Source organism: Oerskovia sp. 140933 (genome assembly GCF_059651515.1).
Genome location: NZ_JAMXIO010000007.1, coordinates 1 through 55,709, shown reverse-complemented (window position 1 = coordinate 55,709; position 55,709 = coordinate 1). Strand labels below are relative to the sequence as shown.

Below are 55,709 nucleotides of genomic sequence, written 5' to 3'. Positions count from 1 at the left end.
GTCGGCGTTGTCCGCCATGGCCTGCTCGGGGGTCAGCCCGGCGATGTCCGCGGAGGCCGTGGTGGTGGAGGCGGCGTCGCTCGTGGTGCTGCTCGTGCCGGTGTCGGCGTCGCAGCCGACGAGAGCGGCGGCGGTGAGGGTCGCGGTCAGGACCGCGGTCGTGACGGTGGTGGGTCGGCGGACTCGCATCAGGTGCTCCTGTCGTGAGAGGTGGTCAGGGAGGGTTCGACGTAGCGGCGGACGACGCGCCGCCACCGGGTGCCCGGCAGGTCCGGGCGGAGGACGGCCAGCCCCGTGCCGTACTTCGAGATGCGCTGCGGCCGGTGGCCGCTGCGCCAGAGGAGGTGGTCGAGGCGCGACGGCGTCGACCCCGTCTTGGTCTCGACGACCACGAGGTCGGGGACCGCCGCGGTGCGAGCTGCGGGCGTGCCCTCGTCGAGCAGCCACGTCAGGCCCGTGTCGAGCGTCGCGCGGGCCGCGGGGGCTCCGGGCCTCGCGCCGGGCAGCAGGAGCGTCGAACGTCGGTACCGGGTGACGAGCCCGGCAGCGAGCGGCAGGTCGGCCACCGCGGAGAGCGACGCGCCGTCGAGCGTGGCCGCGACGAAGCGCCGACCGGCGCCCAGCTCGTGCCGGCCCTCGAGCTCGTGCGCGACCCGGTCCTTGACGGTCGAGCCGCGCGCGGCCCGGGTCTTGACCTCGAGCCACGCCTCGCCCGAGTCCAGGTAGGTCCGCGTGCGGACCTTGAACCGCCGCCGACGGCGGTGCGCCGCCAGGTGGAAGGCCGTCAGGTCCGGGGTGTCGAAGTACACCGACTCGTACGCGAAGTCCCGGCGGCCGTCCATGTCGAGGACCCGCACGCCCGGCTCGCGCTCGACCAGGTCGGCGAGCACCGCAGCGGCCTCGGACCGGCGCAGGACGTACTTGCGGTCGATCCTCGTCTGGAGCGAGGCCGACGCGACGAGCTCGTCGAGCGGCACGGGGGCGAACCCCGCGCCCGGCGGGACGAGGGTGTCGGTCGTGGCGTCGTCGGGCAGGAGCGCGGTCATGCCGACACCTGCCCCGGACGGGCGCCCGGGAGCGCCGCAGAGACGTCGTCGGGGACGGCGCCCGCCGCGACGCCGCCGCCGAGCGCGACCTCGTACCGGACGTCGACGAGAGTCGTGTCGTCGACCAGGTCGAGACGCTGCACGGAGGCCGAGTGGACGCGCGCGCCCAGGAGCTGCTCGAGGTGGGCCACGAGGCCGGCCTCGTCGGGGAAGGCGCGGTCGAGCACGATGACCTGGCTGCGGTGGCGGCTCAGCAGCCGCGGGTGGTCCGCGACGGCCATGACCACGAGGATCAGGGCGCTGCCCGCGACCCCGAGCCAGCCCGCGGTCGCGCCGAGCCCGCCCAGGAGGCCCAGGGCGAGGGCCGCGAAGTAGTACGCGACCTCGTGCTGCGACAGCTCGGTCGACCGCAGGCGGATGATCGACAGGACACCGAAGAGGCCCAGTCCCAGGCCTGCGCCCACCGTGCTGCTCGCGAGCGTCGCCGCGACCGCGAGGACGCCCACGTTGACCCCCAGGTACGCGACGACCAGGTCGCGGCGCCGATGACGTGGGAAGTAGAGGCCGAACGTCAGGACGAGCACGGCGAGCAGGTCGACGAGGTACAGCACGAGCTGCGGGGGCTGGGTCACGGGTGACCTCCAGGTGGCGGGGAAGTGAACTCCTCCCATGGAGCCGCCCGAACCTGTGAGGTCCCTTTGACCCCGGGTAGCCGGGGATGTGAGTTCGCGGAGCGGGTCCACCTCGCGCCCGACGCCGCGCGGGCGCCCGGGCGTCCGACGGCGGGCCTCCCAGGGGCCCGGCAGGCGCGCGGGGTGCCCGATTCGGTCCAGGCGCCCTGAGCGGGTATCCTTCTGCAGCCGGGACTTCTCGGCTGGGTAGCGTGTCCGAGTGGCCTAAGGAGCACGCCTCGAAAGCGTGTGTGGGTGAAAGTCCACCGTGAGTTCGAATCTCACCGCTACCGCGTGAACGAAGGGTCCCGACCGCTGGTCGGGGCCCTTCGTCGTTCGCCCGCCCCACGCACGGCGCCCCACCGCTCGGACGCCCCGAGGATGCCGCCGGGCCGTCGTCCTGCGCCGATGCGTCCCGCAGGAGCTGTCCGGACCCGTCCCGTGCGTGGGCGCCGCCCGAGACCGACCGGCCGGTGCGACCAGGAGGTGGAAGAGTGTCCCCCGTGACCTCGAACGACGCAGACCGCGAAGACGACCAGCCCAGACCCTCGGGCGGTTTCGCCGCAGCCCCGGACGTCGACTCGGTCTTCCCGTCACGGCCCACGAGCGGCCCGGGCGAGAAGGCGGCACCTGGTGCGAACGGACCGGCCGACCAGGCCCCGCGCCCGGGCGGCGACGCGGGCGTCGGCGGTCCCGGTGCCCCGGACGTCGAGGGTGACCCGGACGGCGACGGCGACGCGGACGGGCACGTCCCCACCCGGCGCCGCTGGTCGTTCGCGCGCGAGGTCGGCATCATCGTCGTCGCGGCGCTGGTCATCTCGTTCCTCATCAAGACGTTCGTCGTCCAGCCGTTCGTGATCCCGAGCGAGTCCATGGAGGACACGCTGATCGAGAACGACCGGGTGCTGGCGTCGCGCTTCGTCCCGCGGTTCCTCGACGTGCACCGCGGTGACGTCGTGGTGTTCAAGGACCCGGGGGGCTGGCTCGAGGAGGATCCGCAGTCGGAGTCGACGGGCCTGGTCCGGGCCGGCGAGGCGTTCCTGACGTTCATCGGCATCCGTCCGGTCGACGCGGGGGAGCACCTCATCAAGCGTGTGATCGGGCTCCCCGGGGACCAGGTGACGTGCTGCGACGACCAGGGTCGGGTCTCCGTGAACGGGGTCGCGATCGACGAGACCTACCTCAAGCCGGGGTCGCTGCCGAGCGAGGTCCCGTTCGACGTGACCGTGCCGGAGGGATACCTGTTCGTGCTGGGGGACAACCGGCAGAACTCGGGCGACTCGCGCTACAACAGGGACAAGCCCGGGGAGGGGTTCGTCCCGATCGAGAACGTGGTGGGTACCGCGGTCGCGAAGGTGTGGCCGCTGGACCGGGCGTCCTTGATGCGCAACCCGGGGAGCGTCTTCGAGGACGTCCCGGAACCCTGAGCGCAGTCACCCGCGCCGCCCGGGCGCTCGGGCCCCGTCTCCCCTAGCGTGGGGGCACTGCCCGCGCGCGGAAGGACTGCCCGTGTCTGAGACGTCTGCTCGTCCTGTCGGGAGGCTGCGTCGCGCGGTGTTCCTCGTGACCGCCGCGGCGGTCGGACTGGTGCTCGCGGGCTGCACCGGATCTCCCTCGCCGGACCCGGGCCCGACGTCGGGGCGCCCCTCCGCGGGGGCCTCGCCGTCGGAGCGGCCCACGCCCGCCCCGTCGCCCACGCCCACGAAGCCGACCCCGTCGCCCACGCCGACCCCCACGCGCGCCGCGTCGAACGTGCCCATGACGAGGCTCGCGCCGGGTCAGGCGCCGCCGCAGTTCGTCATCTTCTCGTTCGACGGTGCGGGGTGGCACGACCGCTGGACCGAGTTCCGTGAGGCCGCCGCGCAGGTCGACGCGCGCTTCACGGCCTTCCTGACGGGCATCTATCTCCTCACCGACGAGCACCGGGACGCGTACACGGGCCCCGGCCACCCGACGGGCAAGGCGTCCGTGAGCTTCGGAGGGGACGCCGCCACGGTCACGACCCTCGTGGGGGACCTCAACACGGCCTACCTGGAGGGCCACGAGATCGGGACGCACTACAACGGCCACTTCTGCGCGGACAACCCGCCGGGCGGGGCGGCGTGGAGCACGGCCGACTGGAACAGCGAGCTCGACCAGTTCTTCGGGTTCTGGGACGGCTGGCAGGAGATCAACGGGCTCCAGGGCTCGCCCGCGCTGCGGGTCCCCGCGACCGAGGTCACGGGTGGCCGGACGCCGTGTCTCGAGGCGAACTGGGACCAGATCGCCCCGGCATGGGCCGCGCACGGGCAGACGTACGACTCGTCGATCCCCGGCAGCGGCATCGCGTGGCCCAGGCAGGAGTACGGGGTGTGGGAGTTCCGCATGCAGACCACGAGCTCCCCGACGCTGGGCAGCGTCATGGCCATGGACTACAACTTCTGGTACAAGTTCAACAAGGCCCAGAACCAGCCCGAGCGGGCCCCGGAGATCCGTGCGGCGGTGCTCGAGACGTACCGGCACATGTACACCGCGGCGTTCAGCGGCAACCGTGCGCCGGTGCTCGTGGCGAACCACTTCAACCAGTGGAGCGGCAACGCGTTCAACCCCGCCGCGAAGGACTTCATGCTGGAGACGTGCGGCAGGCCGGAGACGATCTGCGCGACGTACCAGGACGTCATCGCGTGGATGAATCTGCAGGACCCGGCGGTGCTCGCCGAGCTCCAGGCGCGCCCGGCGGTGTACTGAGCCGTGGTCACGAGCGCGGGCCTCCTCCTCTACCGGGTCGTGGACGCCGGTGCGGTCGAGGTGCTGCTCGGGCACATGGGCGGCCCTCTGTGGGCGCGCAAGGAAGAGCGCGCGTGGACGATCCCCAAGGGGGAGGTCGGTCCGGACGAGGACGCGCACGACGCCGCGGTCCGCGAGTTCACCGAGGAGCTGGGCTCTGCGCCTCCCGACGGACCTGAGGTCGACCTGGGCGAGGTCCGCCAGCGTGCGGGCAAGCGGGTCCGGGCGTGGGGGCGTCGCGCGGACTTCGACGCGAGCACCGCGTCGAGCAACACGTTCGAGATGGAGTGGCCGCCGCGGTCGGGTCGCACGGCGACGTTCCCGGAGCTCGACCGCGCGGCGTGGGTGCCGCTCGCGCGGGCGCGCGACCTGGTGGTCGCGGGGCAGGTGGGTCTGCTGGACCGCCTCGAGGAGTCGCTCGCCCGCTGAGGTGCCCGACGGCGCGGCGCGACCTGGGCGACCACCTCGCGCGGTGAGGTGGTCGCCCGGGCGGGCGGCGCCGTCGGGCAGGGGTCACTCCGGGAGGCCCGTGACCCCCGTCAGCTCGTTCGGGACGACGTCGAGCGTGGTGCTCGCGTAGACCTCACCGGACTCGACGTCGACCGCGTGCACGGCCTTCGTGGCCGGGTCGGTGACGTACGCGGTGTGGTCGAGCACGAACAGCGTGGGGCGCGGGGACTGCCAGTCGTCGGGCTCGGTCCAGGCGCCCGTGACGGGGATCGTGCTGGTGATCGCGCCCGTGCCGGGGTCGATGACGCGCAGCGCGCCGTCGGTCCCCAGGACCAGGGCCTCGCCGTGCGGGCCGCGGCCGAGCGACCGGAACGAGTAGCTCGCGCCGGTCTCGACCAGGGTGATCTGCCGGCTCGCGGTGTCGACGAGCGAGACGCGGGTGGGGCGTTCGAGGTCGGCGTCGGGGTCGGTCTTGTAGTCGCCCAGGACCACGGGCGACTCCTCGGACCCGGCCTGGTTGCCGATCCGGCCGTAGGCGTCGGGCGACGCGATCTTGGTCAGCTCGCCGCCCGTGTGGACGACCACGCCGTCCTCGCAGCCCAGGACCACGGCCTCGTCGGCGGCGACGGCCTCGCCGTGCACGCCCGGGCAGGCGTCGGTGCGGGCGACCTCGTGGCGGCCGCTGTCGAGGACCACGACGCTCGACCGGGCGTCCTCGGTGCCGTCGGTGACGAGCAGGTTCCCGTTCTCGAGCTCGACCGCGACGCCGTGGTGCGGGGACGGGGTGACGTAGGTGCTGGTCGTCGGTGCGCCGTCGGCGAGGTCGTGCGGGTCGAACGACTCGACGAGCCCCGAGCCGTCGTTGAACAGGACGGTGCGGCCCGCGTGGTGCACCACGTGACCGGGGTGGTCCGCGGCGAGCTCGACCTGGGTGAAGGCCGGGTCCGCGGTGTAGAAGTGCGCGTGGTTGCCGTGGGCCTCGCCCCACGTGCCCAGGTCGAGGACCCGGAACGCGTCGCCCGCCGAGACGAGCACGTGGCGCTCGTCGCCCGCGGGGTTGAGCCGTGCGAAGCCGTCGACGGGGAGGTCGGCGACCTGCTCGAGGCTCGTGCCGTCGAGGACGACCACGCCGCCGTCGTAGGTCAGGGCGATGCGCGGGGTGTCGGTCGCGGCCTCGGTGCCGTGGCTGCTCTCCCGGTGCTCGTCGTGATCGTCGTGGTCGTGGTCCGAGGTGCCCGGGGCCGCGGGCGAGGCCTCGTCCGTGGCGCACCCGGCGAGCAGGGCGGCAGGCAGGGCGAGGGCGATCCCCAGGGTGAGGCTGCGGTGTCTGGTGCTGGTCATGGCGTCACGGGACCCCGGCGGGTCCCACCGTCCTTCCGGTAGGCAGAGGGTTCCGACGCGGGGCGCGGCGGAACGTGCACACCGTAGCAGAGAATGAGAATCAATCTCGTTAGGAGGCTGTCGACAAGGAGGTCGTCGCAGGACGAGGAGGGTCAGCCGGGCGTCGGCCCGGGCTGCTGGCCCGGCGCGCGGGGCGCGTCTTGGAGGCCTTCACGGTCCGCCCGGACCCCGGGGGACAGGCCCGCCGGTCGCCCGCGCCCCAGCCGGACGAGCTGGACCACGGCCCCGACGAACAGGACCACGAGCGCGACGTTGCGCACGGCGGCGAGCAGGACGATCCACGGCGTGCTGAGCATGAACTGCCAGTACGCGATCGGGTAGAGGACCTGGGTCAGGACAGCGGTGACCAGGACGGCGACGGCAGGCGGCGACCAGACGGACCGTGCTCCTGGCCCGGCGAGCGCGATCGCCACGGCGACGGGCGGCCCGATCCACGCGACGAACTGGGGCGAGCCGACCTTGTTGAAGACGATGAGGCTCAGCAGCAGCGCGGTCACGGTCAGGAGGAGGACGTCGGTGCGGACCTCGGGGCGGCGCCGCGCCGCCCACCAGGAGATCGCGGCGATCGTGAGGACCGCCACGACGAGCAGCACGTCGAGGAGGCGTCCGGTCGTGATGGTCCCCGGGCCGAGGATCTCGAGCGTGCGGATGTCCGGGTTCATCCAGACCCGCCACCGGGGGTCGACGAGGCGCAGGATGCTGAACGGCGTGGCGAACACCGACTCCGACTGGAGGCCGCGCGCGTCCTGGGTCCCGAACACCCCGAGGACCCTGGGACCAGACCCGCCGGCCAGGGCGAGCGCGACGACGGCCACGCTGACCACCGCGCCCGGGAGGATCACGGTGCGCCACGGGCGCCTCGCGGTGGTCAGCAGCGCCACGACCACCGCGCCGGGGGCGATCTTGACCCACGCGCCGAACGTCGCGAGGGCGGTCGCCACGGCCGGGCGGCGGACGGCGACCGCGAGGGAGATCACGAGCAGCGCGGCCGCGACGCCGTCGAGGCGGGCGAGGAAGATGGGACCGAGCGCGACGAGGAACAGGAGCCACCACCAGGCCGCGATCCGGCCGCGGCCCGGCAGGCGGGCGAGGAACCACAGCGCGACCGCGTCCAGCACGACGATCAGGGCAACGAACTGGGCGTAGTACGCCTCGACCGACGAGCCGACGATGCCCGGCGCCGCGATGGGCAGCAGGGCGGCGACGGGGTAGACCCAGTCGTAGTCGAGCACCGGCCACGTCCCCTGGTCCCACCCTGCGCGGGCCCAGTACCAGTAGAGGTGCACGTCGCCCGAGATCCGGTACCCCCAGGTCTGGGCGTCGACGATCAGCCAGGCATGGACGAGCACGAAGCCCGCGCCGAGGGCCCACGGTGAGCGCAGGGCCCAGGCCAGGGCGCGGCGTCCGGTCGAGGAGGGCCGGGCTGCTGTGGTCTCGGGCACGGCTCATCGTTGCACGACGGCGCCACGCGCGTCGGGCGAGCGGCGCACCGTGGACGCGCGGCGCCGTCGGGCACGACGAAGCGGCCTGCCCGAGCGGAGCGGAGGCTCGGGCAGGCCGCTGGTCGCGCGGGGCGGCAGCACCGCGCGACGGGAGGAGGGACGGTCAGGCGCGCAGGATCAGCGCGTCCCCCTGGCCGCCGCCGCCGCACAGCGCGGCGGCTCCCACGCCGCCTCCGCGGCGCTGGAGGGCGAGGGCCAGGTGCAGGGCGAGGCGGGCTCCCGAGGCGCCGACGGGGTGGCCCAGGGCGATGGCTCCGCCGTCGGCGTTGACGACCGCGGGGTCGATCCCGAGGTCCTCGACCGACTGGAGCGCGACGGCCGCGAAGGCCTCGTTGATCTCGACCAGGTCCAGCTCGTCGGCCTTCATGCCCTCGCGCTCGAGCGCGTGGGTGATCGCGCGGGCGGGCTGGGAGTGGAGCGAGTTGTCGGGGCCGGCGACCTGGCCCGCGGACCCGATCTCGGCCAGCCACGTGAGGCCGCGGGAGACCGCGAAGGCCTTGCTGACGACCACGACCGCCGCGGCGCCGTCGGACAGCGGGGACGACGACCCCGCCGTGATGGTGCCGTCCTCGACGAACGCGGGGCGCAGGCCCGCGAGGGCCTCGACCGTGGTGCCGGGGCGGATGCCCTCGTCGTCCGCGACGACCACGGGCTCGCCCTTGCGCCGGGGGACCGTGACGGGCGCGATCTCCTCGGCCAGGCGGCCCTCCGCACGGGCCGCGGCCGCGAGGGCGTGCGAGCGTGCCGCGTACTCGTCCTGGACCTCGCGTCCGATGCCGCGCGTCGCGCAGCCACGGTCGGTCGCCTCGCCCATGATCTGGCCGTCGAACGGGTCGCGCAGACCGTCGTGGGTGAGCGAGTCCGCCATGGTCACGTCGCCGAACGCGAAGCCCTTGCGCGAGCCCAGCACCAGGTGCGGGGCGTTCGTCATGGACTCCTGCCCGCCCGCGACGACGACCGACGCCTCGCCCGTGCGGATCAGGCGGGCCGCGTCGATGATCGCGGTCAGGCCCGACAGGCACAGCTTGTTGATCGTGACCGTCGGGACGTCCCACCCGATGCCGGCCGCGACGGCCGCCTGGCGCGCAGGGCCCTGGCCGCCGCCCGCCTGGATGACCTGACCCATGATCACGGCGTCGACGTCGGACGCCTCGACCCCCGCGGCGTCGAGCGCGCCGCGGATCGCGTGCGCGCCCAGCTCGTTCGCCGACAGGGACGCGAGCGCGCCCTGGAAGCGCGTGAACGGCGTGCGCGCGCCGTGCAGGAGGACGGGGACGTGGGCGTCGTTGCTCATGGTGGGCTCCGAAGGGGGAAGGAGGGACCCAGCGCCGCGGTGTCAGGTGAACGAGGAGGTCCGGTGCGGCGCTGGGTGGTCTGTGGGGCCGGGGCCCGCGAGGACCCACGGGGTGCGGCGCTCCCGGTACGGGGGAGCGCCGCCGGTGGGGGCTACACGAACGCCGAGACGCCCGTGATGTCGCGGCCCACGATGAGGGCCTGGACGCTCTCCGTGCCCTCGTAGGTGTGCAGGGCCTCGACGTCCGCGAAGTGCCGTGCGACGCGGTTGGCGAGCAGGATCCCGTTGCCGCCGAGCATGTCGCGCGCGCTCGCCGCGATCTCGCGGGCGCCGCGCGTGCAGGTGTACTTGGCGATCGAGGCCTGCGGGCCGGAGAGCTGCCCGGCCTCGTCGAGGCGCGTCATCTGCGCGACGAGGAGCTGCATCTGGGTCAGGGTCGAGAGCATGCGGGTCAGGCGCTCCTGGACCATCTGGTTGGCCGCGAGGGGGCGGCCGAACTGGACGCGCTGCTTGGCGTAGGCGACGGCCGTCTCGTAGCACGCGGTCGCGTGCCCGACGGCGGACCATGCCACCCCGAGGCGCGTCGCCTGGAGTACGCGCGCGGTGTCCTTGAACGACCGGCCGCCCGGGAGCATGGCCGAGGCGGGGACGAACACGTCGGTCAGGACGATGTGGGCCTGCCAGATCGCGCGGAGCGAGACCTTGCCCTCGATGGTCGTGGCTGCGTAGCCCGGGGTGTCCTGGGGCACGAGGAACCCGTGCACCTGGTTGTCGCCGTCCTCGCCGACCAGCCGCGCCCACAGCACCGTGATGTCGCCGCAGGAGCCGAACCCGATCCACTTCTTCTCGCCGTCGATCACGAATCCCTCGACGCCGTCGCGGGTCTCGCGGCGGGCCGTGGTCTCGAGCGAGACCGAGTCCGAGCCGTGCGTGGGCTCGGTCAGGGCGAACGCGCCGAGCTTCTCGCCGCGCGCGAGCGGGCCGAGCCACTGCGCCTTCTGCTCGTCCGAGCCGAGGAGCTGGATCGAGCGCAGCGCGAGACCGCCCTGCACGCCGCAGATCGTGGCGACCGAGCCGTCGCCGCGGGACATCTCCATCTCGGCGAGGCCGGCGCCCATGAGGCTGATCCGGGGAGAGCCGGGGACGTCGACGCCGTCGCGCAGGAAGTCGAGCTCGCCCATGCGCTTGGCCAGGCCGAACGGGACCTCGGCGCGCTCCCAGTACCCGTCGATCACGGGCAGGACCTCGTCCTGGACGAACGTGCGGACCCGCTGCTGCAGCTCGCGGTCGGCGGGGGTCGCGTCCGAGAACGCGCCGGCGTAGTCGATGTCGAGCGGCTGCGAGAGGTCGTAGTCCGGCTCGGTCACGTTGCGGCGGACGGGGTTCTCGGTCGTCATGGGGATGCTCCCGGTGTCGGGCCGGACGTCGGTGTCGGGCGATGCCCCCATGGTGGTTGATATTCCGTCTCAGGTCAAGAGACGGCGTATCAATCCGGGTTCGTGGGCGGCTCAGCCCTGCGCCGCCGCGATGTTCACGAGCCAGCTCACACCGAACCGGTCGTCGCACATGCCGAACGCGTCTCCCCAGGGAGCGACCTCGAGCGGCACGGTCACGGTCCCGCCCGCGGACAGCTTGTCCCAGTAGCCGCGGAGCTCGGCGTCGTCGGCCTGGTCGCCGCTGAGCGAGATCGCGATGCCGCCGCCGGGCGTGTACTCCATCGAGCTCGGGGTGTCGGCGGCCATGAGCACCAGGCCGTTGGGAGCCTCGAGCTGGGAGTGCATGACCTTGTCGGCGTCGGCCGGGTCCTCGGCCGCCTGGAAGTCGGCGAACGTGCTGATCGTCACCTCGCCCCCGAACACGTCGCGGTAGAACTCGATCGCCGCCCGGGCGTCGTCGCGGAAGTTCAGGTAGGGGTTGAGTCGTGTCGTCATGGTCGCCGTCTCCGTCGCATCGTCGCGTCGTCCCGTGCCGACGGGGGATCGGCCGGGACCGGGCCAGAAGTGGTGCGCCCCGCGCGAGCAGGGCGCACCTTCGAGTATCCGCCCGGACCGCCCGGGCGCAAGGGGTGGCGTCAGGCCCGGGGGGACGGGGCGGACGCAGGGGACCCGGCGAGACGCAGGGCCGCCGAGCGTCGGTCGATGCGCCACCACACGAAGAACCCGACGAGGGTGAACGCCCCGTAGAACACGTACATGAACGCGGAGGCGTAGAAGCCCGCGTCGACCAGCAGGGGCACGCCCACGATGTCGACCGCGACCCAGATCAGCCAGAACTCGACCCACCCCTTGGCCATGCCGTACGTCGCGAGCAGCGAGCCCATGAAGATCCACGCGTCGGCCCACACGGGCTCGTACGACTCCAGCATCCGGAAGATCGGGGTGAGGACCGCCGTCCCCCCCACGAGCGCGACCACGAGGAACGCCCGCTGGCGCCACGACGCCCAGCGGGGCTCGACCGCCACGCCGTGGCTGTCCGCGTCCGCCGTGCCGAGCCGCGTCCGGGTGCGCCGCCACTGCACCCACCCGTACACCGACACGACGACGAACATGACCTGGCGACCGGCCTGGCCGAGGAGGTTGACGGGGTTGGGCGTCGCGAACACGGCGCCCAGGAAGACCGTGAGGAGCAGCAGGTTCCCGACGATCCCCACGGGCCACGCCCAGATCTTGCGGCGCATCCCCCCGAGCGCGGAGGCCAGCCCGAACCCGTTGCCGACGATCTCACGCCACAGCAGGTGCTGGTCGCCGATCGTGAGCTGCGCGTCGAAGAGCGCGTGGATCAGGTCCATCAGTGTCTTACCTCGTCGTCCCGGGCACGTCGGCTCCGGGGTGAGGGCGGGCGGCGGGGTCGGTGCCCGTCCCCGGGCGCCCGACGGCGTCGCTCACCACGGCGAGGCCGTCCCGGTGGGCTCAGGGCTCGACGACTCGTCGTGCCCCGGCCGGGTACGGCCGCGCCGCACGTGCTTCCTCCCATCCGGACTTTCACCGTCGGTCCTGGAGTTCCACCAGGTCAACCGCGCGTGGGCGCGGGTCGCGGACTGTCACCGCCGGCTCGGAATTGCACCGACCCCGGAGCACGTTCGTGCGTACTGCTTGCTGTCTCCTGCAACCGCCGATGCTACCGGTGCATTCCCGGGCAGCCTCGTCGTCGTGATGGGTGCGCCACCCGGTTGCGGCACGACCGGCGAGCCGCAGCGAGGTCACGCACCCAACGCGTCGCGCACGGCGCGCGCCACCTCGTCGGGGTCGGGGTCGCCGTCGAGCACGGTCACGACGACGCGACGGGCGGGTGCGCCGCCTGCCGTGACGCCCGGCCCGTCCGCGCGTGAGGGTGAGCCGGGCGCGGCGGGGGGCTCCGTCGTCGGGCCGGCGGGGTTGCGGGCCGCGCGGCGCAGGTCCGCGAACGCCTCCTCGAGCTCGGGGCGCAGGTCCTGGTCGGGGTCGCGCAGCCAGCGCCGCAGGATCGCGTTGTGCACCGCGACGACCGACGCCGCGAACGCGACCGACGCAGTCGAGTTCCGGGTGTCGGTGGGCAGGGTGTCGCGCAGGTAGGACGTGAACGCGCGCTCGTACCGGTGCGTGGTCACGAGCTCGCGGTCGCGCAGCGCGGGCACGTCCTGCAGGAGCCGGTGCCGCGCGACCGACGTCTCGCGCTGGCCCACGTGGTGGTCGAACACGAGCCGGGCCGCCTTGCACACCTCGACGTACGGGTCGACGTTCTCCAGCTCCTCGGGCGTCACACCGCGTGCCGCCGGCCGGGACTCGCCGAGCAGGACCACGACCGCGTCGAGCAGCAGCTCGTGGTCCGCGAAGACCACGTCCTCCTTGGAGCGGAAGCGGCGGAAGAAGGTGGCTCGGCTGATCTGGGCGGCGTCCGCGATGTCCTCGACGGTCGTCTGCTCGTACCCCTTCCGGGTGAACAGCTCGATCGCCGCGTCCACCGCCTGCGCATGCGTGTTGCTTCGTGCGGCACTCATGGACGGGACGCTACACCGAGCACGCCGGGGGACGCGTGCACCACGGGACGGTGGGCGGCGGGTGGCCGTCTGCCGGTCGTCGCGCGCACGGCCCGACGGCGTCGCTACAGTGACGAGACAAACGGCGGCAGGCCGACGCGACCGGGAGGCGACGCGCATGACGGACGGCGACGAGGCCGGGACGGAAGCTCCGGACGAGGGACGGGGCTCGGACGCCGACGGGTCGGCGGGCTCGTGGAGGAGCGTCGACCACCACGCCCAGCGCGACGCCCTGAGCGACCGGTTCGCACGCGGCGGGCCGGCGGACTTCCTCTACGGGGCCGTGGTGTCCGGGTTCATGCTCGCGGTGTCGAGCACGCACGACGCGTCGGGAGACTTCGTGATCCTCGCGGTCGCGGGCGTGCTCGTCGGGTACTGGGCCGCGCACGTGTACGTGTCGGCGATCGGTGGCCGCTTCCGGGACTCCGACCACACCATCACCGAGCGGCTGAGGCTCGCGACGTCCGAAGAGGTGTGGGTGCTGATCGGCGGGGTGCCGGCGCTCGCGGTCTTCCTCGTGGGGAGGGTGCTCGGGCTGGGGGTCACCGACTCCGCGCTGATCGCGCTGTGGTTCACCGTGCTGATGCTGGGCGTCGTGGGGCACCTGGCGGCGCACCGGGCGGGCGTGCGGGGCTGGGCGCTGACCGCGGAGACCGTGGTCGCGGGGGCGTTCGGGCTGGTCATCATCGGGCTGAAGACACTGCTGCACTGAGCTGCACTGAGCTGCACTGAGCTGCACTGAGCTGCACCGAGCGGCGGTCGGCGAGGTAGACCTCCCGAGGGTCTACCTCGCGCGCACGGGTCTACCTCGGCGGGTGGTAGGCCGTCTGCTCCTCGACCGGTGCGCGGCGGAAGTCTCCCGCACCGTTGACGACCTGACCTCGGCGCAGCGTGATGCCCGCGGCACGCCCGGCACCCTTGAGGAGCGCACCGCGCGAGGCGACGTCGGGCGAGTCGCCCGGCTGACCGCCCTCGAGGATGCAGGCGCGGGCCTCGACCGGTCCGAGGACCTGGCAGCCGTCACCGTAGGTGCCGGGGCCGATGATCAGGGCCATGCGGTACCGGCCGTCGGTACCGAGGTGCAGGTCCTCGCCGTCGGTCACGAGGGTGCAGCCCCCCGGGCCGAGCGTCGTGCGGGCCCCGACCCGGACCGAGGCGCCGTTCGTCGCGCTGATCCGGGTGCCGGGGTGGAGCACGGCGCCCTCGTCGACGGTCACGCGCGACATGCCGTCGCACTCCACGACGACCGTCGGGTGGAGCACGACCCCGGAAGCGAAGCGGGCTCGCACCGAGGCCCACACGGCGTCCGGGGCGGGGACGACGACCCCGCTGGCGACGAGGGCGTCGACCCCGGCGCGGTCGAGGAAGGGAACGGGGTGCTGAGGGTCGTCCGGTGCGCTGGTCACGCCGAGGACCGTTCCACACGGTCGTCTCTCTGCAGGAGCAACGCCATCGTGGCCCCACTCTCGGCCGCGCCGCGCGCCTGGCTGACAAGGATGTCCATCAGTGCGGGAGCAAGGCCAGGCAGTGCCGCGGCGAAGCGGTCGAACCCGAGGAACGCCAGCGCCAGGCCCGCGGCCGTCGGCTGCCAGCCGTACGCCCGTGCGACAACGTCTGACAGGCAGTCGTTCAGTGCATCAAGATTCCGGCCGTAGTAGGCGGGAAAGTCCAACGCCACTGCGATATCGCGATGCATTTCCGCGCCCGTCGACCAGGAACCGGCATCCAGAACGACGACCTGAAAACCGCGGGTAGCGAGCTCATCCACAGCCCCACGGAGTTCCGAGCGTCGAGAGAACACCGTCACAGGGGGACTGGTGAAGGGTTCACGAGCATGACCTGCCGATGGGAACTCTCCAGACGAGGTCCTTCGCACCCACGACATGCTACGCAACTGGCGTCCTGGCAGACACGCCCTAGCCCTTGGCCCGCACCAGCTCACCGCACGTGAGCTCGACCGCGAGCGTGTTCCCGGGCGGGGCGAGCGGGCACGCCCACGCCGGGTCGTACGCGCACGACGGGTTGTACGCGAAGTTGAGGTCGACGACCAGGGGGGCGTCGCCGTCGGGCAGGAGGGACGGGCCGGACCCCAGGTCCGCGCCCTTGATCGTGTCCAGCAGGTACCGTCCACCGCCGTACGTCGCGGGCGAGCGGTCCTTGACCGGCACGAACAGCCCGCCCCCGTAGGAGCGCAGCGCCCACACGTCGAGCGCCCCCAGCCCGGGGAGGTCGAGTCGCCCGACGCGCTCGAACGGCACGACGCCGTCGGTGCCCGTGGGGACGTCGAGGCGTGCGGCGTCCGGCGTGCCACGCGCAGGGTCGGGCACGAGCGGCACCTCGAAGCGCAGCGACGCGTCGTACGGGCCGACGGGAACCCCGGTGAACGTGGCCCGGTCCTCGGGCAGGACCGGCGACGCCGGGTGCTCGGCCAGGAGGTCGTCGCGCGACGCGACCCAGTACTCGTGCGCGGCCGCGGGGTCCTCGACGGCCACGTCGCGGACGTGCGCGTACAGGTGCTGGACGCGGCGGCGCCAGTCGACGACGTGCAGCTCGGAGATCATCTGGCCAGGGTGCCAGGCGGGAGGCCCACCGGCACCCTCTCAGGCGCGGGGGCCCGGCGGGGTCGAGGTGCCCGCCACGTCGTGGTGGACCGCTAGCGTCAGGTCGCGCACGTAGGTCTGCGAGTCGCGTCGCAGCAGCGGGTGCTCGACCGGATCCCCCCACAGGACCCAGCCGTCCCGCTCGTAGAGGCTGACCGCCCCGGCGTTGTCCGTCAGGACGTGAAGCACGGCGCGGGAGTAGCCCTGCCCGGCGAGCAGCTCGGTGACGTGCTCGAGCAGCCGACGGCCGAGACCCGAACCCTGGGCGCGCGGATCGACCGCGAGCAGGCCGAGCACCGGGGCCTCGGGTGGGTCGCTCTCGATGCCGCTGCCCGGCCGCGTCGCCAGGGCGAAGCCGATGACGCCACCCGCGCTGTCCGTCGCGACCGTCCACGCGACGCGCCGGTCGAACTTCCCTCGGGCGCGAGCAGCGACGCCCTCGACATGGCGTCCGTCGCGCGCGGCGCTCGCCTCGACCCACACCCCCACGCACTGCTCGAGGTCGTCCTGGCGCCCAGGACGTAGTTCGACGAGGTCGGGCGCTGGGGTCGACGGGATCACGGAGCCGAACCTACCGGAGCCCGAGCAGGCAGCCGCCGCCACGTTGCCGAAGACTCTCTCCAGGCGAGCCCCGGGTAGTGCCTCCGGGGGGTGCGGCCTCGCCACAGCCCGGGTGTCGTCGGCTCGTCCGGCGCCGGACGGGGCTTCCTGGCCATCGTCGTCTCCCCCCGGGCCCCGGGGTGAGGCCGCGCGCACAGCACAGGGTGCGCGCGCTTCGCGCCGAGCCCCTGACCGGCAGGGACGCTCAGTGGTGCAGCCGGTAGAACCGGAAGACGCTGAACCCGTCGATCGGCAGGACCTCGACGCGGCTGAACCCGGCGTCGAGCGCGTACCGCTCGAGCGTCGCGGGCCGCATGACCGTGCCCGTGCCCGCCGACGGCGGCGACGACAGCCCGTCGGGCAGGCAGATGAACTGGCTGTAGCCGTACATGAGCCGCTCGACGTCGTCGCCCGGCGCGGCGAACTCCTCGGCGACGGCCTCGTCCATGACGACCACGGCGCCGTCGGGCAGGACGGCCCGGCGGATCGCCGACAGGACCTCGACCGGGCGCGGCAGGTCGTGCGTGCACTCGAACGCGAAGGCTGCGTCGAGCGGGACTCCCGTCGGCAGGGTCGCGGCGTCGGCGACGTGGAACGTCGTGCGGTCCGCGACACCCGCGGCCAGCGCGTTCGCACGCGCCATCTCGACCGAGGGCCCGTCGAGGTCGTACCCCTCGAAACGGGCCCCCGGGTAGGCGCGCGCGAGGGCGACCGTCGACCACCCCGCCCCGCAGCCCACGTCCGCGACGCGCGCGGTGGGCCTCGACAGGATCGCGTGCAGGTCCGGGACCTGCCCGAGCGCGCCCGCGAGCCCGTGCTCGAACCACGGCCGGTTGAGGTCCGCCTGCGCCTCGCGCGCGTCCGGCCCGAGCCGGCCCCACGACACCCCGCCGCCGTCGCGGTACGCGTCGAGCAGCTCGTCGAACGACCGCCCCACGGCCGCGAAGAGCCGGGGCAGCGGCCCCAGGTACGCGAGGCTGTGCTCGTCGGTCAGGACCTCGGCCGGCCCAGGGGGCAGGGCGTAGCGGCGAGTCGTCCCGTCGGCGCCACGCCCGCCCGACGACGCCGCCTCACCCTGCGCGGAGACGTCCGGGGCGGGCGGTGCACCGGCGGGCGGCGGGGTCCCGGGAACGACGTCCAGGATGCCCGCGACGGCCTGCCCCTCGAGCCACTCGCGCACGTACCGCTCGTGGGTGCCCGTCCTCGCGGCGAGCTCGGCCGAGGTCGCGGGCCCCTCGTCGGCGAGCGACCGGTACCAGCCCAACCGGTCGCCGACGTACACCCCGAAGACCTCGATCAGTCCCAGCGCGGACGCGAGCAGGCGCTCGGCGAACTCGTCGGCGCCGGGCCCCGGGACACCGCCGGGCCCCGGGGCGCCGCCCGGCGGCTGTGCTGAGGTGGACATGGCCGCTCCGTCCCTCGTGGTCCGTGCCGGTCGTCCGCCCGGTCGTGGCCGACGCGCGCACCGACCCGACCAGCGTAAATCGGTTGCACCCCGTGGGACCATGCACAGCATGCTGGTCACCCTCACGACGACCGCCGGTGCACCGGCCGGTTCCGTCGAGCACGGAGCCCCTCTGACGGACGCGACCGACCTCGGGTACCTGCTGCACAAGCACCCCGCCCGGGCCCAGTCGTTCGACCTGCCCGTCGGCACCGCGCACGTCTTCTACCCCCAGGCCGACGCGGCCCGCTGCACGGTCGCGCTGCTCCTCGAGGTCGATCCCGTGGGGATCGTGCGCAACAAGCGGTTCGGCGGGCGCGACGCGTTCTCCCTGGCCCAGTACGTCAACGACAGCCCCTACGCCGCGTCCTCGATGCTCGCGGTCGCGCTCGGCGCGGTGTTCCGCACCGCGATGACCGGTCGCTGCGACGCTCGCCAGGCGCTCGCGGACGGCCCGGTCCCGCTCGAGATCCACGTCCCCGCGCTGCCCTGCCGCGGAGGCGCACGGCTCGCCGAGCACCTGTTCGAGCCCTTGGGCTGGACCGTCGACGCGACGCCCGAGCCGCTCGACCCGACCGTGCCCGAGTGGGGCGACTCGCGCTACGTCGACCTGCGCCTGACGGGGACCGTGCGGCTCGCCGATGCCCTGCGCCACCTGTACGTCCTGCTGCCCGTGCTCGACGACGCCAAGCACTACTGGGTCACGGGCGACGAGGTCGACAAGCTGCTGCGCGCGGGCGAGGGGTGGCTCGCCGCGCACCCCGAGCGGGACCAGATCATGCGCCGCTACCTCGCGCACCAGCGCCGCTACGTCGAGGACGCCACGGATCGTCTCGTGACGCTCGACGGCGGGGCAGCGCCCGAGGACGGCACCGCCGAGGACGGCGTCCGCCCCGACGAGGCCCCCGCTGCGGGCGACGTCCCCGCCCCGGGCAGCGACGCCGTCGGGACCACGGCGCCCACGCTCGCCCGGCAGCGCGCGGAGGCCGTGATCGCGGCCCTGCACGAGGTCGGGGCGCGCAGCGTCGTCGACCTCGGGTGCGGCGAGGGCGCCCTGCTGCGCCTGCTCGCCGCCGACCGCCGCTTCCCGCGGCTGCTCGGCACCGACGTCGCCGTGCGAGAGCTCGAGAAGGCCGCGACGCGCCTGCGCCTCGAGGACGCGAGCGACGCCGAGCGTGAGCGCGTGCGGCTCGTGCAGTCGTCGCTCACGTACCGCGACGAGCGGATCGCGGGCTTCGACGCCGCGGTGCTCATGGAGGTGATCGAGCACGTCGACCCGCCGCGCCTGGGCGCGCTCGAACGCGTCGTGTTCGCCGAGGCGCGACCGGGGACCGTCGTCGTGACGACGCCCAACGTCGAGTACAACGCGCTGTACCCGGGCCTGGAGGAGCGCGGGCACCGGCACGCAGACCACCGCTTCGAGTGGACGCGCGCCGAGCTCCAGGCGTGGGCCGACGGCGTCGCGCACCGCCACGGGTACGCGGTCACGTTCCGGGACGTCGGGCCGCAGGACGTGGGGCCGCGCGCGCTGGGCGCACCGACGCAGATGGCGCTGTTCACCCGACCGACGGAGGCAAGGGCATGACCGAGCAGCACGTGACCGGCGCGGAACCGCGCGTCCTGAGCGTCCCGGAGCTCTCGCTCGTGGTGCTCGTCGGGGTGTCCGGGTCCGGGAAGTCGACGTTCGCGCGCGAGCGGTTCCGGCCCTTCGAGGCCGTGTCCTCGGACTTCTGCCGCGGCCTCGTCTCCGGGGACGTCAACGACCAGTCGGCCACTGCCGCTGCGTTCGAGGTCCTCGAGACGATCGTGAGCAAGCGCCTGGAGGCAGGGCGCCTGACGGTCGTCGACGCGACCAACGTCCAGCCCGCGGCGCGCAGGAACCTCGTCGCGCTCGCACGGGCGCACGACGTCCTGCCCGTCGCGATCGTGCTCGACGTGCCCGAGTCCGTCGCGATCGAGCGCAACCGCTCCCGCCCGGACCGCGACGTCGGCGACCATGTCGTGGGGCGTCAGCGCCAGGCCCTGCGCGCCTCCCTCAAGTCCCTGAACCGTGAGGGGTTCCGCAAGGTCCACGTGCTGCGCGGCGTCGACGAGATCGCGCACGCCACGATCTCCCGCGAGCCCCTGCTGAACGACCTGCGCGACCAGACCGGGCCGTTCGACGCGATCGGCGACGTGCACGGCTGCCGCGCCGAGCTCGAGGCACTGCTGACCGAGCTCGGCTACGTGATCGAGCGGGACGAGGCCGGCCGCCCGGTCGACGCCGCCCACCCCGAGGGCCGCCGCGCGATCTTCCTGGGCGACCTCGTCGACCGCGGCCCCGACTCCCCGGGCGTCCTGCGTCTCGTCATGGGCATGGTCCGGGCGGGGCACGCGCTCGCGGTCCCCGGCAACCACGAGCACAAGCTCGTGCGCGCTCTCTCGGGGCGCAACGTCACGGTCAGCCACGGCCTGGAGACGACGCTCGCGCAGCTCGCCGAGGAGCCCGAGGAGTTCCGCCAGGACGTCGAGACGTTCTGCCGCGAGCTGGTCTCGCACCTCGTGCTCGACGGCGGGCGGCTCGTGGTCGCGCACGCGGGGCTCAAGGAGTCGTACCACGGGCGTGCGTCGGGCCGGGTGCGCAGCTTCGCGCTCTACGGCGACACCACGGGCGAGACCGACGAGTTCGGGCTGCCCGTGCGCTACCCGTGGGCGAACGAGTACCGCGGCCAGGCCGTGGTGCTCTACGGGCACACCCCGACACCCGAGGCCGAGTGGGTCAACAACACGATGTGCCTCGACACGGGCGTCGTGTTCGGCGGGAAGCTGTCGGCGCTGCGCTACCCGGAGAAGGAGCTCGTCGCGGTGCCCGCGGCCGAGGTCTACTACGAGCCCGCGCGGCCGTTCCTGCCGGACCCCGGTGCCGGCGCAGAGGGCGCCGGAGGGGCGCTCCCGCAGCGCGATCCCGACGTGCTCGACGTGACCGACGTGCTCGGACGGCGCTCGGTCGTCACGGGCACGCGCGGACGCATCACGATCCCCGAGGAGAACGCGGCGGGAGCGCTGGAGGTCATGAGCCGCTTCGCGGTCGACCCGCGCGCGCTGCTGTACCTGCCGCCGACCATGAGCCCGGTCGCGACGTCGGGGCGTCCCGGCTACCTCGAACGCCCCGAGGACGCGTTCGCGGCGTACGCGAGCGACGCCGTCGGGCAGGTCGTGTGCGAGGAGAAGCACATGGGGTCGCGGGCCGTGGTGCTGGTGTGCCGCGAGGCGTACGGAGCCCCGGCCCGGCGCTTCGGCGTCGACGTCCAGCCGGGCGGGCGCGGGGTCGCGCACACGCGCACGGGTCGCCCGCTCTTCTCCGGCCCGACGGCGGCAGCTCTGCTCGAGCGCGTCGCGAAGGCCCTCGACGGGGCCGGGGTGTGGGACGAGCTGGGAGCCGACTGGGTCCTGCTCGACGCCGAGATCCTGCCCTGGTCGGCCAAGGCCGACCAGCTCATCCGTGACCAGTACGCGAGCGTCGGGGCGGCGGCCCGGGCCGTCATGCCGCCCGCGCTCGCGGCGCTCGACGCGGCCGTGGCGCGTGGCGTCGACGTCGGGGACCTGCGGGCGCGCACGGCCTCGCGCGCCGAGGACACCGCGAGGTACACGCAGGCGTACCGGCGCTACCGCTGGCCCGTCGACGGTCTCGACGGTGTGCAGCTCGCCCCGTTCCAGGTGCTCGCGAGCGGGCCCGACGAACCCGGCGGGCAGACCTACGCGACCCGGGACCACCTGTGGCACCTGGGGATCGCCGACCGCCTGGTCGAGGCCGACCCGGTGCTCTTCCGGCCCACGCGCCGCCTCGTGGTCGACCTCGCCGACGACGCCTCGCGCACGCAGGGCGTCCACTGGTGGGAGGAGATGACCGAGGCCGGGGGCGAGGGCATGGTCGTCAAGCCGCTCGCGAACCTCGTGCGGGGCCCCAAGGGTCTGGTCCAGCCGGGCCTCAAGGTCCGTGGGCGCGAGTACCTGCGGATCATCTACGGTCCCGAGTACACCCAGGAGCACCACCTGGACAGGCTGCGGGTCCGCTCGCTCGGGCGCAAGCAGTCGCTCGCGCTGCGCGAGTACGCGCTGGGTCTCGAAGCCGTGGAGCGGGTCGTGGCGGGCGAGCCGCCGTGGCGCGTCCACGAGGCCGTGTTCGCGGTCCTGGCCCTCGAGTCGGAGCCGGTCGACCCGCGGCTCTGACAGCAGCAGGACGAGGGGGCCCGGTGGGCGCCCTCGTCCTGGTGGGTACGGCCGGTGCGGCCGGGTTCCTGGCGGGCTCTCAGCCGAGGGTCGCGAACGAGCTCAGCGCGAGGGCGGAGAACAGGGCGATCGCCACGAGGACCGAGCCGGCGACGAGCCAGCCGTTGGCCCGCTCGGTCGGGTCGCTCGACGCGCTGGGGCGACGGGACTCCGGGGCGGGAGCGACGTCGTCGGGCGTGGACGTGGGGGAGGAGCCCGCGGGACGGGACGTGCGTGCGCGGCGTGCCGTCGAGTCGTGGCCGCGGAGTGCGACGCGGACCGGCGTCGAGGTCGTGACCTGTGCGGTCATGGCTTCCTCCCCAGGAAAAGTTGGCCGCCCTCGCTGTCGCGGGGCGTGGCACCAGTCTCTTCGGGGCGGGGGTGCGGGCACATCGGCCCTCCGAACCATCCTGCGCGACCGCTCCGTCCTCCCGGAGGATGACGGCCGCCCGTCGGATGGGGGACATCCCTTCCGGGACGCCCCTGAGAGGGGAGGGACGGGCTAGCGCGGGGCGTTGCGCTGGTGGTCGATGCGCTGCAGGTAGCGGATCTCGCGGAAGCCTACCGCCACCGCGACGAGCAGCGGGAACCACGCCCACGTACGCCCGCGGAGCAGCGAGAAGAGGCTCACGAGCCCGACGACGCCGCACCCGAGCACGGTCAGCAGGCTCGCCCAGCGGATGCTCTTCATGCGGTCGTCCTCGGTTCGCTCGTGCGGTCGGCCGGTCCTCGGCCGATCACGTCGTCCCCGGTCGAGGCCGACCGGGTCCTGAACAGTGTCCATCACGCGGCGCGCCGGTCCCAGGAGGCGGCCGACCTGCGGTCGGTGCGGGCTGCTCAGCCGAGCTGCGCGAGCCCCTCGGTCGCGATCCTCTCGAACGTCGCCTGGTCGGCCGCGAACTGCGAGTCCGCGATGGGCCAGTGCAGGGCGATCTCCGTGATGCCCTGGTCGCGGTAGGCCGCCGCGGTCTCGACGAACGCGTCGACCGAGGCGAGCGGGCGGTCGGGCGTGAAACCCGTCAGGAGGATGCGCTCGACCGTGGCCGGGTCGCGGCCCGCGTCGGCGCACGTCGCCTCGAGCCGCGCGATCTGCGCCCCGACCCCCGCGCGGGACGCGGCCGGCGTGCCGTCCACGCCGACGGCGGCGTCACCCGTCGTGACCCACGCCTGCCCGTAACGGGCCGTGAGCCGCAGCCCGCGCGGCCCGGTCGCGGCGATCGCGAACGGGATGCGCGGCTCCTGGACCGGGCCGGGGATCGTCCGGGCCTCGTGCGCGCGGTAGTGCCCCTCGTCGTGCGTGACGACGGGCTCGGTCAGGAGACGGTCGAGCAGTGCCGTGAAGTCGCGCAACCTGTCCGCGCGCTCGCGCGCCGACCAGCCCTCGCCGCCCAGGACGGTCGCGTCGAAGCCGGTCGTCCCGGCGCCCAGCCCGAGCGTGATGCGTCCGCCCGACACGTCGTCGAGCGTCATGAGGTCCTTGGCGAGGGTCACGGGCTCGCGGAAGTTCGGGGACGTGACGAGCGTGCCCAGCCGCATCCGCCCGGTCACGGTCGCCGCGGCCGTGAGCGTGGGCAGCGCCCCGAACCAGGGGCCGTCGCGGAAGTTGCGCCACGACAGGTGGTCGTACGTGTAGGCCGCGTGGAACCCCAGGTCCTCGGCGCGCCGCCAGACGTCGCGCCCCTCGGACCAGCGGTAGATCGGCAGGATCACGGTGCTCAGTCGCATGGGCCGACCCTACGGTGCCGTGGGCGGCTCGGCCCGGCTCGAACCGTGCCGCCGACGTGTGATGTGCTGGTGGCAGTCCCACTCGTGCACCACCGGAGGTCTTCCCCTTGGCAGTCGTCGTCAACGTGTCCCACCGCTACCCGCGCACGGGGTCGCGCGCCGAGCAGCTCGCTGTCGTCCGCGGCGACTGGCCCGTGCCCGAGGTCGACACCCCGGAGGCCTTCGCGGACTCCGACGACGCGCAGGAGCTCCTCGACGCCGCGGACGTCCTGATCGCGGCGGCGGGCAACGAGGTCGTCGACGTCCAGCGCATCACGGGGCTCCAGGTCGACGAGGGTGGGCACGTGCGCTTCGAGACCGTCGACGAACCCGTCCTCGTCGGGATGATCGGGCAGCGCCTGCGCCCCGGGGCCGCGTGGGAGCCGGGCGAGAGCTGGCCCGTCAAGCTCGCCGACGCCACGGGGGACGTCCGGGAGTACCTCGACCTCGCGGGCGGGGCGGCCGCGGAGCGCACCGGTGAGCCTGCGGGTGAGACCGCCGGAGGCCCGGGGGACGCGGTCGAGCTCGGCGGGTTCCGCCTCGCCCTGGGCGCCGACGGGAACCTCGTGGTGACGCCACCGGCGGGTCGCTCCGTGACCGTGCTCGCAGCGCACGAGGGGTGAGCCAGGGCGGGCGGGAGCGCGACCACAGCACCCTCGCCGACGTGGCAGGGTGGAGGCCATGACGATCGACCTCCGCATCTTCACCGAGCCCCAGCAGGGCGCCACCTACGACGACATCCTCGCGGTCGCGCGTGCGACCGAGGAGCTCGGCTTCGACGCGTTCTTCCGCTCCGACCACTACCTCGTCATGGGGGACGGTGACGGCCTGCCCGGCCCGACCGACGCCTGGACCACCCTCGCCGGGCTGGCCCGCGAGACGAGCCGCATCCGGCTGGGCACGCTCGTGTCGTCGGCCACGTTCCGCCACCCGGGCGTCCTCGCGATCCAGGTCGCGCAGGTCGACCAGATGTCGGGCGGTCGCGTCGAGCTCGGTCTGGGGGCGGGCTGGTTCCCGCAGGAGCACTCGGCGTACGGCATCCCGTTCCCCGCCAAGCGGTTCGGGATGCTCGAGGAGCAGCTCGCGGTCATCACGGGCCTGTGGGAGACGCCCGTGGGAGCGACGTTCGACTTCGCGGGAGAGCACTACACGCTCACGGACTCCCCGGCGCTGCCCAAGCCCGTGCAGTCTCGCGTCCCGGTCATCGTGGGCGGGCACGGACCGCGCCGCACCCCGGCGCTCGCGGCACGCTACGCGACCGAGTTCAACGTCGCGTTCCCCGACCCGGGCGTCCTGCCCGACCGCATCGAGAACGTCCGCGTCGTCTGCCAGGACGCGGGCCGCGACCCCGACGACCTCGTTTACTCGGCGGCCTTCGTGGTGTGCGTGGGCAAGGACGAGGCCGAGTTCCGTCGTCGCGCCGAGGCGATCGGCCGCGACCCCGAGGAGCTGCGCACCAACGGCATCGCAGGCACGCCCGCCGAGGCCGCGGACAAGCTCGCGGCCGCGAGCGAGCAGGGCGCGACGCGCTTCTACCTGCAGGTCCTGGACCTCGCGGACCTCGACCACCTCGAGCTGGTCGCGCGCGAGGTGCGGCCGCAGCTGAGCTGAGCCCACCCCCCCTGCCCGACGGCGGAGCGCACCTTCCTGGCGACGGCGCGCTCCGCCGTCGGGCGTCCGGGGCGGGCGGGGACTCTGGGACGGCGCTGTCCACGCCCTACCGGTCGGTAACGGGTGACCCGAGGGCGGCAGTACCCTTCCCTTCGGCACTTCACCAGAACTTCACGAACGGAGCCCCCCATGGCAGCACTCGGCTGGAAGATCCACGGAGACGGGAAGCGTGTCGAACCCGGCGCCGTGGTCAGCACCGACGAACGCCTGAGCTGGCCGCGCACGATCGGGATCGGCATGCAGCACGTCGTCGCGATGTTCGGCGCGACGTTCCTCGTCCCGCTCCTGACGGGCTTCTCGCCCGCGACGACGCTGTTCTTCTCCGCGATCGGGACCATCGGGTTCCTGCTCATCACGCGCAACCGGCTCCCCAGCTATCTCGGGTCGAGCTTCGCGTTCATCGCCCCCATCACCGCCGCGACGGCCTCCGGGGGGCAGTCGGTCGCCGTCGGCGGGATCCTCGTCACGGGCCTGGTGCTCGCGCTCATCGGTGTCGTCGTGCACTTCGCGGGACCGCGCTGGATCGACCTGACCATGCCGCCCATCGTGACCGGCACCATCGTCGCGCTCATCGGCCTCAACCTGGCGCCCGCGGCCTGGGGCACCTGCCAGCAGTCCGTCGTCGACGGCGAGATCGTGGCCACGTGCGACGCCGGGTTCCGTGCGGCGCCCGTCACGGCGACCATCACGCTCGTCGCGATCATCCTCATCACGGTCCTCTTCAAGGGCATCGTCGGGCGTCTCGCGATCCTGCTCGGCGTGATCGTCGGCTACGTCGCCGCCTGGGTCCAGGGCGAGGTCGACTTCACCCCGGTGCGCGAGGCGTCCTGGTTCGGCTTCCCGGAGTTCGTCACGCCCACGTTCGACATCGCCGTGCTCGGCCTGTTCGTACCGGTCGTGCTCGTCCTGGTCGCGGAGAACGTCGGGCACGTGAAGTCCGTGTCCGCGATGACGGGCAAGAACCTCGACGACCTCACGGGCCGCGCGCTGTTCGCCGACGGCCTCGCGACCACGTTCGCGGGCGTCGGCGGCGGGTCCGGCACGACGACGTACGCCGAGAACATCGGCGTCATGGCGGCCACGCGCGTCTACTCGACCGCGGCCTACTGGGTCGCGGGCGCCACGGCCCTGCTGCTCAGCATGTCGCCCAAGTTCGGGGCGCTCATCGCGACCATCCCCGCGGGGGTCCTGGGCGGTGCGACGACGCTCCTCTACGGCATGATCGGCATCCTCGGTGCGCGCATCTGGGTGCAGAACAAGGTCGACTTCTCCGACCCGGTCAACCTGACGACGGCCGCCGTGCCGCTCATCATCGGCATCGCGAACTTCACGTGGGTCGTCGGCGACGTGACGTTCGAGGGCATCGCGCTCGGTACGGCGTCGGCCCTCGTGATCTACCACGTCATGCGGACCATCGCCCGGTGGCGCGGGACGTCGCAGGAGCCCGCGAGCCCGGCCTCGGTGCCCGGTGGCGAGGAGATCCCCGCCTGACCCTGTCGGTCCCCCCGCGCTGCCGAACCCGAGGTCGGTCGGGCAACGCGGCGCAGTTGACTGACCAACCTCGGGTTCGGCATCAGACGGCGCCCTGTGGACAACTCGCCTTGTCCCCAGGGCGCCGCTCTCGTTCCTGAGCCGAGCCTCGGATGCGGTCGGATGCCTCATGCCCCGACCCCGCCAGCTCCCGCCGACCCTCCTCGCCCTCGCCGGTCGCCAGCACGGCCTGGTCACGACCGCGCAGTGCCGCGCGGCAGGAATGAGCCGCGACCGCGTCGCGCGCGCGACGGCCACCGCCGGGTGGGCGCGCATCACGCGCGGTGTGTACGACACCGACCCCACCCCGGTCCGCTCCCGGCCCCTCGACCATCGTCGCCGCCGGTCCGCCTGGGCCGCGATGCTGGCGTTCGGGCTCCGGTCGATCTCGGTCGGAACCTGTGCGCTCGCCCTCCTCGGAGTCGCAGGCCTGCCCTCCCGACTCCAGCCGCAGGCTGCGTTGCCCGGTGGGCGGGCCGCGCTGTCCCGGGACGGGATCGAGCTGCGCATGTTCGACGACGGCATGTCGGTGCAGGTGGTGGAAGGACGCTTCGTGGCGACCCCCGAGTGGGCGCTGGCGCAGGCAGTTCCCGAGCTCGAGCGACGCCACGCGGTCGCTGTCATGGACTCGGCGCTGCACCAGGGACTCGTGACGCCGCAGGAGCTCGACCGTGCCCACGACAAGGCGAGAGGGCGCCGCGGGGTGGCACGGACCCACGCGTGGTGGGACATGGCGGACGGACGCGCGGAGTCACCGCTCGAGACCTTCGCCAGGCTCGACTGCGCCGACGGCGGGGTACCTCCGGACCGGCTCCAGGTCGTCCTGCGGGACGATGCCGGCAGGATCGTCGCGCGTGGGGACCTCGGGTGGTCGTTGGGCGCCGGCCGGTGGCTGATCGCCGAGATGGACGGTGCGGAGTTCCACGACACCCCGGAGGCGGTCTTCGCCGACAGGTCGCGGCAGAACCTGCTGGTGGCGAGCGGTCGGGTCGTGGTGCTGCGGTTCACGGCCCGTGACGTGGCAGCGCCGGGGACGATCGCGCGAGAGGTCCGAGCCGCGCTGCGGGCTCTGCGGACGCAGGTGCCGAACCCGAGGTCGGTCAGGGCGCCCGGGGAGGTTGTCTGACCAACCTCGGGTTCGTCAACCGGGCACCCCGGCACCCGGGCTCACAGCATCGGGGCTGGAGCTAGAGCTTGAGCCCCAGCACGTAGCCGATCTCCGTGGGGACCCGCACGAAACCGAGGTGCTCGTAGAACCCGATCGCGGACGTGTTGGTCTCGGAGACACCCAGGTGGACCCCCTGGACGCCGCGCTCACGGAGCGCGTCGAACAGGAGCCCGAGCAGGCGCCGCCCGTTGCCGCCGCCCTGCGCCGCGGGCAGCAGGTCCACGTGGAGATGGGCGGGGAAGAGGTCGAGCACCTCCGGGTCCGCGGTCGGCGGAGCGTGCAGGAGCCGCACCAGGCCTGCGTCGGCAGCCTCCGGGGGGAACGCGTCCAGCGGGTAGCGGGCACGCAGGGCCGGCCACCAGTCGCGCTCGCACCGCTCCTCGAACTCACGGGTGTCCGCGGTCCCGACGACGTACCCGACCGCTCCCGTGCCGTCGTCGGCCACGAAGGCGAGACCCGGCTCGAACGCCAGGTACGCGCCGAGGTAGATCTCGCCCAGCAGCCGTGGGTCGCTGAACGTCGCCGACGCGTCACCGCCGTCGGCGCCCGTCCGCAGGCAGATGTCGTAGAGACGGTCGACCTCGGTGGGGTCGGTCGTGCGCGCAGGGCGGAGAGGGAGCAAGGCCATACCGGGCCCTTTCGGAGAGGGAGCGACGAGTCGTGGTCGAGAGAAGGCTAGGGCGAGAAGCGCCGGACGGTTCCCTAGCCCTCCGCGGGCGCCTCCTCGACCGGCACCGGAGCGACGTAGGCAGCCTTGGGCGTGATGGTCTCGATGGCCACGCACCCCGCGGGACTCGTGAGCGGCACCGCCGGGTCGATCTGCACGAGCTCCTCGTCGACGAGGTTCACGAAGTTCTCCCCGAGCACCAGGTCGACGGTGGCGTCGGCCCGGTCGTCGAGCACCAGGACCGCGTCGTCGTAGTGGGCCGCGAGCGTGTAGGCCTGGGCGATACCGGTCGCGCCGAACGAGATCTGCGTGCTGGCCTGCTCCTGGTTCTTCCCGGCAGCGTCCTTGAGGTCGCCGACCGAGGCGATCGTGAAGCCCCGCTTCTCCAGGATCTGCTTGTTCGCGGCGGCGAGCCCTCCCTTGCCGGAAGCGTTCAGGACACGGACCTGCACCTCCCCGTAGGGGATCGGCAGTGCGCCCTCCTGCAGGCACGGAGCCTTCACGCCGGCGAGCGCGTCCTCCACCTTGGGCGTGCTGAACGTCCGGTCGAACGGCGGCTCGACGGCGCCCGTGTAGACGGCGAGCGCACCGATCCCCGTGACGGCCAGGAACGCGACGAGGAGGCCGAAGACCACGGCCTGACGTTCGTGCACGCGGCGCCGTCTGGCGGTGCGGGAGGGATCGGGGCCGGGCTGCGTGGTCACGCGAGCAACCTACCCGACCGCCGGGGCATTGAGCATGAGCACGCGGGCATGCAGGATGGCACGCTGCTGCAGGGCTGCGCGGACTGCGCGGTGCAGACCGTCCTCGAGGTAGAGCACCCCCTGGTACTCCACGACGTGCGCGAAGAGGTCACCATAGAACGTCGAGTCCTCCGAGAGCAGGTTGTCGAGGTTCAAGGTCCGCTTGGTCGTGACGAGCTCGTCGAGCCTGACCTGACGGGGTGGCACGCTCGACCAGTCCTTGGGCGTGACCAACCCGTGGTCGGGGTACGGGCGCCCGGCACCGACGGCCTTGAAGATCATGCGGGCCAGTCTAGGGCGAGGTCCTGGTGCGGCGCTGCGGATCCTGCCGACCGCCCCACTCCTCCACGCCTCCCGCACATCCAGCCCGGTCCGCCGCCGCGCTGACGGGCCCACCGCCGGGCCAGGCGTCAGCGCGGACCGTGCCGGATCGTCACGCCCCGCCCACGTCCCGCCGTCGGAACCCGACGGCGGCGACGCCGACGAGCACGACGGCGATCGCGGTCAGGGCGAGGACGGGGCCGGCCGAGAAGGGGACGAGGGGCACCTGCGGCACGTGGGTGAACGGCGACAGGTCGCGGACCGGCTGCGGCAGACCGAACAGCTCACCGAGCTGTCCGACGACGAGCACGAGCGTCACGATCCCCCAGCCGAGGGCCACGAGCCGGGGCCACCACCCGTACAGCACGAGCACGAGGCCTGCGACGACCAGGGCAGCCGGGACCTGCACGAGCCCGGCACCGACCGCGTCCGAGAACGCTACGCCCCACCCGCCCGACACCAGGGCGTGCCCGAGGCCCATCATGAGCCCGGCCCACAGCGGGACGGCGACGACGCCGACGACGAGCAGCACGACCGAGGCCGCCAGGTAGCGCGTCCGGGAGACGCCGGTCGCGAGCACGATCTCGGCCCGGCCCGAGGTCTCCTCGGCGTGCAGCCTGGAGACGAGCGTCACGGCGAACGCTGCCGCGGCGATCCCGACGAAGCCCATGATCGCGACCTGGAACACCTGGGCCAGCGCCCCGGCCCCGCCGAGCTGCGCGATGACCTGCTGCATCTGGGGCGAGGAACCCGCGATGTCGTCGACCGAGTCCAGCAGGAAGCCGACGAGCAGGCAGTACGCGCCGACTCCCAGGGTCCACGACACGACCCCGGGGAGCTGGAGCCGGGTCGCGAGCGCGACCGGGCTCGTGAGCGAGGTCGATCCGGCGGGGCCGGGCCGCGGCTGGACGAGGCCCGCCCCGAGGTCGCGCCCGAGCGAGAGCCGGGCCGCGACCACGACGCACACGCCGAGCAGCGCGACGCACAGCAGCGCAGGCCCCCACGCGTTCGCGCCGAACGGGTCGATCTCCTGGACCCACCCGACGGGCGAGACCCAGCGCAGCCAGTCGGCGGACGGCTCGACGTCGGCGACCCCGCGCAGCGCATACCCCGCGACGAGCAGCAGGACGCCGATCGTGTTGGCGGTCCGCGAGGACGTCGCGACCTGCGCGCACACGGCCCCGATCCCGGTCGCGGCCAGGCCCAGCGCCGCGAACTGGAGGCCGAACGCGAGCGACGAGGCGCCGTCGGCTCCCTGGGCCACGTACATGGCCGCCATGAGAGCGCCTGTGAGCACGGACATCCCGCTCGCGACGAGGATCCCCGTCGCGAGCGGGGCGAGCGACCCGACGCGGGCGGCGCGCACGAGCTCGAGCCGCCCGGTCTCCTCCTCCTTGCGCGTGTGACGCACCACGGTGAGCACCGCGAGCACGCCCAGCACGAGGATCATGAAGAGGCCCACGCGCCACGCGGCGGTCGAGGCGACCGACCCGGTGTGCTCGAGCGGGCCGAGCAGCGCCAGGAAGGCGCTGTTGGTCCCCATGCTCGCGGCGAGCTCGTCGCGCTCGGCCTGCGTCCCGTAGACGGTCGCGACCGACGAGTACGTGACCGCGACCATGAGCAGCACCACGGCCACGTACACGGGCAGGACGACGCGGTCGCGCCGCAGCGCGAGCCGCACGAGCGCCCCGGTGCCCGCGAACGCCCTGCGCAGCGACAGGGGAGGGGCGTCCGTGCGGCGGGGGGCAGCAGCGGCCGGGCCGACGGAGTCGATCGCAGTCATCGCAGCGCCTCGCCGTCGAGCAGGGCGAGCTCGTCGCCGTACTGCCGCAGGAACAGCTCCTCGAGCGAGGGCGGCTCGATCGTCAGGCCGTGAGGTTCCAGGTCGGCGAGCGCGCGCGTGACCCGGGGCAGGGCGTCGTCGTCGACGTGGAACCTCACGTGCGAGCCGTCGACGACGAGGTCGTGGACCCCGGCCAGGTCTGCCAGCGCGTCCGTCGCGCCGGGCGTGCCCGCAGCGACGTCCCCCACGGTCACGACGACCTTGGAGCGCGTGAGGTGCCGCAGCTCGCGCAGCGTCCCGGACTGCACGGCCCGGCCGCTGCGGATGATCGTGACGGTGTCGCACAGCGCCTCGACCTCGGCCAGGATGTGGCTCGACAGCAGGACCGACGTGCCGCGCGCGGTCGCCTCGCGCACGCAGTCCTGGAAGACGGCCTCCATGATCGGGTCGAGGCCAGACGTCGGCTCGTCGAGAACGAGGAGCTCGGCGTCGGCGCTGAGCGCTGCGACCAGCGCGACCTTCTGGCGGTTGCCCTTGGAGTAGGTCCCGGTCTTCTTGGTCGGGTCGAGCTCGAACCGCTCGAGCATGCGGGCCTTGCGGCGCTCGTCGACGGCCGCGCCGCGCAGGCGCAGCAGCAGGTCGATCGTCTCGCCGCCCGAGAGCTGGGGCCACAGCGTGACGTCGCCCGGGACGTAGGCGAGGCGTCGGTGCAGGGGGACGGCGTCGCGGAACGGGTCGCCGCCCAGCAAGGTCGCGGTGCCCGAGTCGGGGCGCAGCAGCCCGAGCAGGACGCGGATGGCGGTCGACTTGCCAGCGCCGTTGGGCCCCAGGAAGCCTGCGACCTCCCCGGCGCGGACCGTCAGGTCCAGGCCGTCGAGCGCTCGGGTCGTGCCGAAGGACTTGTGCAGGTCGCGGATCTCGACCGCCGGTGCGGGGTGTCCTGAGGTGCTCATGGTTCCTCGTCGGGTGAGGGAGGGGTGGGGCCTGCGGGGAGGGGAGCGGCGTCGTCGGGCGGGGGAGTGCCGTGCCCGACGGCGCCGCTCGGCCCCGGTGTGCGGGCGGAGGGCTCGTCGTCCCGGGCTACGAGGCGGTCGCGGCGGTGTGGTCGCCGGACTGCTCGCCGGGCGGCGGCTCCGCGTACCGCAGGTAGGCGTCGAGGAGCGTGCGGTCGGTGAGGAAGCCTTCTGTGAACAGCTCGATCGCGGGCAGGCCCATGCGGTCGACGTACCCGCGGACGATCCCGCCGGTGTCGCCCGGTTCGGTGGGCGGGTGGAGCGTGAGGTCGAGGAGGACGGTGCCGAGGGACTGCGTCACGAGGTACCGGGCGCGCGCCGCCTCGTCGAGCGAGGGCTTGATGGTCCCGGTGGCGACCCCGTCCGCGATGTAGGCCTCGGCGTCGTCGACCATGTGGGCCACGAAGGACCGGGCGAGGTCGCCTCCCTCCTGGAGGCTGCGCAGCACGTAGCCGAGCACGGGGCCGTACTCCTCGACCGACGAGAGCTGCGCGAGGACGTCCAGGGGGCTGCCCCGGTTGCCGTGCTCGTCGCCCAGGACGTTGCGCTTGTTCTCGCGGACGAGGACGAGGACGTGCTCGTCGCACGCGCGGCGGAGCCCTTCCTTGGACCCGAAGTGGTGGATGACGAGCCCCGGGCTGACCCCGGCGTCGGCCGCGATGGTGCGGACCGGGACCCGGAAGCCCTCGGACGCGAAGCGGAGCAGGGCGGCGTCGCGGATGCGCGCCCGCCCGGTGAGGTCCGGGGCGTCCGGGACCTGCTCGTCGACCGGCGATGCTGAACGCATGTTCAACACGCTAAACACTTGTTCAGCCCACCACAAGAGGGCTGGGCGTCAAGGAGGCGTCACGGACCGATGACCCGGGGCCGACGCGAGGACGACAACCGCCCTGGGGTAGGCGGGGGCGGTTCAGGGGCGGACCAGGGATGTCCCCGATGTGCGCGGACCGGGCCCCGGCGTACCGTCGAAACATGAGCCACATCCTCGCCAGACCGCGCCGCGGCGCCGTGATCGCCGGCGTCTGCGCCGGCCTCGCCCGACGCTTCGACGTCAGCCCGACCCTCGTCCGCGTCATCGCGGTCGCGTCCTGCATCCTGCCCGGACCGCAGATCCTGGCCTACGTCGTGCTGTGGATCATGCTGCCCCGCGACCCGGAGTGAGCCACCCGGGCTGCGGGGACCGGGCCCGTCAGCCGAGGCTTTTGTCCCTCACAGTCCGGCATGACACCATCCGGAGGTGCGCGCCCCCCTCACTCGACTCACCGTGCTCCCTCTCTGCCTCGGCCTCGCGGTCACGACGCTCGCGGGATGCGCGGAACCGGCCCGGCCCCTGGCGACCGCGGAGCTGACCCCGGGGGCTGCGGCCCCCGTGACCCCGCTCCCCGCGTTCGACGCGTCGACGCCCACCGGTGCCCTGATGCTGGCCGCGGCGGACGAGCTCGCCCCGACGGTCCTCCCGGCGGGGTTCCACTTCGTCGAGACCGTCGTCATCGACCGTTCGGAGTCCACGAGCTCGATCTACGTCCAGGGCGAGCCGGGGGAGCAGGGGCCCGGGCTGTACGTCCATGCGGTGCACGCGGGCGTCGAGGTGGCCCACCTCGGTGACGACTGGACGCCCGAGGCGGTCCCCGAGCTCTCGGGCACGATGCCGGTGACCGTGGTCTCGGACCCCGAGGGCCAGGAGCGTTCGGTCGTCTCGATCGACGCGTCCCCGGCCGGTGTGGTGCGGCTCATCGGCGACGGCGTCCCGCGCGACGAGCTGATCGCGATGGCGGGACGTCTGCTCGCCTCGGTCGGCTGAGCCGGACCGCACCGGGAACGACGAAGGGTCCGCAGCGCAGGCTGCGGACCCTTCGGTCTGCGGAGGATGGGGGATTCGAACCCCCGAGGGCTTTTAACCCAACACGCTTTCCAAGCGTGCGCCATAGGCCACTAGGCGAATCCTCCGTGCTGCAGCGTCGACCCACGTGGGGCGTCAGGCAGCGTGTCGAGAATACCGGACGCGGGGCCCGCGACCGAATCGGCCCGCTGTGCCGCCGCGCGGCTTGCCCCGTGGAGCGCTGCGGCGCGGGTCGCGGCGCTCACCGTCCGAGGCCGACCGGCCTGCGGCGGGGGCCGGTGGTCGGCCGGTTTTCGACGACGGCCCGTCCTGGGCTAGGCTGGGTCCAGACCCCTCGTGCGGCGCTAACTCACTGAACTCCCCCAGGGCCGGAAGGCAGCAAGGGCAGGTGGGCTCTGGTGGGTGCACGGGGGGTCCTTGCATGCCCGGGGGGATTCCTGGGGCCGCTCCGTCGCGGCCGACGGGCCCGCGGTCGAGTCGTCCGCGCAGAACGGCCCGACGGCGACGCTCACCTGTGCTCCCGGCCCCGGCGGCCTGACGCGCTCCGCAGCCAGAATGTGGCTTGCGTCATAGTTGTCATCCGCAGAATGCGGGCAAAATGGCCCAGACCGCCCAGGAGTGCCCACGATGCGGTCGAAATTCCGTCCAACATCTGGATTATCGACCGACGTGGTGGTTTTGAGGCGCCGAGCGTGCGCATCATGGAGCCATGACCCGCCCCACGAGCACCGAGCTCACGACGCACCGCGCAGCCACCTGCTGCCGAATGTCGTGTCGCTCCGTCCTGCGTGGCGCCGGTCGAATGTGCTGTCAGCTCTGACCTGACCCCAGCACCGCACCGCCCGCCTCGCGAGCGCAGCCCGGAGACGACCGGAGCCCGCGCCGCAGCGCCCGCCTCATCCCTTCCTGAACCACCGACCACCGGTGACGTGTCCTCGTGACGCGCGCTCCGTCGTCGGGCAGGAGGACGTTCCACCTCCCACCCCGTCACCACCGTGATGCCCCTCACGAACGCCCCGCGACAACCGCCGGCGCTCGTCACCGGAAGGACAGACCATGCTCCGCAAGAACTTCGCCCTCGCCGCCATCGTGGGCGCCGCCGCCCTGACGCTCGGCGCGTGCGCCACGACCCCCGCCGACAGCGGTTCCTCGGCAGGCGGCGCGGACGACGTCGTCAAGATCGGCGTCGTCGGTGCCCAGGAGGACAAGTGGGCCGTGTTCGAGAAGGTCGCCGAGGAGGAGGGCCTGAACATCGAGATCGTCGACTTCGGCGACTACCAGCAGGCCAACCCGGCGCTCTCGCAGGGCCAGATCGACCTCAACCAGTTCCAGCACCTGCAGTTCCTCGCGGGCTACAACGTCGAGGCCGGCGACGACCTCCAGCCCATCGGCGCCACCGCGGTCTACCCGCTCGCGCTCTACTCGTCCAAGCACACCGCGCTCGAGGACATCCCCGCGGGCGGTGAGATCGCGATCCCCAACGACGCCACGAACCTCGCCCGCGCGCTCCTCGTCCTCCAGGAGGCCGGGCTCATCGAGCTCAAGGACGGCGGCAGCTCGCTGTCGACCGAGGCCGACGTCCTCCCGTCCTCCAAGGTCAAGGTCACCCCGGTCTCGGCCGAGCAGACCCCGATCGCCCTGCAGTCGGTCGACGGCGCGGTCGTCAACAACGACTTCATCAAGGACGCCGGTCTCAACCCCGACGACGCCCTGTTCCAGGACGACCCCGACTCCGCCGCCGCCGAGCCCTACATCAACGTGTGGGTCGCCCGCGCCGAGGACAAGGACGACGAGACCCTCCTGAAGATCGCCGCGCTCTCGCAGAACGAGGAGGTCATCGCCGCCGAGAACGAGTCGTCCGGCAACTCCGCGGTCATCAAGAGCAACTCGGCCGCCGAGCTCCAGGAGATCCTCGCGGGGATCGAGAAGAACTACCGCGCCCAGGGCTGAGCCCGGCGCAGCCCAGGTGCCCGACGGCGTCGCTCACCCGACGCCGTCGGGCACCCGTGCGCCCTCGCCCGACGCACGACCTGCGTGTTGGATAGGACCTGTCCACACACGCCTGCCCCCGCACACGCCGCAGCCGAGCGGCTCCCACCAGGAGCCCGGCCGCCGCCCCCCACGAGAGGTTCCTCCGTGAGCACCACCTCGGACACGATGGTCCGCTTCCGCGACGTGACGAAGGTCTTCGGGACCGGGTCGTCCGCCGTGGCAGCCGTCGACGGCGTCACCCTGGACATCCGGGCGGGTGAGATCTTCGGCGTCATCGGCTACTCGGGCGCGGGCAAGAGCACGCTCGTCCGGCTCATCAACGCGCTCGAACCCGTGACCTCGGGCAGCGTGGTCGTCGACGGCGACGAGGTGAGCGCGCTCTCCGAGCGCGACCTGCGTCCCGTGCGCGCGAGCATCGGCATGATCTTCCAGCAGTTCAACCTGCTGTCCTCGCGGACCGTCGCCGGGAACGTGGCCTACGCGCTCAAGGTCGCGGGCTGGGACAAGGCGCGCCGGGAGGCCCGGGTCGCCGAGCTGCTCGAGTTCGTCGGGCTGTCCGACAAGGCCAAGGCCTACCCGTCGCAGCTCTCGGGCGGGCAGAAGCAGCGCGTCGGGATCGCCCGCGCGCTCGCCACCTCGCCCAAGCTCCTGCTCGCCGACGAGGCCACGAGCGCCCTCGACCCCGAGACCACGCGCGACGTCCTGGCGCTCCTGCGCCGCGTCAACGCCGAGCTCGGCGTGACGATCGTCGTCATCACGCACGAGATGGACGTCGTGCGCTCGACGTGCCACCGCGTCGCGGTCATGGAGCACGGCAAGGTCGTCGAGGTCGGCGAGGTCTACGACGTGTTCTCGTCGCCGCAGGCCCCCGCGACCAAGAAGTTCGTCGGGACCGCGCTGCGCGACCGGCCCGGCCCCGAGGCGCTCGAGCGCCTGCGCCGCCGGCACCCCGGGCGCCTCGTGACGGTCGGCGTCCACGAGGACGGGACCTCGGGCGCGAGCCTGACCCGGCTCCTGCGCGAGCACGGGCTCGACGGCGCCGTGGTGTTCGGCGGGATCTCCGAGATCGGGGAGCGGCCCTTCGGCTCGCTCACGCTCGAGCTCGCGGGCGACGACGCCACGATCGCGGCGTTCCTCACCGAGCTGTCCGAGACCACCGACGTCGTGGACCTCGGTACCGCCGCAGACCCGCGCGACGACCCGCGCGTCGTCGCCGGGGCGAGCGACGAGTCGGGCGACGCCGACGACGCGACCGGGGCTCCGCCGTCGGGCCGGGTCGACGAACCGGACCCGCGCGACGCCTGGCAGAGCGAGAGATGGCCCGGGACGGGCAGCACCGGGATCTCGGGGCTCGGTCGCCCCGGCACGCAGGGCACCCAGCCCGGTGACTTCGGCACCGAGCCCGGCACGTTCGGAGGCACGCGATGAACCGCGACTGGTCCACCTTGCTGCCGATCCTGTGGGACGCGCTCGGCGAGACGCTCTACATGGTCTCGATCGCGCTCCTCGCGGGCGGGCTCGGCGGCCTGGTGCTGGGGCTCGCGCTCTACTGCACGCGCAAGGGCAACCTGCTGGCGAACGCCGTCGTGTTCAACGTCCTCAACGTGCTCGTCAACATCGTCCGGCCCATCCCGTTCATCATCTTCCTGACGATGATCTACCCCGTGACGCTCGCGGTCGTCGGGACGACGATCGGCACCGAGGCGTTCGTCCTGCCGCTGTCCGTCATGACCGCGTTCGGGACCTCGCGCATCGTCGAGCAGAACCTCGTGAGCATCGACCCGGGCGTGGTCGAGGCCGCGCGCGCCATGGGCGCCTCGCCGTGGCGCATCATCCGGACCGTGCTCATCCCCGAGGCGCTCGCGCCGCTCATCCTGGGCTACACGTTCATCTTCGTGGCCGTGATCGACATGTCGGCCATGGCCGGCTACATCGGCGGTGGCGGCCTGGGAGACTTCGCGATCCGCTACGGCTACCAGCGCTACAACTGGGCCGTGACGGCCGTGACGGTCGTCGTCATCATCGTGATCGTGCAGGTCGTCCAGTTCTTCGGCAACTGGCTCGCGCGCAAGGTCCTGCGGCGCTGACGCACGGCTCCGGGTGGGCCGACGCACGTGCGGCGGGGCCCCGGGCAGCACGCCTGGGGACCCGCTGTGCGGGCTGTCAGCCACGCCGTCTAGAGTTGCCGGGGTGAGCACCGCCCTGTACCGCCGCTACCGGCCAGAGACCTTCGCCGAGGTCATCGGGCAGGACCACGTCACCGGACCCCTGCGGCAGGCGCTGCGCAGCGGACGCGTGAACCACGCCTACCTCTTCTCGGGCCCTCGCGGCTGCGGCAAGACGACCTCGGCGCGCATCCTCGCGCGCACCCTGAACTGCGCGCGCAACACCGAGGAGACGCCCATCGACACCCCCTGCGGGGAGTGCTCGTCGTGCATCGAGCTCGCACGTGGCGGCTCGGGCAGCCTCGACGTCATCGAGATCGACGCGGCCTCGCACAACGGTGTCGACGACGCCCGTGAGCTGCGCGAGCGCGCGACCTTCGCGCCCGCCCGGGACCGGTACAAGATCTTCATCCTCGACGAGGCCCACATGGTCACGCCGCAGGGCTTCAACGCGCTCCTCAAGCTGGTCGAGGAGCCGCCGCCCCACGTGAAGTTCATCTTCGCGACGACCGAGCCGGACAAGGTCATCGGGACCATCCGCTCGCGCACGCACCACTACCCGTTCCGCCTGGTCCCGCCGGACGTCCTGGGCCCGTACCTCGAGCAGCTCTGCGCCGCGGAGGGCGTGACGATCGGCACCGGGGTGGTGCCCCTCGTCGTCCGCTCGGGCGGCGGCTCGGTGCGTGACTCGCTGTCCGTCATGGACCAGCTCATCGCGGGCGCAGAGGCCGGGAACGTCGACTACGAGCGCGCCGTGGACCTCCTGGGCTTCACGCACGCCTCGCTGCTCGACGACGTCGTGGAGGCCCTCGCGGCCCGCGACGGCGCGAGCATCTTCCGGGTCGTCGAGCAGATCATCACCACGGGGCACGAGCCGCGCCGCTTCGTCGAGGACCTGCTCGAACGCCTCCGGGACCTCATCGTCATCTCGGTCTCGGGCGGTGCCGCGGACGCCGTGCTGCGCGACGTCCCGTCCGACCAGCTCGAGCGCATGAAGGCCCAGGCCCAGAACCTCGGCGCGGCCGAGCTGTCGCGTGCGGCAGACCTGGTCAACGCGGCGCTCACCGAGATGAGCGGAGCCACGTCGCCGCGCCTGCACCTCGAGCTCCTGTGCGCCCGCCTCCTGCTCCCCGGCGTGGACGACGGCGCCGCGGGGCTCGCGGCCCGCATCGACCGGTTGGAACGGGGCGGCCTGGGTACCGGCGGCCTCGCGCCCGTCGCCGCCGCGCCGCGACCGGGAGGCCCCGAGGGGCTCGTCGCAGCGCCCCGCGTCGCGCAGGCCGAGGACGGCGCGCCCGTCGCGCCCGCGAACGGACTCAGCGGCGCCGCAGCCGCACGGGCAGCGCTCCAGGCCCGCAAGGCGGGGGAGGGGGCCGCCCCTGCGCCCGCACGCCCGGCGGGGGCCCCGGTCGCAACGCCCGCAGCCGTCCCGGCTGATGCGGCGCCGGTCCCCGACGCCGGGGCGGACACCGCTGCTGCGCCCGCTGTGCCGACTGCTGCTGCGCCCGCGAGCGACGCCGTCGCCGTGGCGCCCTCGGGCGCACCGGGCGAGAGCGGCGACTGGCCCGTCGTGGTGCCCGTCGGCACGGCCGAGCCCGCGCCGAGCGAGCAGGGGACGGACGAGCCCGCCCCGGCTCCGGTCGCCGCCGGGGACGACTCGGCGGTCGCCGTCGACGATGCCGCACACGCCGGCAGCACCGCAGGCTCCGTGGAGGAGCGCACCCCGGCCGTCGCCCCCGTCGACGAGGCCGACCCGGCTGCACGCCGCGGACCGGTCGCCGCTCCCGACGGTGCTCGGGCGGAGCCCGCTGCTGCGCAGGCTCCGGCGGCACAGGCCGTGCCCGCCGCCCCGGCAGCCGCTCAGCCGCCCGCCCCCGCGTCGAGCGACACGGACGCCCTCAGCACCGACGTGCTGCGCCGCCGCTGGCCCGAGGTCCTCCAGACCCTCAGCTCGAGCCGGGTCACGTGGTCGCTCGTGAGCGGCAACGCCCAGGTCGGGGAGCTCACGCCGGACACCCTCTACCTGGCGTTCCAGACGCCCGCCCTCGCACGGACCTTCTCCACGTCGCGTCACACGGGGGCCGTCCAGGAAGCCGTCTACCAGACCCTCGGCTTCCAGGTCCGGGTCGAGGCGCGTCTCGACGAGGGCGGTGGCGCGGGCCCGAGCACGACCACGCCGGCCGCACCCCCCGCGCCGCGCCGCGACGAGCCGACGAGCGGACCCACGGGTGGCGGCGCGCCGACCGGCGCTGGACCGGCTGCTCCCGCCCAGGGCGGACCGGCATCGGGCGCGAACGCTCAGCACGCGTCGGCGGAACGAGTCGGCGTCGTCTCGGCGCCGACGCCCGCCAACCCTTCCGGCGCCCCCCACGGGTCGGCCGGCCCGGGTGCCACCGGCCCTGCCGGGGCCGACGCCGCCGCGTCCCCGCAGCACAGCAACGTCGCCCTCCAGGAGCGTCCCGTCGCCCGGCCCGCGGCCCCCGTCCCCGAGGTCGAGCCGGTCGTCAACGCGGCCGACGAGGCCTGGCTCGCGGGCCTGCCCGTGACCGAGCCCCCCGCGGACCTCGACGACGGCCACGAACCGCCGCCCGCGGACGTGCGGCGAGCGGCGCCGTCGGGCGTCCGGGCCGTGGCCCGCCCGGCCGCACCCTCAGCGCCGTCCGCCCCCACGCCCGCCGTCCCCACCGGGCCCGCGCCCGGGGTGCGCGAGACGCGCCGCCAGACGCTCGAACGGCAGGCCGCCGAGCAGAAGGCCCGGCAGTCCTCGGCGCGCGTCTCGGTCTCGATGGACGACGACTCGCCGTCCGACGACGACCCGGACCTCGCGTCGTCGGGTCTGGTCGGGGCCCCGCTCGTGGCGCAGCTCCTGGGCGGCGTCGTGATCGACGAGACCATCGACACCGGGCTCTGACATGAGCCCGCGCGGCGAGCTCCACCACGTCGAGCTGTGGATCGAGGACCTCGACGCCGCCGAGAGCTCGTGGGCGTGGCTCCTCGACGAGCTCGGCTACACCCGCTTCCAGACGTGGGCCACGGGCCAGAGCTGGCTGCGCGGGGCGACGTACATCGTGCTCGAGGCGAGCCCCGCTGTCCACGGCAAGGGGCACGACCGCATGCGCCCCGGGGTCAACCACCTGGCGTTCACGGGCGGTCGGCGCGACGAGGTCGACGACCTCGTGGCCCGCGCGTCCGAGCACGGCTGGAGCCTCATGTTCGCCGACGCCCACCCGTACGCGGGCGGCCCCGACCACTACGCGGCGTACCTCGAGAACGATGACGGCTTCGAGGTGGAGATCGTCGCGGACGAGGACTGACCGCGCCGCCACGTCGTCGAGCACGCCGTCGACCAGGAGCCGGTCCGCGGCGGGGACGGTGAGGGGACGTTCTCGACGGCGCAGACCACCGGGCACGGAGCGTCGCGCGGCCCGGACCGTCGCCGCCGCCACGTAGGCTGGGGGGCGTGTATGAAGGCGCGGTCCAGGACCTGATCGACGAGCTCGGCCGACTCCCCGGGGTCGGCCCCAAGAGTGCCCAACGCATCGCGTTCCACCTCCTCGCGGCCGACGCCGCGGACGTGCGGCGGCTCGCCGACGCGCTCACCGAGGTCAAGCTGCGCGTGCGGTTCTGCGAGATCTGCGGCAACGTCGCGGAGTCCGAGCAGTGCCGCATCTGCCGCGACCCCCGGCGCTCGGCCGAGGTGATCTGCGTCGTCGAGGAGCCCAAGGACGTCGTCGCGATCGAGCGCACGCGCGAGTTCCGCGGCAAGTACCACGTGCTCGGAGGGGCCATCAACCCCATCGACAACGTCGGCCCCGACGACCTGCGCATCCGCGAGCTCCTGACCCGGCTCGCCGACGGCGCGGTCCAGGAGGTCATCCTCGCGATGGACCCCAACGTCGAGGGCGAGGCCACGGCCACGTACCTCACGCGCATGCTCTCGCCCATGGGGCTGCGCGTGTCCCGCCTGGCGTCCGGGCTGCCGGTGGGTGGAGACTTGGAGTACGCCGACGAGGTGACCCTCGGGCGGGCGTTCGAAGGACGGAGGGTCGTCAGTGGTTGAGACCGGAGAGGCCGTGGGGTCGGACCTGCGGTCCGTCGCCGCCTCGGTGTCCGCGCAGGCGCGCACCTTCCTCACGACGACCGCGGAGGTCGCCTCGGGCGCAGCCCCGCAGGCCGCGATCCCGCTCCTGCTCCTCGCCACGTCGGACCTGCTGGCCGCCGGTGCACGGCTCGGCGCCATGATGGACGTCGTGCCCGACCAGCGCTTCGAGCCCGACGCGGGCCCGGAGACGGACCTCGACCCGCTGCGCGAGGGGCTCGCCCGGCTCCTCGACGGGCTCGACGACTACCCGGAGATCGAGGACCCCGTCCTGGGGGCCGTCGTCGGGCAGGCGTCCGTGTCGGGGGACATCGCGTGCATCGCCGAGGCCCTCGCCAAGGGGCTCCAGCACTACGACTCGGGCCAGGAGCTCGAGGCCCTGTGGTGGTGGCAGTTCTCCTACCTGTCGCTGTGGGGCGAGCGCGCCGCGAGCGCGCTGCGCGTCCTGCAGCTCGTGCTCGCGCACCTGCGCCTCGACGTCGAGGACGACGTCGCCGCCGAGGCGGAGTACGACGCCCTGCACGCCTGACCACGGCCGCCCGTGCCCACGGGTGGGTGCCCGCAGACGCCGGACGGGCGCGCCCACGCGGTCGCGCCCGTCCGGACGTCACGCCTCACGCCACGCGCGTCCCGCGAGGCAGCTTCCCGGACGGGATCCGCAGGCGCCGCACGGCCAGCACCACACCGCCCGCGCCCAGGAGCAGGTTCGCACCCAGCCCCCACGGCCACACGGGGGAGTCGTCGATCTCCGGGTTCTCGACCGGTGACACGTAGCCCGGTTCGTACGCGCCGCACCAGTCCTGCTCGGCCTGGGGCCCCATCCGTGCGACGCGCACGCCCGTGCGGATCAGCGACAGCGGGTCGGACGCCGAGAAGTACTCCTCGTCGTCGCTGACCGTCGTCTCGGGCGCCGCGTCGGCGACGATCACGAACGGGTTCACCGCGAGCAACCACCACGTGAGCTCGGTGTGGGTCTGCGGCGACTCGAACGTCTGCCACTCGCACTCGGGTATCTCGTCGCTCTCCCAGTCGTGGTCGTCGGCCACGGCCCAGGCCCTGATCTCGGTCTGGTACGTCACGAGCGGGGTCGTGAGCCCGAACAGGATCAGGCTCACGACGGTGAGCCCCGCGACGGTCAGGTAGGTCAGGACCGCGGAGCCCGACGTCTTGGTCGTGAGCGCCGAGAACCCGAGCCCGATCGCGCACACCACCGCGAGGAGCACCGCGAGCAGCAGGACCGTCGTGACCAGCGACAGGAACGAGACCCCGCCCGCGACGAGCGCCCACGCGATGAACGGGACGCTCACGACGAGGAACGCGAGCGCCGCGCTCCACGCCGCGACGAGCTTGCCGACGACGATCTCCGCCGCGGTCAGGAGCGTCACCTGGAGCGTCGCGAGGGTCCCGGCGTTCCGGTCGCCGTTGATCGCGGAGGCGCTGAGCGTCGGGGCCACGAGCAGACCGAGGAACAGGACGAAGAAGACCACGGCCCCGAAGATGATCGGGCCTTGCTGCACGTCGGAGTCGTCGTACCCGGTCATGAAGGAGAGCGCCCCGGACGTCAGGAGCGTGATGCCGCCGACGACCACGAACCACACGACGAGCGCGATCTTCCAGCGGGTCGAGCGCACGCGCTGCCGCAGCTCCAGGGTCGCGACGGTCTTGACGCCGTGCCACGACAGCGCCCAGTCGCCGCGGTCCTGCGGGGGCGCGGCGGTGTCCGGCGACTCGGGCCGGGCGGGGGACAGGGACTGCTGGGTGCTCATCGACGCTCCTCCTCGAGGGCGAGGTAGGCCTGTTCGAGGATGCCCCCGGCGGGGGCGCTCGCGACGACGGGGACCCCGGCGACGACCGCGTCGCGCAGGAGGGCCGCTGCCGAGGTGTCGCTGTCGAGGTCGACGAGAGCCGCGCCGTCGGGCTCGACGGCGAACGGGACCCCCGCCCCGGTGAGCCAGGCGTGCAGCGCGAACGGGTCGAGCGCGCGCACGCGCCACGTGCGGCGCGTCGTCGCGGCCTCGCCCACGGTCTCGGAGGCGACCGTGCGGCCGCGCGAGAGGAACACGGCGTCGTCGGCCATCTCGTCGAGCTCCGTCAGGACGTGGCTCGAGATGAGGACGGTCTTGCCGCGTGCGGCGAGCTCGCGCACGAGCACGCGCAGGTCGACGCGCGAGCGCGGATCGAGGCCGCTCGCGGGCTCGTCGAGCAGCAGGACGTCGGGGTCGTGGACCAGCGCGCGGGCCAGGCCGAGGCGCTGCTTCTGACCGCGGGACAGGACGCTCGCGGGGCGGTCGGCGTATTCCTCGAGGTGCACCAGGGCGAGCAGCTCGGTCGCGCGCGCTGCCCCCACCGCTGCCGGGAGCCGGTAGGCGGCGGCGAAGGTCGTGAGGACCTCGCGCGCCGTCAGGGAGTCCCAGGTGCCGAACGCGTCGGGCATCCACCCGGTGCGTGCACGCGTGGCGAAGCTCTGCGTGACCGGGTCGGAGCCCGCGACGCGCACCGTGCCCGCGTCGGGCGTGAGGAGGCCCGCGAGGATGAGCAGGAGCGTCGTCTTGCCCGAGCCGTTGGGGCCCACCAGCGCCGTGACCCGGCCGGGCCGGGCCACGAGGTCCACGCCGGCGACCGCGCGCACCGAGCCGAACGCGCGGTGCACGCCCTCGGCGACGATCCCGCCGGGTGCGGCGTCGCCGTCGGGCGCGTGCTGCGTGGAGGGTGCCGCGGGCGTCTCCTGCCCGACGGCGCCGCTCCCCGACGGTGCGCCGTCGTCCGGGGCGGGCTGTGGTGCGGGTGGCGTCGAAGGTGGGTCTGCCTGTCCGGGAGGTCGGTGGTCTGCTGGATCCCCCTGGGGAGCCGCTGTGCTCGTCATGGCGCCGAGCGTAGCGGTGCGCGACCTGACGTGGGGGCGCCCGCCCGGGTGACGTCCGCGTCCTGCGGGAGGCCCGCGCGGCTCGTGGGTGGGCGCTCCGCCGTCGTGCGAGACTGCCGTGTGACCTGGGACCTCGCCGCGACGCTTCCTCTCGTGGCGCACGCGCCTCTCGCCGCGGGCGACGGGATCGTGCTGCCCGGGTCGGGCGGGCTCGAGCTCGACCTCCTGACGATCTGCCTCCTGGTCCTCGCGGGCCTGACCGCCGGGTGGATCGACGCCGTGGTCGGTGGGGGAGGGCTCGTCCAGCTCCCCGCGCTGCTGCTCGTCCCCGGGATCAGCCCCGTCCAGGCGCTCGCGACGAACAAGCTCGCGAGCATCATGGGGACGTCGGTGAGCGCCACGACGTACTACCGGCGCGTGGGCCCGGACCTGCGGACCGCCGGGCCCATGGCGCTCGCGGCCCTCGTCGGGGCCGTGGGTGGGGCGGCGCTCGCGTCGAAGATCCCCGCCGAGCTCTTCAAGCCCATCATCCTCGTGGTGCTGATCGCCGTCGCGGTCTACACGATCGCCAAGCCCCGGCTCGGGCACACGACGAACCTGCGCTGGGAGGGCAACGGGCACCGGTGGGCCGCGGCCGGGATCGGGCTCGTGATCGGGGTCTACGACGGGCTGCTCGGCCCCGGGACCGGGACGTTCTTCGTCATCTCGCTCGTGAGCATCCTGGGGTACGCGTTCCTGCCCGCGTCGGCGCTCGCGAAGATCGCGAACTTCGCGACCAACGCGGGCGCGCTGATCTTCTTCGTCCCGTACGGCGCGGTGCTGTGGGGGCTGGGCCTCGCGATCGGGGCCGCGAACCTGCTGGGCGCGTACGTCGGGGCGCGCATGGCCGTCGCCAAGGGCAGCGGGTTCGTGCGGGTCGTGTTCGTGGTCGTCGTGGGCGCGCTCATCTGCAAGCTCGGGTACGACGTCGTGACGAGTCTGGGGGCGTGAGGGTGCGCGAGGAGGGGGCCGGTCTGGAGGGGGCCGGGCGACCGGGGCCGAGACGGGTGGTCCGGTCCGAGACGGGTGGTTACGCACCTGACCGCGAGGCGCATCTCGTACGCGACCACCCGTCTCGTGAGCAGTCGCAGGCCCCGGACCTGGTGAGCGCCGCCCGCACCGTCGCGGCCGCTGCGTACGGCCGGACCCGACCCCTGCGCCTGGGCTGGGTGCAGTGGCGTCCTCTCGTCGGGGTGCTCCTCGCCGTGGTGGGGTACGTCCTGGTGGCCATCCCCGCGCTGCTCGCCTACGACCTCGGGGTCAACGGGCCCGACTGCGAGACGGGGTGGAGGGTCGAGGCGGACCGGGCCTGCTTCGGTGAGCCGCGCCCCGCCTCGGAGGTGTTCCGCTTCTTCACGGCGCTCGTCACGGCGCCGGCCGCGCTCGGGATCCTCGTGGCCTGGCCGCGGCGGCGGGGCCTCGTGCTCCTGGTGCTGGCGTGCGTGGCGCTCGGGCTCTACTCCTACCTCGTGCTGGCCAACCTGCGCACCTGATCGGCCTGCCTGGCCCAACGGGCTGGTCGCCGAGAACGAGGTTGCGGTCGTACTCAGGCTCAGAACGACCGCAACCTCGTTCTCGGCACCCGGGTCACCTAGGGTCGCCACCATGCACCTTCGCGCGCAGGCCGTCGTCCTCGATCTCGACGGGACGCTCCTCGACCACGAAGGGGCCGCACGGGCTGCGCTCGCGGCCTGGCTGCCTGGCCTCGGGGTCGAGGTCACCGACGGGCTGGTCGACGCGTGGTTCGCCGCAGAGGAGGAGCACTTCTCCGCCTGGCGCGCGGGGGAGATCGACTTCGCCGAGCAACGGCGCCGTCGGCTCCGTGACGTGCTGCCGCTCGCGGGCCTCGAGGGAGGATCCGATGACGACCTCGATCAGGTCTTCGCCGGCTATGTCGCGCACTACGAGGCGTCGTGGACCGCGTTCCCCGACGTCGAACCGATGCTCGTAGCGTTGTGGGCCCGGAACGTCCCGCTGGCCGTCCTGACCAACGGGACCGAGGACCAGCAGCACGCCAAGCTCCGCGTCATGGGGCTCGAGGGGCGGCTGGGGTCCGTGTTCACGGCCGAGGGGCTGGGGGTGGCCAAGCCCGCACCCGCGAGCTATCTGCGGGTCTGTGCCGCACTGGGGGTCGTGCCGGAGGAGGCCTTGCACGTCGGGGACAGGTACGACCTCGATGTCGTGGCCGCCCGTGCGGCCGGGCTGCAGGCCGTCCACCTGGACCGGGACGGCCGCGGGCCGTTCGACGAGCCCGAGCGCATCGTGTCGCTCGCCGAGCTGCCGGGGTACCTCGGGTGGTGAGGCCCAGCCGCCACGTCCGTCACGCCCGCCGAGCACGAGGTTGCGGTCGTTCTGCCCCTGAGAACGACCGCAACCTCGTGCTCGGCACCCGGTAGCCAGCATCCCCGCAGGTCAGCGACCGGCACCGACCCGGACTGCCCGCATCCTGACCCCCCTCCCGGCGTCACGGGGCTGCGGGCTATCATCGACCGACTCGTAGAACACCCGGCGGGCCGTTGAGAGAGACGGAGGCCGGCGACGTAACGGAGCAGCAAGTGGCACTTGTCGTGCAGAAGTATGGTGGCTCGTCGGTCGCTGATGCGGAGAGCATCAAGCGGGTGGCGAAGCGCATCGCAGAGACCAAGCGGGCTGGTCACGACGTGGTCGTCGTGGTCTCGGCCATGGGTGACACGACGGACGAGCTCATCGATCTCGCCCAGCAGGTCACCCCCCTCCCTCCCCAGCGTGAGATGGACATCCTGCTCACGGCCGGCGAGCGCATCTCGATGTCGCTGCTGGCGATGGCGATCAACAACCTCGGCGTGAAGGCCAAGTCGTTCACGGGCCAGCAGGCCGGCGTGATCACGGACGCCGTGCACGGCAAGGCGCACATCGTGGACGTCGTGCCGCACCGCATCCGTGAGACGGTCGAGAAGGGCTCGGTCGCGATCGTGGCCGGGTTCCAGGGCGTCACGCAGAGCACCAACGACGTGACGACGCTCGGCCGCGGCGGCTCGGACACCACGGCCGTGGCGCTCGCGGCGGGCCTGGGCGCGGACGTGTGCGAGATCTACACGGACGTCGACGGCGTGTTCACCGCGGACCCGCGGATCGTTCCGTCGGCCCGCAAGATCGACCACATCTCCTACGAGGAGATGCTCGACATGGCGGCGTCCGGGGCCAAGGTCCTGGTGCTGCGCTGCGTCGAGTACGCGCGCCGCTACGGCGTCCCCATCCACGTCCGTTCGTCGTTCTCGACGAAGGCCGGGACGATCGTGTCGAACGACGCGCGCTCCGTGCCCAACGTCCCCCAGCAGGCTCCCGGCTCCCTGGCCGGCAACGAGGCAGAGGTCATCATGGAAGCTCCGATCATCTCCGGCGTCGCGCACGACCGCAGCGAGGCCAAGGTCACCGTCGTCGGCGTCCCCGACGTCCCGGGCACGGCGGCACGTATCTTCGAGGTCGTGGCCGGTGCGGGCGCGAACATCGACATGATCGTCCAGAACGTCTCGGTCGCGGCCACGGGCCTGACCGACATCTCGTTCACGCTGCCCATGGACGACGGCGCGCTCGCGACCACGGCCCTGGACGCGGTGCGCGAGGAGATCGGGTTCGCGTCGTTGCAGTACGACGACCAGATCGGCAAGGTCTCGCTCATCGGGGCGGGCATGAAGTCGAGCCCGGGCGTCTCGGCGCAGCTCTTCGGTGCGCTGCGGGACGCGGGCATCAACATCGAGATGATCTCGACGTCGGAGATCCGCATCTCCGTCGTGACCCGTGCCGACAGCCTCGACGACGCGGTGCGGGCCATCCACACCGCGTTCGAGCTGGACGGCGAGAGCGAAGCAGTCGTCTACGCCGGCACCGGCCGTTGAGCGAGGAGAGCACCATGAGCAACCAGAACTCTGCCGGCCTCGTCGTCGGCGTCGTCGGGGCGACCGGTCAGGTCGGCGCCGTCATGCGTCGCCTGCTCGAGGAGCGCGACTTCCCGGTCGCGCAGATCCGCTACTTCGCCTCGGCGCGCTCCGCGGGCAGCACGCTGCCCTGGAAGGGTGAGGACGTCGTCGTCGAGGACGCGGCCACGGCCGACGTGTCGGGTCTCGACATCGCGCTGTTCTCCGCGGGGGGCGCGACCGCCAAGGCGCAGGCCGAGCGGTACGCGGCGGCCGGCGTCGTCGTGATCGACAACTCCTCGGCGTGGCGCATGGACCCCGACGTCCCGCTGGTCGTCGCCGAGGTCAACCCGGGTGCCGTCCGCGAGGCGCGCAAGGGCATCATCGCGAACCCGAACTGCACCACGATGGCCGCGATGCCGGTCCTCAAGCCGCTCGCGGACGAGGCCGGCCTGGAGCGCCTGATCGTCGCGACGTACCAGGCGGTGTCGGGAGCGGGGCTGGCCGGTGCGGCCGAGCTGCGCGACCAGGTCGTCGCGGGCGCCGAGCAGGACCTCACGGGCCTGGTGCACTCGGGCGCCGCGGTCTCCCTGCCCGCGCCGGACAAGTTCCCCCGGAACATCGCGTTCAACGTGGTGCCGCTCGCCGGGTCGATCGTCGACGACGGCGAGGAGGAGACCGACGAGGAGAAGAAGCTCCGCAACGAGTCGCGCAAGATCCTGGGGCTCCCGGACCTGCTGGTCGCGGGTACGTGCGTGCGTGTCCCGGTCTTCACGGGGCACTCGCTCGCGATCCACGCCGAGTTCGGCCGGGCCATCACTCCGGACCGCGCGCGCGAGCTGCTCGCGGCGGCTCCGGGGGTCGAGCTCTCGGACGTCCCCAACCCGCTCGAGGCCGCAGGTGCCGACCCGTCGTTCGTGGGTCGTATCCGCACGGACCAGAGCGTGCCGGGCGGTCGCGGCCTGGTGCTGTTCGTCTCGAACGACAACCTCCGCAAGGGTGCCGCGCTCAATGCGGTGCAGGTCGCGGAGCTGGTCGCGGCCGACCTCACGAGCAAGGCGGCGGCTTCCGCCTGACCGGTCCACTGCCCGACGGCGCCCCTCACCTTCCGGTGGGCGGGCGCCGTCGTGCTGTCCGCACCTGGTCGGTGCCGAACCCGAGGTTGGTCGGGTAACCGGGAAGAGTTTCCTGACCAACCTCGGGTTCGACACCAGGGACCGCTGCTTGCACAACCGGTGGTTCTATGGTTCATTAGTCGAGTAATTAACCAAGGAACGTGTGATCGGCGAGAGGATGGGCACCATGTTCGACGGACCTGAACCCATCTACCTGCAGATCGCCCGGCAGATCCGCGCCGAGATCCTGAGCGGCGACCTCAGCGAGGAGGAGCAGGTCATGTCCACCACCCAGTACGCGACGACGTTCCGCATCAACCCCGCGACGGCCGCCAAGGCGTTCGCGACGCTGGTCGACGAGGGCGTCCTCTACAAGCGGCGCGGGGTCGGCATGTTCGTCGCGACCGGCGCGCGCGAGAAGCTGTTCGCCGAGCACCGCGACCGCTACTTCGCGGAGGTCCTGCGCCCCGCGCTCGACCAGGCCGACCTCCTGGGCATCACGCCCGCCGAGATCGTGGACCACGTCCTCGCCCGCGACGTCGCGGGCTCCGTGCGGTCCGCCGGCCCCGCCGCCACCCACCCCCCGACGGGAGAGACCTCATGACCGCCCCCACCCGCCCCGACCCGTTCGGTGTCGAGCTCCGGGACGTGACGCTGAGCTTCGGCAAGGACGAGAAGCACCCCGCGCTCGACGGGCTGAGCCTCACGGTCCGCCCGGGCACGATCACGGGCCTGCTCGGCCGCAACGGTGCCGGCAAGACGACCGCGCTCTCGCTGATCGCGGCCATGCGGCGCCCGGACGCCGGCACCGTGCTGGTCGACGGCGAGGACCCGTTCGAGAACGCCTGGACCATGGCGGGCACGCAGCTCGTCCGCGAGAGCGGCGACACGATCACCTCGACGAAGGTCAAGGACAGCCTGGGCTACTACGCGGAGCTGCGTGAGCACTGGGACGCAGACCTCGCGGCGCGTCTGGTCGACCTGTTCGAGATCGACCTGCGCAAGACGCCCGAGAGCCTCTCGCGCGGCAAGCGCTCGGCGCTGGGCGCGGTCATCGGGCTGGCGTCGCGCGCGCCGCTGACGATCTTCGACGAGGTGTACCTCGGGATGGACGCGCCGAGCCGGTACGCGTTCTACGACGCCCTGGTCGAGGACTACACCGAGCACCCGCGCACCGTCGTCCTGTCGAGCCACCTGATCGACGAGGTCGAGCGGATCTTCGAGGACGTCGTGATCGTCGACCGGGGCCGTGTGCTCCTCGCGGAGAGCGTCGAGTCGGTCCGCGGCCGGGGCGTGAGCATCACGGGGTCCGCGGCCGTGGTCGAGCAGTTCGTCGACGGGCACCGGGTCCTGGCGCGCCAGCGCCTGGGCGGCACGGCGCAGGTCACGCTGTTCGGCGCGCTCGACGACGCCCAGCGCGCCGAGGCGACCGCGGCCGGGCTCGAGCTGGGCGCCGTGCCGCTGCAGGACCTGTTCGTGCACCTGACCCGAGGGGAGCAGCCATGACGGAGAACCTGGCGGGACAGGCCGTGCCCGTCCCCCGAGAGGCGCAGCGTGCCGCGGCGCGCCGTGCGGCCGAGCAGCGTTCGCTGCGGACCGCGACCTGGTCGATGTCCGTGGGCACGTGGCAGATCGGTGTCTGGTTCTGGGCCATCGTGCTGATCATCGCGGGCATCATCGGCTACGTCGAGGTCCGCACCGACATCCTCGACGGCAGCGTGATCGACGGCGTCGTGAGCGGCTCGGCGAAGTTCTTCCTGTTCGTCATGGGCATCATCACGCCCCTCGCGAGCATCGCGGTCCACGTCGCGGCGGGGGGTACCCGCCGGTCGCTCATCCGGTCGACCTGGTGCACGGCCGTGGTCCTGGGACTCACCTTCGCCCTCGTGGCGGCGGCGCTGGGCTACGTCGAGTGGCTCGTCTTCCGGGCGCAGGGCTGGTCGCCCGAGCTCGACCGGGCCCAGCTCTACGCCGACGGCGGCCAGGTCGGCACGGCGTTCCTGGTGCAGCTCTTCTTCTGCAGCGTGTACTGGCTCGCGGGCGCGTCGATCGGGATGGGCTACTACCGCCTGGGCGTGTGGGGCGGGACCTTCGCGATCGTGCCGTTCCTGCTCCCCGTGGTCCTCGTCGAGCTCGCCTTCCAGAGCGGCTACTTCGGCAGGCCCTTCGCCCAGGCGGTCGGCCTCTCCGACGCCCAGGTGCTCACCGCGGTGATCGGTGGCCTCGTGGCCCTGGTCGCAGCCGCGTTCGCGTTCCACCTGGTCACGAGGTCGGTGGCCATCGCTCCCGTCACGAGCTGACGGCCCTGGCGTCCCCGACGTCTTAGCGCGGCGCGTCCCGACCGGGACCGGCGCACCCACCACAGCGTTCATCCCGTCCAGCGGACGGCGCCCGGTCCTCCGGTGCGCCGCCCGGCGGACGAGCACACCCTCAGGGAGGGCACCATGACCACCGCACATCCTGTCCCGTCCGTCCCACCCGCACCGTCGACCGGCACGCTGCCCGACGGCGCCGCGCCCGCGATCGAGGTCGTCGCCCTGCGCAAGGCGTACGGGAGCACCGTCGCCGTGCGCGACGTGAGCTTCGCCGTCGGGCAGGGGGAGATCTTCGGGATCCTCGGCCCCAACGGGGCCGGCAAGACCACGACCGTCGAGTGCCTCGCCGGGCTGCGTCAGGCCGACGCCGGGTCGGTCCGGATCCTCGGTCGCGACCCGCAGAAGGACCCGGCCTCGGTGCGCGAGCTCCTGGGCGTCCAGCTCCAGGAGGCCGAGCTCAACGAGCGCATGACCGTGGCCGAGGCGATGCGCCTCTACGCGTCGTTCTACGAGGACCCGGCCGACGTCGGCGAGCTGCTCGACCTGCTCGAGCTCACGCCGCACCGGGACCGGCAGTTCGCCAAGCTGTCCGGCGGGCAGAAGCAGCGGCTGTCGATCGCGCTCGCGCTCGTCGGCAACCCGCAGGTCGCGATCCTCGACGAGCTGACCACGGGCCTGGACCCGCAGGCCCGGCGGACCACGTGGGAGCTCGTCGAACGCGTGCGCGACCGCGGCGTGACGATCCTGCTCGTGACCCACTTCATGGACGAGGCCGAGCGCCTGTGCGACCGCCTCGTCATCATCGACCAGGGTGTCGTCGTCGCGACCGGCTCGCCGGCCGAGCTCATCGAGCAGGTCGACACCTCGCGCGTGCTGCGGCTGCGGGTCGAACCTCACGAGGAGGTCGGTGTGCTGAAGGTCCTCGCGGGTCTCGCGGACGTGCAGGCCGTGACGCGCGACGGCCACGAGATCGAGGTGACGGGGACGCGGCGGGTCCTGCCCGCCGTCGTGCTGGCCCTCGCGGAGCAGGACGTCGTGCCCGACGTCCGGACCGTCTCCCGCTCGCTCGAGGACGTGTTCGTGCACGTCACGGGCAGGACGTACGACCACACGGGGGCGGCGGACGCCGCGTCCGCCGACGACTCGAACAACACCGAAGGAGCAGTGCGATGACCACTCCGACCACGACACGGGCCCCGGCCCGGCGCCGCAGGATCGCGGGCACCGGCTGGCACGGCCTGCGGACACTGACCCTGACCGAGGCCCGTCTGTTGCTCCGGGACCCGGGGACCGTGTTCTTCGCGCTCCTGTTCCCGACGGTCCTGCTCGTGGGCGTCGGCTTCGCGATGCCCGGCATGCGCGACGTGGTGGCCGACGCGCCGCCGCCCTGGGAGGGACTCACGGCGGTCGCGTTCTACGTGCCCGTCGTGCTCGCGACCGCCGTGGCGACCGTCGCGCTCACGACCATGCCCGTGTACTTCGCGACGTTCCGCGAGAAGGGTGTGCTGCGGCGCCTCTCGACCACGCCCATGAAGCCGCAGGGGCTGATCGGTGCCCACCTGTTCATCAACCTCGTCGCGGTGGTCGCCGCAGCGCTGCTCGCGGTCCTCGTGGGGAGCCTCGTGTTCGACCTCGCGACGCCGGTGAACCTGGTGGTCGTCGTGGCCGCCTTCCTGCTGGGCGTCCTGGCGATGTTCTCGCTCGGGATGCTCATCGCGTCGCGCGCCGACCGGGCGAGCACCGCGTCGGCGATCGGGATGACGCTCTACTTCCCGATGCTCTTCCTCGCGGGGCTGTGGACGCCGGGACCGCTCATGCCCGAGGTGCTGCGGACCATCGGCGGGTACACGCCGCTCGGGGCTGCGGCGCAGGCCATGACGACGGGCTGGTTCGGGGACGGCGTGCCGGCCTCGCAGCTCGTGGTCATGGCGGTGTGGACCGTGGTGCTGCTGCCGCTCGCGGCGAGGCTGTTCCGCTGGTCGTGACGGGGGAGCCCGGCGAGGTGGACCCCTGCCCGTGAGGGCGCGGGTCCACCTCGGGCCGCCCTAGCGGACGAAGAACGGTCCTGCGGTCGGGTCCGCGAGGTAGCCCAGCGCGTGCCCCAGGCGCTCGCTGGTCGAGGCCGCGAGGTCCGCGGGCAGGTCGTCGGGGGCGAACCAGCCGACGGCGAGCGACTCGTCGTCGGCCACGTGTGCCGCGGCGGCCGCGTCGGCGGAGACGGGGCGGCACAGGAAGCACAGGTCGAGGTACTGCGAGCGGTCCCCGTTGGGGTACTCGACGGTCGGCGTCACCGTGACCCCGGTCAGGGCGTCGACGCGGACCGCGACGCCGGTCTCCTCCAGCACCTCGCGGGCGAGGCCCACGGCCGGGTCCTCGCCTGGTTCGAGGATCCCGCTGATGATCGCCCACTGCCCGGTGTCGGCGCGCCGCCCCAGGAGGAGGCGTCCGGCGTCGTCGATCACGACGCCCGACACGCCCGGCATCCACAGGAGGCCGGTCCCGACGTGGGACCGGAGGGCGGCGACGAACTCGGGGATCGGCATGGACCGAGCCTAGATGTACCCGGCCAGGAGGTTGGTTACAGCCTGCTGATCGAGGGTTGGCCGTCGAGGGCTTGGTGGCGACGGTGGGTGTTGTAGTGCTCGATCCAGGGTGCCAGGGCGGCAGCTCGTTCGTCGTTGGAAGTGAAGA

General features: G+C 73.2%; 57 protein-coding genes, 2 tRNA genes, 1 other RNA gene and 1 riboswitch (1 of these 61 running past the window's edge). Of the genes, 31 read left to right on the top strand and 29 right to left on the bottom strand.

Going from position 1 to position 55,709, the window contains the following annotated elements:
* The 3 genes in view from NHG27_RS05830 to NHG27_RS05820 are tightly spaced (each overlapping or abutting the next) and all read right to left on the bottom strand, a layout consistent with a single transcriptional unit that may run on beyond the window.
* Positions 1-189, bottom strand: the 5' portion of a protein-coding gene (locus NHG27_RS05830) for a carbohydrate-binding domain-containing protein (protein WP_497015065.1). The gene continues 1,962 nt to the left of window position 1, outside the view; only the first 189 of its 2,151 coding nucleotides appear in the window; its start codon is at positions 187-189; its stop codon lies beyond the left edge, outside the window.
* A complete protein-coding gene (locus NHG27_RS05825) occupies positions 189-1,046 on the bottom strand; it encodes a polyphosphate polymerase domain-containing protein (RefSeq protein ID WP_497015064.1) in 858 nt (285 codons plus the stop codon). Before NHG27_RS05825 ends, NHG27_RS05830 begins: the two co-directional genes overlap by 1 nt.
* Positions 1,043-1,678 carry a DUF4956 domain-containing protein gene (locus tag NHG27_RS05820; RefSeq protein WP_497015062.1) on the bottom strand — a complete coding sequence of 212 codons (636 nt, stop codon included), beginning with the start codon at positions 1,676-1,678 and terminating at the stop codon, positions 1,043-1,045. The genes NHG27_RS05825 and NHG27_RS05820 overlap by 4 nt, the downstream gene beginning before the upstream one ends.
* A gap of 245 nt (positions 1,679-1,923) precedes the next feature.
* Here NHG27_RS05820 and NHG27_RS05815 point away from each other — a divergent pair.
* The 4 genes from NHG27_RS05815 (at position 1,924) to NHG27_RS05800 (ending at position 4,912) form a co-directional block, all read left to right on the top strand.
* A tRNA-Ser gene (locus tag NHG27_RS05815) sits at positions 1,924-2,010 on the top strand.
* Between the two features lie 210 nt (positions 2,011-2,220).
* Entirely contained in the window at positions 2,221-3,144 is a 924-nt protein-coding gene (gene lepB / locus NHG27_RS05810) for a signal peptidase I (protein WP_193718403.1), read from the top strand.
* Between the two features lie 82 nt (positions 3,145-3,226).
* A complete protein-coding gene (locus tag NHG27_RS05805; protein ID WP_497015061.1) occupies positions 3,227-4,444 on the top strand; it encodes a polysaccharide deacetylase family protein in 1,218 nt (405 codons plus the stop codon).
* Between the two features lie 3 nt (positions 4,445-4,447).
* Entirely contained in the window at positions 4,448-4,912 is a 465-nt protein-coding gene (locus tag NHG27_RS05800; protein ID WP_321575213.1) for an NUDIX hydrolase, read from the top strand.
* Between the two features lie 84 nt (positions 4,913-4,996).
* Here the strand turns inward: NHG27_RS05800 and aztD are convergent, their stop codons facing one another.
* From aztD to NHG27_RS05765, 7 genes are all read right to left on the bottom strand, one after another.
* Positions 4,997-6,274 (bottom strand): zinc metallochaperone AztD, encoded by a 1,278-nt coding sequence (aztD, locus tag NHG27_RS05795; protein ID WP_497015060.1) that lies wholly within the window; start codon positions 6,272-6,274, stop codon positions 4,997-4,999.
* Positions 6,275-6,426: 152 nt separating this feature from the next.
* Positions 6,427-7,776 carry a glycosyltransferase 87 family protein gene (locus NHG27_RS05790; protein WP_497015059.1) on the bottom strand — a complete coding sequence of 450 codons (1,350 nt, stop codon included), beginning with the start codon at positions 7,774-7,776 and terminating at the stop codon, positions 6,427-6,429.
* 163 nt (positions 7,777-7,939) lie between these two features.
* On the bottom strand, positions 7,940-9,130 hold the full coding sequence (locus NHG27_RS05785; RefSeq protein ID WP_497015058.1) for an acetyl-CoA C-acyltransferase: 1,191 nt from the start codon (positions 9,128-9,130) through the stop codon (positions 7,940-7,942).
* Positions 9,131-9,282: 152 nt separating this feature from the next.
* Complete coding sequence (locus NHG27_RS05780) at positions 9,283-10,527, bottom strand: acyl-CoA dehydrogenase family protein (RefSeq protein WP_497015223.1); 1,245 nt, start codon at positions 10,525-10,527, stop codon at positions 9,283-9,285.
* A 111-nt stretch (positions 10,528-10,638) separates the two neighbouring features.
* Positions 10,639-11,061, bottom strand: a complete 423-nt coding sequence (locus tag NHG27_RS05775; RefSeq protein WP_497015057.1) for a VOC family protein — start codon at positions 11,059-11,061, stop codon at positions 10,639-10,641.
* Between the two features lie 140 nt (positions 11,062-11,201).
* On the bottom strand, positions 11,202-11,918 hold the full coding sequence (gene pnuC / locus NHG27_RS05770; RefSeq protein ID WP_193718408.1) for a nicotinamide riboside transporter PnuC: 717 nt from the start codon (positions 11,916-11,918) through the stop codon (positions 11,202-11,204).
* A 167-nt stretch (positions 11,919-12,085) separates the two neighbouring features.
* A riboswitch (FMN riboswitch) is annotated at positions 12,086-12,211 on the bottom strand.
* Between the two features lie 118 nt (positions 12,212-12,329).
* A complete protein-coding gene (locus NHG27_RS05765) occupies positions 12,330-13,106 on the bottom strand; it encodes a TetR/AcrR family transcriptional regulator (RefSeq protein ID WP_193718409.1) in 777 nt (258 codons plus the stop codon).
* 157 nt (positions 13,107-13,263) lie between these two features.
* On the opposite strand from NHG27_RS05765, the gene NHG27_RS05760 reads away from it, so the two are divergent.
* Entirely contained in the window at positions 13,264-13,857 is a 594-nt protein-coding gene (locus NHG27_RS05760) for a hypothetical protein (RefSeq protein WP_227748033.1), read from the top strand.
* A 91-nt stretch (positions 13,858-13,948) separates the two neighbouring features.
* Here NHG27_RS05760 and NHG27_RS05755 read toward each other — a convergent pair whose 3' ends face one another.
* The 5 genes from NHG27_RS05755 to NHG27_RS05735 all read right to left on the bottom strand — a co-directional run bounded on the left by NHG27_RS05755 (position 13,949) and on the right by NHG27_RS05735 (position 17,750).
* Positions 13,949-14,551 carry a hypothetical protein gene (locus NHG27_RS05755; protein WP_497015056.1) on the bottom strand — a complete coding sequence of 201 codons (603 nt, stop codon included), beginning with the start codon at positions 14,549-14,551 and terminating at the stop codon, positions 13,949-13,951.
* Entirely contained in the window at positions 14,548-14,913 is a 366-nt protein-coding gene (locus NHG27_RS05750; protein WP_497015055.1) for a barstar family protein, read from the bottom strand. The genes NHG27_RS05755 and NHG27_RS05750 overlap by 4 nt, the downstream gene beginning before the upstream one ends.
* A 148-nt stretch (positions 14,914-15,061) precedes the next feature.
* Positions 15,062-15,706 (bottom strand): DUF1684 domain-containing protein, encoded by a 645-nt coding sequence (locus tag NHG27_RS05745; RefSeq protein ID WP_497015054.1) that lies wholly within the window; start codon positions 15,704-15,706, stop codon positions 15,062-15,064.
* A gap of 39 nt (positions 15,707-15,745) precedes the next feature.
* On the bottom strand, positions 15,746-16,306 hold the full coding sequence (locus NHG27_RS05740; RefSeq protein WP_497015053.1) for a GNAT family N-acetyltransferase: 561 nt from the start codon (positions 16,304-16,306) through the stop codon (positions 15,746-15,748).
* Between the two features lie 244 nt (positions 16,307-16,550).
* A complete protein-coding gene (locus tag NHG27_RS05735) occupies positions 16,551-17,750 on the bottom strand; it encodes a class I SAM-dependent methyltransferase (protein WP_497015052.1) in 1,200 nt (399 codons plus the stop codon).
* A 109-nt stretch (positions 17,751-17,859) separates the two neighbouring features.
* On the opposite strand from NHG27_RS05735, the gene NHG27_RS05730 reads away from it, so the two are divergent.
* On the top strand, positions 17,860-19,374 hold the full coding sequence (locus tag NHG27_RS05730; protein WP_497015051.1) for a 3' terminal RNA ribose 2'-O-methyltransferase Hen1: 1,515 nt from the start codon (positions 17,860-17,862) through the stop codon (positions 19,372-19,374).
* Positions 19,371-21,998, top strand: coding sequence for a polynucleotide kinase-phosphatase (locus NHG27_RS05725; protein ID WP_497015049.1), 2,628 nt, complete (start codon positions 19,371-19,373; stop codon positions 21,996-21,998). The genes NHG27_RS05730 and NHG27_RS05725 overlap by 4 nt, the downstream gene beginning before the upstream one ends.
* A gap of 79 nt (positions 21,999-22,077) precedes the next feature.
* Here NHG27_RS05725 and NHG27_RS05720 read toward each other — a convergent pair whose 3' ends face one another.
* From NHG27_RS05720 to NHG27_RS05710, 3 genes are all read right to left on the bottom strand, one after another.
* Positions 22,078-22,347, bottom strand: a complete 270-nt coding sequence (locus NHG27_RS05720; protein ID WP_497015048.1) for a hypothetical protein — start codon at positions 22,345-22,347, stop codon at positions 22,078-22,080.
* A 192-nt stretch (positions 22,348-22,539) separates the two neighbouring features.
* Entirely contained in the window at positions 22,540-22,728 is a 189-nt protein-coding gene (locus tag NHG27_RS05715) for a hypothetical protein (protein ID WP_193718417.1), read from the bottom strand.
* A gap of 146 nt (positions 22,729-22,874) precedes the next feature.
* Entirely contained in the window at positions 22,875-23,762 is an 888-nt protein-coding gene (locus tag NHG27_RS05710; protein ID WP_497015047.1) for an LLM class flavin-dependent oxidoreductase, read from the bottom strand.
* A gap of 107 nt (positions 23,763-23,869) precedes the next feature.
* On the opposite strand from NHG27_RS05710, the gene NHG27_RS05705 reads away from it, so the two are divergent.
* The 4 genes from NHG27_RS05705 (at position 23,870) to NHG27_RS05690 (ending at position 28,128) form a co-directional block, all read left to right on the top strand.
* Positions 23,870-24,424 carry a hypothetical protein gene (locus tag NHG27_RS05705; RefSeq protein ID WP_497015046.1) on the top strand — a complete coding sequence of 185 codons (555 nt, stop codon included), beginning with the start codon at positions 23,870-23,872 and terminating at the stop codon, positions 24,422-24,424.
* Positions 24,425-24,488: 64 nt separating this feature from the next.
* On the top strand, positions 24,489-25,412 hold the full coding sequence (locus tag NHG27_RS05700) for an LLM class F420-dependent oxidoreductase (protein ID WP_193718599.1): 924 nt from the start codon (positions 24,489-24,491) through the stop codon (positions 25,410-25,412).
* Between the two features lie 189 nt (positions 25,413-25,601).
* Positions 25,602-26,963, top strand: coding sequence for a uracil-xanthine permease family protein (locus NHG27_RS05695; protein ID WP_193718420.1), 1,362 nt, complete (start codon positions 25,602-25,604; stop codon positions 26,961-26,963).
* Positions 26,964-27,132: 169 nt separating this feature from the next.
* On the top strand, positions 27,133-28,128 hold the full coding sequence (locus NHG27_RS05690; protein WP_497015045.1) for a type IV toxin-antitoxin system AbiEi family antitoxin domain-containing protein: 996 nt from the start codon (positions 27,133-27,135) through the stop codon (positions 28,126-28,128).
* Between the two features lie 61 nt (positions 28,129-28,189).
* Here the strand turns inward: NHG27_RS05690 and NHG27_RS05685 are convergent, their stop codons facing one another.
* The 6 genes from NHG27_RS05685 to NHG27_RS05660 form a co-directional block, all read right to left on the bottom strand.
* Entirely contained in the window at positions 28,190-28,798 is a 609-nt protein-coding gene (locus NHG27_RS05685; RefSeq protein WP_497015044.1) for a GNAT family N-acetyltransferase, read from the bottom strand.
* A 74-nt stretch (positions 28,799-28,872) separates the two neighbouring features.
* Positions 28,873-29,541: a LytR C-terminal domain-containing protein gene (locus tag NHG27_RS05680; RefSeq protein WP_193718423.1), complete on the bottom strand. Its 669-nt coding sequence runs from the start codon at positions 29,539-29,541 to the stop codon at positions 28,873-28,875.
* 9 nt (positions 29,542-29,550) lie between these two features.
* Positions 29,551-29,862, bottom strand: a complete 312-nt coding sequence (locus NHG27_RS05675; RefSeq protein WP_193718424.1) for a type II toxin-antitoxin system VapB family antitoxin — start codon at positions 29,860-29,862, stop codon at positions 29,551-29,553.
* 151 nt (positions 29,863-30,013) lie between these two features.
* Positions 30,014-31,684 (bottom strand): ABC transporter permease, encoded by a 1,671-nt coding sequence (locus tag NHG27_RS05670; RefSeq protein ID WP_497015043.1) that lies wholly within the window; start codon positions 31,682-31,684, stop codon positions 30,014-30,016.
* Entirely contained in the window at positions 31,681-32,637 is a 957-nt protein-coding gene (locus NHG27_RS05665) for an ABC transporter ATP-binding protein (RefSeq protein WP_497015042.1), read from the bottom strand. The genes NHG27_RS05670 and NHG27_RS05665 overlap by 4 nt, the downstream gene beginning before the upstream one ends.
* A gap of 127 nt (positions 32,638-32,764) precedes the next feature.
* Entirely contained in the window at positions 32,765-33,484 is a 720-nt protein-coding gene (locus NHG27_RS05660) for a TetR/AcrR family transcriptional regulator (protein ID WP_497015040.1), read from the bottom strand.
* Positions 33,485-33,669: 185 nt separating this feature from the next.
* Between NHG27_RS05660 and NHG27_RS05655 the strand changes: the two genes are divergently transcribed.
* Together NHG27_RS05655 and NHG27_RS05650 are read left to right on the top strand one after the other, a co-directional pair.
* The gene (locus NHG27_RS05655; protein WP_193718428.1) at positions 33,670-33,858 is read left to right on the top strand and encodes a PspC domain-containing protein; all 189 of its coding nucleotides are present in this window, start codon (positions 33,670-33,672) and stop codon (positions 33,856-33,858) included.
* A gap of 103 nt (positions 33,859-33,961) precedes the next feature.
* Complete coding sequence (locus tag NHG27_RS05650) at positions 33,962-34,498, top strand: hypothetical protein (protein WP_497015039.1); 537 nt, start codon at positions 33,962-33,964, stop codon at positions 34,496-34,498.
* 60 nt (positions 34,499-34,558) lie between these two features.
* On the opposite strand, the gene NHG27_RS05645 is transcribed toward NHG27_RS05650, so the two are convergent.
* A tRNA-Ser gene (locus NHG27_RS05645) sits at positions 34,559-34,644 on the bottom strand.
* A gap of 218 nt (positions 34,645-34,862) precedes the next feature.
* On the opposite strand from NHG27_RS05645, the gene ffs reads away from it, so the two are divergent.
* From ffs to NHG27_RS05605, 8 genes are all read left to right on the top strand, one after another.
* Positions 34,863-34,959, top strand: an RNA gene (gene ffs / locus NHG27_RS05640) — signal recognition particle sRNA small type.
* Positions 34,960-35,593: 634 nt separating this feature from the next.
* A complete protein-coding gene (locus tag NHG27_RS05635; RefSeq protein WP_193718431.1) occupies positions 35,594-36,487 on the top strand; it encodes a MetQ/NlpA family ABC transporter substrate-binding protein in 894 nt (297 codons plus the stop codon).
* A gap of 186 nt (positions 36,488-36,673) precedes the next feature.
* Positions 36,674-37,957 (top strand): methionine ABC transporter ATP-binding protein, encoded by a 1,284-nt coding sequence (locus tag NHG27_RS05630; RefSeq protein ID WP_497015038.1) that lies wholly within the window; start codon positions 36,674-36,676, stop codon positions 37,955-37,957.
* Positions 37,954-38,616 carry a methionine ABC transporter permease gene (locus tag NHG27_RS05625; RefSeq protein WP_193718432.1) on the top strand — a complete coding sequence of 221 codons (663 nt, stop codon included), beginning with the start codon at positions 37,954-37,956 and terminating at the stop codon, positions 38,614-38,616. Before NHG27_RS05630 ends, NHG27_RS05625 begins: the two co-directional genes overlap by 4 nt.
* 103 nt (positions 38,617-38,719) lie before the next feature.
* Positions 38,720-41,605, top strand: coding sequence for a DNA polymerase III subunit gamma and tau (locus NHG27_RS05620; RefSeq protein ID WP_497015037.1), 2,886 nt, complete (start codon positions 38,720-38,722; stop codon positions 41,603-41,605).
* A 1-nt stretch (position 41,606) separates the two neighbouring features.
* The gene (locus NHG27_RS05615) at positions 41,607-42,008 is read left to right on the top strand and encodes a VOC family protein (RefSeq protein ID WP_497015036.1); all 402 of its coding nucleotides are present in this window, start codon (positions 41,607-41,609) and stop codon (positions 42,006-42,008) included.
* Between the two features lie 146 nt (positions 42,009-42,154).
* Complete coding sequence (gene recR, locus NHG27_RS05610; protein WP_138822666.1) at positions 42,155-42,754, top strand: recombination mediator RecR; 600 nt, start codon at positions 42,155-42,157, stop codon at positions 42,752-42,754.
* The gene (locus NHG27_RS05605; protein WP_193718435.1) at positions 42,747-43,322 is read left to right on the top strand and encodes a DUF5063 domain-containing protein; all 576 of its coding nucleotides are present in this window, start codon (positions 42,747-42,749) and stop codon (positions 43,320-43,322) included. Before recR ends, NHG27_RS05605 begins: the two co-directional genes overlap by 8 nt.
* 85 nt (positions 43,323-43,407) lie before the next feature.
* Here NHG27_RS05605 and NHG27_RS05600 read toward each other — a convergent pair whose 3' ends face one another.
* Entirely contained in the window at positions 43,408-44,559 is a 1,152-nt protein-coding gene (locus NHG27_RS05600) for an ABC transporter permease (protein WP_193718436.1), read from the bottom strand.
* Positions 44,556-45,656, bottom strand: coding sequence for an ABC transporter ATP-binding protein (locus tag NHG27_RS05595; RefSeq protein WP_193718437.1), 1,101 nt, complete (start codon positions 45,654-45,656; stop codon positions 44,556-44,558). The genes NHG27_RS05600 and NHG27_RS05595 overlap by 4 nt, the downstream gene beginning before the upstream one ends.
* 153 nt (positions 45,657-45,809) lie before the next feature.
* Between NHG27_RS05595 and NHG27_RS05590 the strand changes: the two genes are divergently transcribed.
* The 10 genes from NHG27_RS05590 to NHG27_RS05545 all read left to right on the top strand — a co-directional run bounded on the left by NHG27_RS05590 (position 45,810) and on the right by NHG27_RS05545 (position 55,003).
* Positions 45,810-46,646 (top strand): TSUP family transporter, encoded by an 837-nt coding sequence (locus NHG27_RS05590; protein ID WP_497015035.1) that lies wholly within the window; start codon positions 45,810-45,812, stop codon positions 46,644-46,646.
* Between the two features lie 152 nt (positions 46,647-46,798).
* Positions 46,799-47,188 (top strand): hypothetical protein, encoded by a 390-nt coding sequence (locus NHG27_RS05585; protein ID WP_497015034.1) that lies wholly within the window; start codon positions 46,799-46,801, stop codon positions 47,186-47,188.
* Positions 47,189-47,300: 112 nt separating this feature from the next.
* Entirely contained in the window at positions 47,301-47,996 is a 696-nt protein-coding gene (locus NHG27_RS05580) for an HAD family hydrolase (RefSeq protein ID WP_193718439.1), read from the top strand.
* A 254-nt stretch (positions 47,997-48,250) separates the two neighbouring features.
* Positions 48,251-49,570, top strand: coding sequence for an aspartate kinase (locus tag NHG27_RS05575; RefSeq protein WP_193718440.1), 1,320 nt, complete (start codon positions 48,251-48,253; stop codon positions 49,568-49,570).
* Positions 49,571-49,584: 14 nt separating this feature from the next.
* Positions 49,585-50,664 carry an aspartate-semialdehyde dehydrogenase gene (locus NHG27_RS05570; RefSeq protein ID WP_193718441.1) on the top strand — a complete coding sequence of 360 codons (1,080 nt, stop codon included), beginning with the start codon at positions 49,585-49,587 and terminating at the stop codon, positions 50,662-50,664.
* Positions 50,665-50,890: 226 nt separating this feature from the next.
* Entirely contained in the window at positions 50,891-51,307 is a 417-nt protein-coding gene (locus tag NHG27_RS05565; protein ID WP_193718442.1) for a GntR family transcriptional regulator, read from the top strand.
* Positions 51,304-52,209: an ATP-binding cassette domain-containing protein gene (locus NHG27_RS05560; protein ID WP_193718443.1), complete on the top strand. Its 906-nt coding sequence runs from the start codon at positions 51,304-51,306 to the stop codon at positions 52,207-52,209. Before NHG27_RS05565 ends, NHG27_RS05560 begins: the two co-directional genes overlap by 4 nt.
* Positions 52,206-53,003, top strand: coding sequence for a hypothetical protein (locus NHG27_RS05555; protein WP_497015033.1), 798 nt, complete (start codon positions 52,206-52,208; stop codon positions 53,001-53,003). The genes NHG27_RS05560 and NHG27_RS05555 overlap by 4 nt, the downstream gene beginning before the upstream one ends.
* Before the next feature lie 144 nt (positions 53,004-53,147).
* Complete coding sequence (locus NHG27_RS05550; protein WP_497015032.1) at positions 53,148-54,191, top strand: ABC transporter ATP-binding protein; 1,044 nt, start codon at positions 53,148-53,150, stop codon at positions 54,189-54,191.
* Positions 54,188-55,003, top strand: a complete 816-nt coding sequence (locus tag NHG27_RS05545) for an ABC transporter permease (RefSeq protein ID WP_497015031.1) — start codon at positions 54,188-54,190, stop codon at positions 55,001-55,003. Before NHG27_RS05550 ends, NHG27_RS05545 begins: the two co-directional genes overlap by 4 nt.
* Positions 55,004-55,063: 60 nt before the next feature.
* Here NHG27_RS05545 and NHG27_RS05540 read toward each other — a convergent pair whose 3' ends face one another.
* Together NHG27_RS05540 and NHG27_RS05535 are read right to left on the bottom strand one after the other, a co-directional pair.
* Positions 55,064-55,561, bottom strand: coding sequence for an NUDIX hydrolase (locus NHG27_RS05540; RefSeq protein ID WP_497015030.1), 498 nt, complete (start codon positions 55,559-55,561; stop codon positions 55,064-55,066).
* Between the two features lie 35 nt (positions 55,562-55,596).
* Positions 55,597-55,709, bottom strand: a 113-nt coding sequence (locus NHG27_RS05535) for an integrase core domain-containing protein (protein ID WP_497015220.1), incomplete at its 5' end; no start/stop codon positions are given.

Coding starts and splice junctions, on each gene's coding strand:
- NHG27_RS05825 (WP_497015064.1), bottom strand. CDS start 1,046: ATGACCGCGCTCCTGCCCGACGACGCCACGACCGACACCCTCGTCCCG.
- aztD (WP_497015060.1), bottom strand. CDS start 6,274: ATGACCAGCACCAGACACCGCAGCCTCACCCTGGGGATCGCCCTCGCC.
- NHG27_RS05785 (WP_497015058.1), bottom strand. CDS start 9,130: ATGAGCAACGACGCCCACGTCCCCGTCCTCCTGCACGGCGCGCGCACG.
- NHG27_RS05780 (WP_497015223.1), bottom strand. CDS start 10,527: ATGACGACCGAGAACCCCGTCCGCCGCAACGTGACCGAGCCGGACTAC.
- NHG27_RS05775 (WP_497015057.1), bottom strand. CDS start 11,061: ATGACGACACGACTCAACCCCTACCTGAACTTCCGCGACGACGCCCGG.
- pnuC (WP_193718408.1), bottom strand. CDS start 11,918: ATGGACCTGATCCACGCGCTCTTCGACGCGCAGCTCACGATCGGCGAC.
- NHG27_RS05765 (WP_193718409.1), bottom strand. CDS start 13,106: ATGAGTGCCGCACGAAGCAACACGCATGCGCAGGCGGTGGACGCGGCG.
- NHG27_RS05760 (WP_227748033.1), top strand. CDS start 13,264: ATGACGGACGGCGACGAGGCCGGGACGGAAGCTCCGGACGAGGGACGG.
- NHG27_RS05745 (WP_497015054.1), bottom strand. CDS start 15,706: ATGATCTCCGAGCTGCACGTCGTCGACTGGCGCCGCCGCGTCCAGCAC.
- NHG27_RS05735 (WP_497015052.1), bottom strand. CDS start 17,750: ATGTCCACCTCAGCACAGCCGCCGGGCGGCGCCCCGGGGCCCGGCGGT.
- NHG27_RS05730 (WP_497015051.1), top strand. CDS start 17,860: ATGCTGGTCACCCTCACGACGACCGCCGGTGCACCGGCCGGTTCCGTC.
- NHG27_RS05725 (WP_497015049.1), top strand. CDS start 19,371: ATGACCGAGCAGCACGTGACCGGCGCGGAACCGCGCGTCCTGAGCGTC.
- NHG27_RS05720 (WP_497015048.1), bottom strand. CDS start 22,347: ATGACCGCACAGGTCACGACCTCGACGCCGGTCCGCGTCGCACTCCGC.
- NHG27_RS05715 (WP_193718417.1), bottom strand. CDS start 22,728: ATGAAGAGCATCCGCTGGGCGAGCCTGCTGACCGTGCTCGGGTGCGGC.
- NHG27_RS05710 (WP_497015047.1), bottom strand. CDS start 23,762: ATGCGACTGAGCACCGTGATCCTGCCGATCTACCGCTGGTCCGAGGGG.
- NHG27_RS05695 (WP_193718420.1), top strand. CDS start 25,602: ATGGCAGCACTCGGCTGGAAGATCCACGGAGACGGGAAGCGTGTCGAA.
- NHG27_RS05690 (WP_497015045.1), top strand. CDS start 27,133: ATGCCCCGACCCCGCCAGCTCCCGCCGACCCTCCTCGCCCTCGCCGGT.
- NHG27_RS05685 (WP_497015044.1), bottom strand. CDS start 28,798: ATGGCCTTGCTCCCTCTCCGCCCTGCGCGCACGACCGACCCCACCGAG.
- NHG27_RS05675 (WP_193718424.1), bottom strand. CDS start 29,862: ATGATCTTCAAGGCCGTCGGTGCCGGGCGCCCGTACCCCGACCACGGG.
- NHG27_RS05670 (WP_497015043.1), bottom strand. CDS start 31,684: ATGACTGCGATCGACTCCGTCGGCCCGGCCGCTGCTGCCCCCCGCCGC.
- NHG27_RS05665 (WP_497015042.1), bottom strand. CDS start 32,637: ATGAGCACCTCAGGACACCCCGCACCGGCGGTCGAGATCCGCGACCTG.
- NHG27_RS05660 (WP_497015040.1), bottom strand. CDS start 33,484: ATGCGTTCAGCATCGCCGGTCGACGAGCAGGTCCCGGACGCCCCGGAC.
- NHG27_RS05655 (WP_193718428.1), top strand. CDS start 33,670: ATGAGCCACATCCTCGCCAGACCGCGCCGCGGCGCCGTGATCGCCGGC.
- NHG27_RS05635 (WP_193718431.1), top strand. CDS start 35,594: ATGCTCCGCAAGAACTTCGCCCTCGCCGCCATCGTGGGCGCCGCCGCC.
- NHG27_RS05625 (WP_193718432.1), top strand. CDS start 37,954: ATGAACCGCGACTGGTCCACCTTGCTGCCGATCCTGTGGGACGCGCTC.
- NHG27_RS05615 (WP_497015036.1), top strand. CDS start 41,607: ATGAGCCCGCGCGGCGAGCTCCACCACGTCGAGCTGTGGATCGAGGAC.
- NHG27_RS05600 (WP_193718436.1), bottom strand. CDS start 44,559: ATGAGCACCCAGCAGTCCCTGTCCCCCGCCCGGCCCGAGTCGCCGGAC.
- NHG27_RS05595 (WP_193718437.1), bottom strand. CDS start 45,656: ATGACGAGCACAGCGGCTCCCCAGGGGGATCCAGCAGACCACCGACCT.
- NHG27_RS05580 (WP_193718439.1), top strand. CDS start 47,301: ATGCACCTTCGCGCGCAGGCCGTCGTCCTCGATCTCGACGGGACGCTC.
- NHG27_RS05570 (WP_193718441.1), top strand. CDS start 49,585: ATGAGCAACCAGAACTCTGCCGGCCTCGTCGTCGGCGTCGTCGGGGCG.
- NHG27_RS05565 (WP_193718442.1), top strand. CDS start 50,891: ATGTTCGACGGACCTGAACCCATCTACCTGCAGATCGCCCGGCAGATC.
- NHG27_RS05560 (WP_193718443.1), top strand. CDS start 51,304: ATGACCGCCCCCACCCGCCCCGACCCGTTCGGTGTCGAGCTCCGGGAC.
- NHG27_RS05555 (WP_497015033.1), top strand. CDS start 52,206: ATGACGGAGAACCTGGCGGGACAGGCCGTGCCCGTCCCCCGAGAGGCG.
- NHG27_RS05550 (WP_497015032.1), top strand. CDS start 53,148: ATGACCACCGCACATCCTGTCCCGTCCGTCCCACCCGCACCGTCGACC.
- NHG27_RS05545 (WP_497015031.1), top strand. CDS start 54,188: ATGACCACTCCGACCACGACACGGGCCCCGGCCCGGCGCCGCAGGATC.
- NHG27_RS05540 (WP_497015030.1), bottom strand. CDS start 55,561: ATGCCGATCCCCGAGTTCGTCGCCGCCCTCCGGTCCCACGTCGGGACC.